The 56062-nt window shown below is 59.9% G+C and carries 49 protein-coding genes and 16 pseudogenes (1 of these 65 cut by a window edge); 48 read left to right on the forward strand and 17 right to left on the reverse strand.

Features of this window, described 5'->3' with window-relative positions; all coding sequences use genetic code 11:
• Window positions 1-93, reverse strand: partial view of a helix-turn-helix domain-containing protein gene (locus tag ACVJGD_RS38025; protein ID WP_456639010.1) — the 5' portion only. It extends 162 nt beyond the left edge of the window; the window shows 93 of its 255 coding nt (coding positions 1-93); it begins with the start codon at window positions 91-93; its stop codon lies beyond the left edge, outside the window.
• A 194-nt stretch (window positions 94-287) separates the two neighbouring features.
• Between ACVJGD_RS38025 and ACVJGD_RS38030 the strand changes: the two genes are divergently transcribed.
• The 11 genes and pseudogenes from ACVJGD_RS38030 (at window position 288) to ACVJGD_RS38080 (ending at window position 7346) form a co-directional block, all read left to right on the forward strand.
• Window positions 288-566 (forward strand): DNA -binding domain-containing protein, encoded by a 279-nt coding sequence (locus ACVJGD_RS38030; protein WP_456640501.1) that lies wholly within the window; start codon window positions 288-290, stop codon window positions 564-566.
• Between the two features lie 160 nt (window positions 567-726).
• On the forward strand, window positions 727-915 hold the full coding sequence (locus ACVJGD_RS38035) for a transcriptional regulator domain-containing protein (protein ID WP_456639011.1): 189 nt from the start codon (window positions 727-729) through the stop codon (window positions 913-915).
• A 58-nt stretch (window positions 916-973) separates the two neighbouring features.
• Window positions 974-1495 carry a DUF2285 domain-containing protein gene (locus ACVJGD_RS38040; protein ID WP_456639012.1) on the forward strand — a complete coding sequence of 174 codons (522 nt, stop codon included), beginning with the start codon at window positions 974-976 and terminating at the stop codon, window positions 1493-1495.
• A gap of 124 nt (window positions 1496-1619) precedes the next feature.
• Entirely contained in the window at window positions 1620-1898 is a 279-nt protein-coding gene (locus ACVJGD_RS38045) for a helix-turn-helix transcriptional regulator (protein ID WP_456639013.1), read from the forward strand.
• 3 nt (window positions 1899-1901) lie between these two features.
• Window positions 1902-2723, forward strand: a pseudogene (locus ACVJGD_RS38050) (replication initiator protein A); the annotation flags it as partial.
• 332 nt (window positions 2724-3055) lie between these two features.
• Window positions 3056-3520 (forward strand): DUF2840 domain-containing protein, encoded by a 465-nt coding sequence (locus tag ACVJGD_RS38055; RefSeq protein WP_456639014.1) that lies wholly within the window; start codon window positions 3056-3058, stop codon window positions 3518-3520.
• Complete coding sequence (locus ACVJGD_RS38060; RefSeq protein WP_456640502.1) at window positions 3520-4026, forward strand: S26 family signal peptidase; 507 nt, start codon at window positions 3520-3522, stop codon at window positions 4024-4026. Before ACVJGD_RS38055 ends, ACVJGD_RS38060 begins: the two co-directional genes overlap by 1 nt.
• A complete protein-coding gene (locus ACVJGD_RS38065) occupies window positions 4023-4901 on the forward strand; it encodes a lytic transglycosylase domain-containing protein (protein WP_456639015.1) in 879 nt (292 codons plus the stop codon). The genes ACVJGD_RS38060 and ACVJGD_RS38065 overlap by 4 nt, the downstream gene beginning before the upstream one ends.
• Window positions 4898-5146, forward strand: a complete 249-nt coding sequence (locus ACVJGD_RS38070; protein ID WP_456639016.1) for a hypothetical protein — start codon at window positions 4898-4900, stop codon at window positions 5144-5146. The genes ACVJGD_RS38065 and ACVJGD_RS38070 overlap by 4 nt, the downstream gene beginning before the upstream one ends.
• A complete protein-coding gene (locus tag ACVJGD_RS38075; protein ID WP_456639017.1) occupies window positions 5143-6870 on the forward strand; it encodes a relaxase/mobilization nuclease domain-containing protein in 1728 nt (575 codons plus the stop codon). The genes ACVJGD_RS38070 and ACVJGD_RS38075 overlap by 4 nt, the downstream gene beginning before the upstream one ends.
• Window positions 6871-7139: 269 nt before the next feature.
• Entirely contained in the window at window positions 7140-7346 is a 207-nt protein-coding gene (locus ACVJGD_RS38080) for a cold-shock protein (protein WP_456639018.1), read from the forward strand.
• 156 nt (window positions 7347-7502) lie between these two features.
• On the opposite strand, the pseudogene ACVJGD_RS38085 reads toward ACVJGD_RS38080, so the two are convergent.
• Window positions 7503-8191 (reverse strand): annotated as a pseudogene (locus ACVJGD_RS38085) (polysaccharide deacetylase family protein).
• Window positions 8192-8793: 602 nt separating this feature from the next.
• Here ACVJGD_RS38085 and ACVJGD_RS38090 point away from each other — a divergent pair.
• The 15 genes from ACVJGD_RS38090 to ACVJGD_RS38160 all read left to right on the forward strand — a co-directional run bounded on the left by ACVJGD_RS38090 (window position 8794) and on the right by ACVJGD_RS38160 (window position 23341).
• Window positions 8794-10770, forward strand: a complete 1977-nt coding sequence (locus tag ACVJGD_RS38090) for a conjugal transfer protein TraG (RefSeq protein WP_456639019.1) — start codon at window positions 8794-8796, stop codon at window positions 10768-10770.
• Window positions 10771-10780: 10 nt separating this feature from the next.
• Window positions 10781-11203 (forward strand): CopG family transcriptional regulator, encoded by a 423-nt coding sequence (locus tag ACVJGD_RS38095; protein ID WP_456639020.1) that lies wholly within the window; start codon window positions 10781-10783, stop codon window positions 11201-11203.
• Window positions 11204-11589: 386 nt separating this feature from the next.
• Complete coding sequence (locus ACVJGD_RS38100) at window positions 11590-12252, forward strand: hypothetical protein (RefSeq protein ID WP_456639021.1); 663 nt, start codon at window positions 11590-11592, stop codon at window positions 12250-12252.
• Window positions 12253-12355: 103 nt separating this feature from the next.
• Window positions 12356-13651, forward strand: a complete 1296-nt coding sequence (locus ACVJGD_RS38105) for an MFS transporter (protein ID WP_456639022.1) — start codon at window positions 12356-12358, stop codon at window positions 13649-13651.
• 196 nt (window positions 13652-13847) lie between these two features.
• Window positions 13848-14816 carry a P-type conjugative transfer ATPase TrbB gene (trbB, locus tag ACVJGD_RS38110; RefSeq protein WP_456639023.1) on the forward strand — a complete coding sequence of 323 codons (969 nt, stop codon included), beginning with the start codon at window positions 13848-13850 and terminating at the stop codon, window positions 14814-14816.
• On the forward strand, window positions 14813-15139 hold the full coding sequence (locus ACVJGD_RS38115; protein WP_456639024.1) for a TrbC/VirB2 family protein: 327 nt from the start codon (window positions 14813-14815) through the stop codon (window positions 15137-15139). The genes trbB and ACVJGD_RS38115 overlap by 4 nt, the downstream gene beginning before the upstream one ends.
• Window positions 15139-15402: a VirB3 family type IV secretion system protein gene (locus ACVJGD_RS38120; RefSeq protein WP_456639025.1), complete on the forward strand. Its 264-nt coding sequence runs from the start codon at window positions 15139-15141 to the stop codon at window positions 15400-15402. The genes ACVJGD_RS38115 and ACVJGD_RS38120 overlap by 1 nt, the downstream gene beginning before the upstream one ends.
• A gap of 9 nt (window positions 15403-15411) precedes the next feature.
• Window positions 15412-17847, forward strand: a complete 2436-nt coding sequence (trbE, locus tag ACVJGD_RS38125) for a conjugal transfer protein TrbE (protein WP_456639026.1) — start codon at window positions 15412-15414, stop codon at window positions 17845-17847.
• Window positions 17847-18581: a P-type conjugative transfer protein TrbJ gene (trbJ, locus tag ACVJGD_RS38130; protein ID WP_456639027.1), complete on the forward strand. Its 735-nt coding sequence runs from the start codon at window positions 17847-17849 to the stop codon at window positions 18579-18581. The genes trbE and trbJ overlap by 1 nt, the downstream gene beginning before the upstream one ends.
• Window positions 18581-18955, forward strand: a complete 375-nt coding sequence (trbK-alt, locus tag ACVJGD_RS38135; RefSeq protein ID WP_456639028.1) for a putative entry exclusion protein TrbK-alt — start codon at window positions 18581-18583, stop codon at window positions 18953-18955. Before trbJ ends, trbK-alt begins: the two co-directional genes overlap by 1 nt.
• Window positions 18956-18958: 3 nt before the next feature.
• The gene (gene trbL / locus ACVJGD_RS38140; RefSeq protein ID WP_456639029.1) at window positions 18959-20185 is read left to right on the forward strand and encodes a P-type conjugative transfer protein TrbL; all 1227 of its coding nucleotides are present in this window, start codon (window positions 18959-18961) and stop codon (window positions 20183-20185) included.
• A 48-nt stretch (window positions 20186-20233) separates the two neighbouring features.
• On the forward strand, window positions 20234-20914 hold the full coding sequence (trbF, locus tag ACVJGD_RS38145) for a conjugal transfer protein TrbF (protein WP_456639030.1): 681 nt from the start codon (window positions 20234-20236) through the stop codon (window positions 20912-20914).
• A gap of 2 nt (window positions 20915-20916) precedes the next feature.
• The gene (trbG, locus tag ACVJGD_RS38150) at window positions 20917-21891 is read left to right on the forward strand and encodes a P-type conjugative transfer protein TrbG (protein WP_456639031.1); all 975 of its coding nucleotides are present in this window, start codon (window positions 20917-20919) and stop codon (window positions 21889-21891) included.
• A complete protein-coding gene (locus ACVJGD_RS38155; RefSeq protein ID WP_456639032.1) occupies window positions 21888-23093 on the forward strand; it encodes a TrbI/VirB10 family protein in 1206 nt (401 codons plus the stop codon). Before trbG ends, ACVJGD_RS38155 begins: the two co-directional genes overlap by 4 nt.
• A 5-nt stretch (window positions 23094-23098) precedes the next feature.
• Window positions 23099-23341, forward strand: a complete 243-nt coding sequence (locus ACVJGD_RS38160; RefSeq protein ID WP_456639033.1) for a DUF2274 domain-containing protein — start codon at window positions 23099-23101, stop codon at window positions 23339-23341.
• 409 nt (window positions 23342-23750) lie between these two features.
• On the opposite strand, the gene ACVJGD_RS38165 is transcribed toward ACVJGD_RS38160, so the two are convergent.
• Window positions 23751-24473, reverse strand: a complete 723-nt coding sequence (locus ACVJGD_RS38165; protein WP_456639034.1) for a LuxR family transcriptional regulator — start codon at window positions 24471-24473, stop codon at window positions 23751-23753.
• A gap of 768 nt (window positions 24474-25241) precedes the next feature.
• On the opposite strand from ACVJGD_RS38165, the pseudogene ACVJGD_RS38170 reads away from it, so the two are divergent.
• The 3 genes and pseudogenes from ACVJGD_RS38170 to ACVJGD_RS38180 all read left to right on the forward strand — a co-directional run.
• Window positions 25242-25451: pseudogene (locus ACVJGD_RS38170) on the forward strand (AMP-binding enzyme); the annotation flags it as partial.
• 169 nt (window positions 25452-25620) lie between these two features.
• Window positions 25621-25821, forward strand: a complete 201-nt coding sequence (locus ACVJGD_RS38175; RefSeq protein WP_456639035.1) for a hypothetical protein — start codon at window positions 25621-25623, stop codon at window positions 25819-25821.
• A gap of 16 nt (window positions 25822-25837) precedes the next feature.
• Window positions 25838-26211, forward strand: a pseudogene (locus tag ACVJGD_RS38180) (hypothetical protein).
• Between the two features lie 16 nt (window positions 26212-26227).
• Here the strand turns inward: ACVJGD_RS38180 and ACVJGD_RS38185 are convergent.
• Window positions 26228-27535, reverse strand: a complete 1308-nt coding sequence (locus ACVJGD_RS38185) for a type II toxin-antitoxin system HipA family toxin (protein WP_456639036.1) — start codon at window positions 27533-27535, stop codon at window positions 26228-26230.
• Complete coding sequence (locus ACVJGD_RS38190; protein ID WP_456639037.1) at window positions 27535-27789, reverse strand: helix-turn-helix domain-containing protein; 255 nt, start codon at window positions 27787-27789, stop codon at window positions 27535-27537. Before ACVJGD_RS38190 ends, ACVJGD_RS38185 begins: the two co-directional genes overlap by 1 nt.
• Before the next feature lie 634 nt (window positions 27790-28423).
• Here ACVJGD_RS38190 and ACVJGD_RS38195 point away from each other — a divergent pair.
• Window positions 28424-29032 (forward strand): thiolase family protein, encoded by a 609-nt coding sequence (locus tag ACVJGD_RS38195; RefSeq protein WP_456639038.1) that lies wholly within the window; start codon window positions 28424-28426, stop codon window positions 29030-29032.
• 23 nt (window positions 29033-29055) lie between these two features.
• Here the strand turns inward: ACVJGD_RS38195 and ACVJGD_RS38200 are convergent.
• Window positions 29056-29596: pseudogene (locus tag ACVJGD_RS38200) on the reverse strand (ISL3 family transposase); the annotation flags it as partial.
• Between the two features lie 251 nt (window positions 29597-29847).
• Between ACVJGD_RS38200 and ACVJGD_RS38205 the strand changes: the two are divergent.
• The 3 genes and pseudogenes from ACVJGD_RS38205 (at window position 29848) to ACVJGD_RS38215 (ending at window position 31430) form a co-directional block, all read left to right on the forward strand.
• A complete protein-coding gene (locus ACVJGD_RS38205) occupies window positions 29848-30045 on the forward strand; it encodes a hypothetical protein (RefSeq protein ID WP_456639039.1) in 198 nt (65 codons plus the stop codon).
• 195 nt (window positions 30046-30240) lie between these two features.
• Window positions 30241-30372: pseudogene (locus ACVJGD_RS38210) on the forward strand (restriction endonuclease); the annotation flags it as partial.
• 734 nt (window positions 30373-31106) lie between these two features.
• Entirely contained in the window at window positions 31107-31430 is a 324-nt protein-coding gene (locus tag ACVJGD_RS38215; protein ID WP_456639040.1) for a hypothetical protein, read from the forward strand.
• Between the two features lie 184 nt (window positions 31431-31614).
• Here ACVJGD_RS38215 and ACVJGD_RS38220 read toward each other — a convergent pair whose 3' ends face one another.
• On the reverse strand, window positions 31615-31785 hold the full coding sequence (locus ACVJGD_RS38220) for a hypothetical protein (RefSeq protein WP_456639041.1): 171 nt from the start codon (window positions 31783-31785) through the stop codon (window positions 31615-31617).
• Here ACVJGD_RS38220 and ACVJGD_RS38225 point away from each other — a divergent pair.
• The 3 genes and pseudogenes from ACVJGD_RS38225 (at window position 31784) to ACVJGD_RS38235 (ending at window position 36219) form a co-directional block, all read left to right on the forward strand.
• Window positions 31784-34888 carry a DEAD/DEAH box helicase gene (locus ACVJGD_RS38225; RefSeq protein ID WP_456639042.1) on the forward strand — a complete coding sequence of 1035 codons (3105 nt, stop codon included), beginning with the start codon at window positions 31784-31786 and terminating at the stop codon, window positions 34886-34888. The two genes, ACVJGD_RS38220 and ACVJGD_RS38225, sit on opposite strands and share 2 nt — an antisense overlap.
• A gap of 618 nt (window positions 34889-35506) precedes the next feature.
• Window positions 35507-35990, forward strand: a pseudogene (locus ACVJGD_RS38230) (TrbI/VirB10 family protein); the annotation flags it as partial.
• The gene (locus ACVJGD_RS38235; protein WP_456639043.1) at window positions 35977-36219 is read left to right on the forward strand and encodes a DUF2274 domain-containing protein; all 243 of its coding nucleotides are present in this window, start codon (window positions 35977-35979) and stop codon (window positions 36217-36219) included. The pseudogene ACVJGD_RS38230 and the gene ACVJGD_RS38235, both read left to right, overlap by 14 nt.
• Here ACVJGD_RS38235 and ACVJGD_RS38240 read toward each other — a convergent pair.
• The 4 genes and pseudogenes from ACVJGD_RS38240 to ACVJGD_RS38255 all read right to left on the reverse strand — a co-directional run bounded on the left by ACVJGD_RS38240 (window position 36192) and on the right by ACVJGD_RS38255 (window position 38545).
• Entirely contained in the window at window positions 36192-36725 is a 534-nt protein-coding gene (locus ACVJGD_RS38240) for a LysR family substrate-binding domain-containing protein (protein ID WP_456640503.1), read from the reverse strand. The two genes, ACVJGD_RS38235 and ACVJGD_RS38240, sit on opposite strands and share 28 nt — an antisense overlap.
• A pseudogene (locus tag ACVJGD_RS38245) lies at window positions 36699-37162 on the reverse strand (helix-turn-helix domain-containing protein); the annotation flags it as partial. The gene ACVJGD_RS38240 and the pseudogene ACVJGD_RS38245, both read right to left, overlap by 27 nt.
• Window positions 37163-37658: 496 nt before the next feature.
• Window positions 37659-38060 carry a hypothetical protein gene (locus ACVJGD_RS38250; protein WP_456639044.1) on the reverse strand — a complete coding sequence of 134 codons (402 nt, stop codon included), beginning with the start codon at window positions 38058-38060 and terminating at the stop codon, window positions 37659-37661.
• 356 nt (window positions 38061-38416) lie between these two features.
• Window positions 38417-38545 carry a hypothetical protein gene (locus ACVJGD_RS38255; protein ID WP_456639045.1) on the reverse strand — a complete coding sequence of 43 codons (129 nt, stop codon included), beginning with the start codon at window positions 38543-38545 and terminating at the stop codon, window positions 38417-38419.
• 54 nt (window positions 38546-38599) lie between these two features.
• Between ACVJGD_RS38255 and ACVJGD_RS38260 the strand changes: the two genes are divergently transcribed.
• Window positions 38600-38833, forward strand: coding sequence for a hypothetical protein (locus tag ACVJGD_RS38260; RefSeq protein ID WP_456639046.1), 234 nt, complete (start codon window positions 38600-38602; stop codon window positions 38831-38833).
• Entirely contained in the window at window positions 38830-39069 is a 240-nt protein-coding gene (locus ACVJGD_RS38265) for a hypothetical protein (RefSeq protein WP_456639047.1), read from the forward strand. Before ACVJGD_RS38260 ends, ACVJGD_RS38265 begins: the two co-directional genes overlap by 4 nt.
• Window positions 39070-39284: 215 nt before the next feature.
• Here ACVJGD_RS38265 and ACVJGD_RS38270 read toward each other — a convergent pair.
• Window positions 39285-39899, reverse strand: a pseudogene (locus ACVJGD_RS38270) (ATP-binding protein); the annotation flags it as partial.
• A gap of 1038 nt (window positions 39900-40937) precedes the next feature.
• On the opposite strand from ACVJGD_RS38270, the gene ACVJGD_RS38275 reads away from it, so the two are divergent.
• The gene (locus ACVJGD_RS38275) at window positions 40938-41336 is read left to right on the forward strand and encodes an avidin/streptavidin family protein (protein WP_456640504.1); all 399 of its coding nucleotides are present in this window, start codon (window positions 40938-40940) and stop codon (window positions 41334-41336) included.
• Between the two features lie 18 nt (window positions 41337-41354).
• Here ACVJGD_RS38275 and ACVJGD_RS38280 read toward each other — a convergent pair whose 3' ends face one another.
• From ACVJGD_RS38280 to ACVJGD_RS38290, 3 genes and pseudogenes are all read right to left on the reverse strand, one after another.
• Window positions 41355-43121, reverse strand: a complete 1767-nt coding sequence (locus tag ACVJGD_RS38280) for an oleate hydratase (RefSeq protein ID WP_456639048.1) — start codon at window positions 43119-43121, stop codon at window positions 41355-41357.
• 44 nt (window positions 43122-43165) lie between these two features.
• Window positions 43166-44095, reverse strand: a pseudogene (locus tag ACVJGD_RS38285) (glucose 1-dehydrogenase).
• Window positions 44095-44211, reverse strand: coding sequence for a hypothetical protein (locus ACVJGD_RS38290; protein ID WP_456639049.1), 117 nt, complete (start codon window positions 44209-44211; stop codon window positions 44095-44097). Before ACVJGD_RS38290 ends, ACVJGD_RS38285 begins: the two are co-directional and overlap by 1 nt.
• 660 nt (window positions 44212-44871) lie before the next feature.
• On the opposite strand from ACVJGD_RS38290, the gene ACVJGD_RS38295 reads away from it, so the two are divergent.
• From ACVJGD_RS38295 to ACVJGD_RS38315, 5 genes and pseudogenes are all read left to right on the forward strand, one after another.
• Window positions 44872-45432, forward strand: coding sequence for a hypothetical protein (locus ACVJGD_RS38295; protein WP_456640505.1), 561 nt, complete (start codon window positions 44872-44874; stop codon window positions 45430-45432).
• 89 nt (window positions 45433-45521) lie between these two features.
• Window positions 45522-45736, forward strand: a pseudogene (locus tag ACVJGD_RS38300) (transposase); the annotation flags it as partial.
• Window positions 45737-46404: 668 nt separating this feature from the next.
• On the forward strand, window positions 46405-47520 hold the full coding sequence (locus tag ACVJGD_RS38305) for a patatin-like phospholipase family protein (protein WP_456639050.1): 1116 nt from the start codon (window positions 46405-46407) through the stop codon (window positions 47518-47520).
• 13 nt (window positions 47521-47533) lie between these two features.
• Window positions 47534-48988, forward strand: coding sequence for a GntP family permease (locus ACVJGD_RS38310; RefSeq protein ID WP_456640506.1), 1455 nt, complete (start codon window positions 47534-47536; stop codon window positions 48986-48988).
• 549 nt (window positions 48989-49537) lie between these two features.
• Window positions 49538-50866, forward strand: a pseudogene (locus tag ACVJGD_RS38315) (IS5 family transposase).
• 34 nt (window positions 50867-50900) lie between these two features.
• Here the strand turns inward: ACVJGD_RS38315 and ACVJGD_RS38320 are convergent.
• Together ACVJGD_RS38320 and ACVJGD_RS38325 are read right to left on the reverse strand one after the other, a co-directional pair.
• Window positions 50901-51308 (reverse strand): annotated as a pseudogene (locus tag ACVJGD_RS38320) (transposase); the annotation flags it as partial.
• A 120-nt stretch (window positions 51309-51428) separates the two neighbouring features.
• Window positions 51429-51635, reverse strand: a complete 207-nt coding sequence (locus ACVJGD_RS38325) for a WGR domain-containing protein (protein ID WP_456639051.1) — start codon at window positions 51633-51635, stop codon at window positions 51429-51431.
• Window positions 51636-51913: 278 nt separating this feature from the next.
• Between ACVJGD_RS38325 and ACVJGD_RS38330 the strand changes: the two are divergent.
• From ACVJGD_RS38330 to ACVJGD_RS38345, 4 genes and pseudogenes are all read left to right on the forward strand, one after another.
• A pseudogene (locus ACVJGD_RS38330) lies at window positions 51914-52087 on the forward strand (LrgB family protein); the annotation flags it as partial.
• Between the two features lie 1030 nt (window positions 52088-53117).
• Window positions 53118-53705, forward strand: a complete 588-nt coding sequence (locus ACVJGD_RS38335; protein ID WP_456640507.1) for a GNAT family N-acetyltransferase — start codon at window positions 53118-53120, stop codon at window positions 53703-53705.
• A gap of 204 nt (window positions 53706-53909) precedes the next feature.
• Window positions 53910-54200 (forward strand): annotated as a pseudogene (locus ACVJGD_RS38340) (transposase); the annotation flags it as partial.
• Window positions 54201-54840: 640 nt separating this feature from the next.
• A pseudogene (locus tag ACVJGD_RS38345) lies at window positions 54841-55905 on the forward strand (IS256 family transposase); the annotation flags it as partial.
• Between the last annotated feature and the right edge of the window lie 157 nt (window positions 55906-56062).

Below are 56062 nucleotides of genomic sequence, written 5' to 3' on the forward strand. Positions count from 1 at the left end.
GATCTCCGCGCGGTGCGCCAGCTCCTCTTGTGACAGGTCTTGCACCTGCCGAAGCTTCCGCAAGTTAAGCGCCAGGACCTCGCGGATCTTCATGCCCGAGAGGGCATCTGCTTGAAGTGTATTTCACCACGGAGTATTCTCGACAAACGTGCCAGGCCGCGGAGGCGCTGCGCGATGGGAACACGCTGATCGCGTGCGACAATATGAGGCCAGCGTGCGCCTTTTAGGAAACGCTCGCCGCGCGTAGCGTGCGGTGCTGGCACATGGGTTCGTTCTTGCGGGATTTCATGCAGACACCGCCGCTTGATCCGGATGTCGGGGACTTGGCGCCCACCGACACGACGCTGACGTCCTATGACGAGCAGCATCTGGTGACCTATTGGCGACTGCTTGACGCCGAGGCCGACGGCGCCGATTGGCGGGACGTGGCACGGATCGTGCTGCATATCGATCCGGATCGCGAACCCGAACGCGCGCGCAACGCCTTGGACAGCCATGTGGCGCGGGCAAAGTGGATGGCAGACCACGGCTACCGCCATTTGCTGCGTGGCGGCGCGCCAACATAGCAAATTCGGTCATCTGGAAGTCGCCGTGGAGAACAGATTTCTCCCGCTGGTCGCGTGATCGCCGGCCTGCATCACGCGATGCGCAGTTGGCGACTTCCCTGGTCGCCCGACGCTTCATAGACATTGCCCAGCATGCGCTCCACGGGAGGAGATCACAGCAATGTCTGAGTTCGACTGGCGCTCACCAGAGGCCTATCAACGCGCCAAGACGGGAGAGATGACGGATTTCGCCTGGGAGAGCTTGCGTCGCAGTCCCACCTATCGCGCCGACTACCAGGATGCGATTTCGAACGGCGGGCCGGTGGATCCTGAGTTCCGCAGGAGATGGGGCGTCTGCTTTCGCCCATGACCCGTATGGGTCCTTTGACCAGCAGCCGATCTTCTGGGCGCCCGAGGCGTTGCCCACGGTGGTGCCGATCGTTCCGAGCGCGTCCGGCTCGGACGCGGTTGGCGCACCTCCAACCCTGGCCGAGATGGCATCGGGCAGCATCCAACAAGCCGCCGATGGTTGGCATGCGGTCTTGCGCATTCAAGGCGCGCAACATCATCTGTGGCTGAAAGAGGCGCCGCAGCCGGGTGCTTGTTATGCCGCCGAGCTGCCGCTCGATGCGGATTTTGCGATCCGCGCCCACGCCTCGCATCGGTTGTGGCGCGCGATCAACGGCAGGTCACCGGGACCTGCTTTCCATCAACTCTCGGCCCAGCGGCGCCAACGCTTGGCCTTGGCGCTGCGCGCGCTCGATGGGCATATGGATGGCGCCTCGTACCGTGTCATCGCCGAGGTGCTGTTCGGCCGAACCCGCATCCCTGACCGTGCCTGGAAGACCCACGAGCTGCGCAGCCGGACCATCCGCTTGGTGCAGGCAGGCTTGGCCCTGATGCGCGGCGGCTATCGGGCATTGCTTTGTCCATTCTCTCACAAGGACTAACGCAGGGGTGCCGAAAATCACCCCTGCATCTTCGGCATCCCCCTAAGCACATCCACTCCGCCATCGTGTCCGTCGACGCGCGACAGAACTCGCTCGCGCGCCAGACAAGCACGGAGGCTCGCAAATGCCCGATCCGAACGCCGGCTTGCCGCCGCGATATTTGCGCACGCCCGAAGCCGCGCGCTTTCTCGGCCTGTCCAGCCGCACGTTGGAAAAGCATCGCACGTATGGCACGGGGCCGACCTACCGCAAGCTCGGCGGCCGCGTCGTCTATGCCCTTGAAGATTTGAAAGCGTGGGTGGACCGCGGCACCAAGACATCGACCTGCGATCCCGGCATAGGCACGGTCTTGCCTGCCAAACGGCCCACACCCATCCCGTATGCCGGCAAGGAGCGGCGCTGACCCATGTTGGACGGCAACTCCTCGCCACGCGGACCGCGTCGCTCGGAGCGCGACGAACTCGCTCTCTTTCGTGCGCTTCCCGGCGATCTGGCGCTGCGTGATGCACAAGACGTGATGGCCTCTCCGTTCTTTTCGCTGGCGAAGTCCACGCGAATTGTCCCGATCGATTTCCGCGCAGGAAGCATCACGATCCGCGTCGAAGCCGTGCCCAAACACGGCATGGCGACGATCTGGGACGCGGACGTATTGATCTGGGCCGCGTCGCAAATTGTCGAGGCCGGCGATGCCGGTCTGAAAACGTCACGGCTGATGGCAGCCACTTCCTACAAGATCCTGACCTTCGTCGGTCGGCGCACCAGCGTACGCAATTACGACTGCCTCAAGACTGCGCTCGACCGGCTGCAATCGACGACCGTCATGACGTCGATCCGCCGGCCAATGAAACGACGACGGCCTCGCTTCTCATGGATCAATGAGTGGAAAGAGACGGCAGATATGCTCGGCCATACGCGTGGGATCGAACTGATCCTGCCCGATTGGTTCTACACTGACGTTCTGAACGAAGCGCTCGTGCTGACCATCGACCGCGCCCACTTCGATCTGACCGACGGATTGGAGCGCTGGCTCTATCGTTTGGTTCGCAAACATGGCAACCGCCAAACAGGCGGTTGGAGTTTTGATCTGGTACACCTCCATGCGAAGTCAGGTTGCTTATCGCCGCTCAAGCACTTCGCGTACGACCTGCGTCAGATCGTCCACCAACAGACTCTGCCTGGCTATCGGCTTATCATCACACATGACCCCAACGGTTGCTCGTCCTCTAACATTCCTAACCTGGAATCCTTCGGAGTCCTTCTAACGGATCGCGTGCCGATTTTAGTTGTTTCGCGCAGGGCTGGTGTCCCTTTTCCCAGGGACGTGGACTGCCAACCGAAAGTGAGTGGCCTGCTCCCTAATCCGTGTGAAGGCATCCACTCAATTGTAAACCTGCGCAAAAACGGACTTCTCAGGTCATGGACTGCGTTCCGACACGATCGCCAACAGCGATCCGTCTCCGCTTCGCTACGACTGCGCTCTGCCCGCATATCGCGCCCAATACTAGCGTGCGCCTACGTTCGCACGTTGCACAATGTCTTTCGGCTACGCGGAGCTGCAACATGAATGATCTCACAACCGTTGAGCTCTTGTGGCTCGATAAGCGGATCGAGAACCGAATTCGCTTTGGCAAGCCGGTATCGGAAAAGATCATCGACCGTCACAGGCGCGTTCTCTCATTCACGACCGGCAGCATTTTTGCATTCGTGCGATGGACGTCCAACGACTTCGGAACTGTCCTGTCTCGCGTCGACATTTTACGCGCGGTCGCGCCAGGGCAGCGATTCTCGACCGTGCCTTGGGTCAGTCCTGGTGGCGAAAGCCTGCTAAGATTATCTGGCTGGCCAAAGGTCGAGCGCGTTCTCCAGCTGATCGACGCGGTGGAAGCAATTGGCATCAATCCCGCCGATGCAGCCCCCGATTATTGGCACCATGTTCATAACCGTCTTTCGGTCAACGAAACCCCACGAACGTACACCCGTGCCCGCCACCAAGCGTGGCTCCATCGGCGAAGGATGGTACTCTGATGAGACGGCCGGGGATTATTTTCGCGCTCTGTGGCGCCACAGCTCTCACGCTGTGTGCGGTCAAAGACAACTCACCGTCGTACATCTGGAACGCTTCGGGGAGCGTGCCGATCGGCCTCTATCGTTTGCAAGCGGCCGGACGATTGGATGTCACTGAGCTCGTGGCCGTTCGGCCACCCGAGCCGCTTGCGAGCTTCCTTTCCTTCAACGGCTATTTGCCGAACGGTCTTCCGATGCTCAAGCGCGTATTGGCGCTGCCGGGACAAACCGTCTGCAGAACCGGACTTACAATTGTTGTCGATAGCATCGAGATGGGCCAGGCACGCGAGCGCGATGGGCGCGGCCGACCGCTACCGGTCTGGCAGGGCTGCCGGATCATTGCCGAAGGCGAAGTCTTTCTCATGAACTGGCAGTCGGCCGATTCGCTCGATAGCCGCTATTTCGGACCGATTCCGAGATCCGCGGTCATCGGGCAGGCGCTTCCGTTGTGGACAAAGGAGGAATGATGGACGCCGGCCTTGCTCCGTTGGCTTGCCATTTCTCCGTTCCGCCAGTCGCCGTTCCGGCCAGATCCTCGAAAATCGGCGCGAGTCGCGGCAATCCCAAGCGGTCCCAAGGTGCTGTCTCCTTGATGGCCGCGTGGATGGTGGTCCGCGGGACTATGTCCATCTCTCTGGGACTTCTGCTGATGCTCGGACTGACATCGATCGGCAGAGCGCAGCCTGCCTTGTGCGCACAAAATTCGCTCCCGTCAGACCTCCTTCAGGTTGTTACGTACGCAGCATTCATTACCGAATCCTCCCATCGGTTTGCGATCCCAGAGGGTTGGATCCGCGCGGTGATACAAATCGAGAGCGGATGGAATAAACAAGCTATGTCGCCCAAGGGAGCACTGGGGTTGATGCAGATTATGCCCCAGACCTGGGTCGAACTGAGCGTTCGTTACGACCTCGGCATCGATCCGTTTGACGCTCGCGACAACATCACGGCCGGGACAGCGTACCTTCGTGAGATGCTCGACCGGTTCGGATCGGAAGGGTTTCTCGCAGCCTACAATGCGGGCCCGACACGGTACGAGGAGCACTTGACCACTGGTCGACCGCTTCCGGCTGAAACGCAAACATACGTCGCAAGACTCGCACCATTGATCGGCATTGAACAGCACGGGCGCGGTACTTCGGCCACCAGACATGTTCTTCCGTGGCAGCAAGCTCCAATATTCGTTAAGTGCTCCGACGGCTCACCGCCTAACGGCAACTCGGCATCAGGTGTACGCTCAATGGATTCGTCAAACGGCGTGCCTAAAGCGTTCGCGCCTGCACTCACGCCTCGCGCCACGAAGCTGTTTCTGCAGCGATCAGACGAGGTGCAGTCCCGATGATCGCGATCGCATTTCGTCGCATGCCGTCGAAGGTTGTCGCAGAATTGAGAGTGGTCAGCACAGAGGAAGGATTAGCCGGCCGCGGATGGCAGGATAAAAGCCGCAACGTGCGGCCGGTCGGTTGTGGGCAATATTGCTTCGATTTCAAGGATACAGTGAACATTGCGAAAGTCGAGCGCACACCGCGGATCTGGCTAACGCGCCGTGGTCGCTCAGCTTTCGGCACCTTGCGGAAGCCACGATGACCGATCACGACAATTTTCGTATTCGCCCGGGTCGCATCGGCTCGACCCGTGCGCCCCGAACAAAGCCGTTCCTTGCCCAGGCGCTCAAAGCCGCGCAGAAAGCCGGCGGCCTCTCACGCGGCGGACGCAGCCACGGCGGCAAATTCGGGCGCGGCCGCGCGGCAAGTCTCGCGGCGACCCGGCTCCTCAACAATCGAGCCCGCGGCGCGGTGGTTAAGGCACGTGTCGTGCGGCGGATGCGCTCGCCGGGCGCATTGCGTGCCCATATAGGCTACCTCCAGCGCGATGGGGTGACGCGCGACGGGGCGCCTGGAAAGCTGTTTGACGCGGCGGGAGATGATGCAGATGGTCGGGCCTTCGCCGAGCGGTGTGAAGGCGACCGGCATCATTTCCGTTTTATCGTTTCGCCCGATAATGCTGGCGAGCTAACAAGCCTCCGCAGCTTCACCCGCGAGCTCATGGACCAAGCCTCTAGCGATCTCAGGACCCGGCTCGATTGGGTCGCGGTCGATCATTGGAATACCGAGCACCCGCATATCCATATCCTCGTGCGCGGCCGTGCGGATGACGGCAAAGACCTCGTTATCAGCAGGGACTACATTGCGAGCGGGTTCCGTGCGCGCGCCGGCGATCTCGTCACCCGCGAGCTTGGCCCGCGATCGGAGCTTGAGATTCGCCATGGCCTGGAAGCGGAGATGACGGCCGAACGCTGGACGAGGCTTGATCGGGCGCTTGCCCAGGAGGCGGGGGCGGCGGACGGGGTGATCGATCTGAGGCCGGAACGGCGCGCCGCGCGCGATCCGTTGCGAGACATTCGGATCGGGCGGATGCGGATGCTGGAGCGGGTGGGAGTGGCGGAGCGCGCCGGGCCTGCGCGCTGGGTGCTGGCCGAGGATGCGGAGGCGCGCCTGCGTGCGCTCGGCGAGCGCGGCGACATCATTAAGCGCCTCCACAAGGCAATCGCGAAGGATGGTGCCGCACGCGCACCTTCATCCTGGGCGCTCGAAGGCGAAACTCATGGTGAAGCAGTGGTCGGCCGCCTCATCGCGCGCGGACTGGACCACGAGCTTAGGGGTACCGCCTTCGCAATTGTCGACGGCATCGATGGGCGCGTTCATCACCTGAAAGTGCCCGACATCGACGCAGCCGGGGACGGCCCGATCGGTGGCATTGTGGAGCTCCGGCGATTTGAGGATGCGCGCGGCCGGGTACGGATCGCGCTCGCGGTGCGCTCCGACTTCAGCCTGGACCAGCAGGTTACGGCGGAAGGTGCGACCTGGCTGGACCGGCAACTTGTGGCGCGCGATCCTGTCGAGCTATCGCGCGCGGGCTTTGGTGCCGACGTCCGTGCAGCCCTCGACCGGAGGATCGATGTATTGGCGAAGCAGGGACTTGCCCAACGCCACGACGATAAGGTCCGCCTTGGCGGCAACTTGGTCGGAACACTGCGCCGCCGCGAGCTCGACGTGATCGGGCGTCGTCTGGCCGAGGAGACGGGGCGTGCGCATTTGCCTGCTGAAACAGGTGAGCAGGTTTCAGGTGTTTATCGCCAGCGGCTGACGCTAGCCTCAGGGCGCTTCGCCATGATTGACAATGGTCTCGGTTTCCAGCTCGTGCCGTGGGCACCTTCGCTTGAGCGCGAACTGGGCAAACAGGTGAGCGGCATTGCCGGGCCCGGCAGTGTCGATTGGAGTTTTGGTCGCAAACGCGGCCTCGCGCTCTGACCCGCCGATCTCGATGCTGAGAGGCTCGCGGTTGGAACCGGCGGCCGTTACTTTCTTGCTCTCACGTGCTGTTGTTTCCGTACAACTATCCGCTGGTATCCTACGCCGTTCTCGCAGACGCACGGCGCTCGCGACCCGCTCGAACACGCCGGCGATAGTCTGGACGGTCCGTAAAGGCCCGCTAGCGGTACCCCGTCTAGGCGCGACAGCCTTGATACTGATGCAAGTTTTGGATAAATCGCAGGGGGTTCATTTTTGGAGATGTGACGGTGGCAATGGGTATTGTGACGTGGTTCAATCCAACAAAGGGCTACGGCTTCATCAAACCGGATGATGGTGGACCTGACGTCTTCGTGCACATCAGCGCCGTTGAGAAGGCCGGCTACACCAGCTTGGCAGAAGGCGCACGGATCAGCTACGAGCTGAGGGCCGGCCGCTCAGGCAAAATGTCGGCCGAGAGTCTCCGGATCGGGTAACCTCGACAGCGCAGACGCGCACAGTACATTGTTTCGAATTCCCCTCGTCCTTTGATTCGTGCCGTCGACCCGTTCTTCACTCGCGTTATCCTCTGCTCTGAAGCTGATCGTACGGTTTAAGGCTGCCGCACGAAGCAGCGGCGTGACCTTACGACATCAATGGGCCATCTCAGCGTTTTTCTGGGCCGAGGCTGCCGGCACCAGATGCACGATCCGATACCCGTTGTCGTGCAGATTACGCAAAAAGGCCGACATTATGGCGGCCGTTCGGGCCTAGGCGTCGTACAGCAGAATGATGCCCTTTCGTGCGGCGTCCAGCCGCACGGTCACGTTCTTTAGCTCTTGACTTGGGGTTATGTCCTCCCAGTCGCTCGCCCAAAGTCAGCTCCGAACACACGATCTCGCGCGATTGCAGGAAATCGGGTGTCGCTGGGGTCGAGTCGAAATAAGGGAACCGAAGAAGGTCGTCGGGGGCTTTTGGTCGAAATGCTGTTGAACGCCGATTCATCGGCCGCAATGCCACGATCGATATCGTTCTTTGCCTGCTCGAACGAAATCTTCGACATAATTGGATGCGACCATATGGTGCGCAGTGGTGTGGCCCTGGACGGCGATGTGGCGCACGAGCTCAGGAAATTCTACGGAAGACCTGCCGACTAGGAAGAACGTAGCCCGCACACATTCCTCCGCGTGCGCCGCCAGCACTAGCTCGGCGGCCGCGGCCCGTCGTCGAAAGTGAGAACGACCTCGTGGTCCGCCAGAGAAAGCGTTTCCGGAAAGCTCTTCAATCCGACGCGCGGATAAGCTTTCGGATCGACCGCGAGCACGCGCGACGTGCCAAGCATATCCTCGCGCGGGCAGTCGGCCCCGTTTGTCACGGCGATGTCGGCAAGCACCACCGTTGCAGCACCGGCGAGCCGTGAGGCCTATCTGCGCAGGCGCATTTTTATCATTGCGCTCTGCCTCGATCATTACCTAAAGGGCGTGTCGTGCCGCGGTATGATACCCTCATGCGATATCAGGTGGCTGGGAAGGGATGGCCTTGGCCGCGCGCGTTACGGTTCTTTCTCGCGATCGTCACAAACGCTCGGTCGCATTGAGCGGCACTTCAACGTTTTCGGAGCCCATCTGTTGCTCCGGGGAGTTCTCGGACGATGTCGGTCTCTAGTGCAGCAGTTCGCAGAAATGAACTGCTCGATCACATTATTGGGAGTGCATAGGCGTTGTTCTTTCCAATGATCTCTCGCGCACAAAACCGGTATTTTGGTACGCTTCGTACGGTCGAGCTTAATCAATTCATGTTCACCCAAGTGCCGATTCGAGCGTTCGACCCGGATCGCGGTCTTCCGCTTTGCCGCGCCGATCTGTGCGCTGCGACGCGCGGGACTGCGACGCGCGCGCGATTGTGGTTGTGCGCGCGTGTAGATGGTGTCGGAATCTCCAGCTCATGTCCGCGACAAAGATCATCTGGCATCAGGTCATCCTGGTTTGTCTGGTCGTGCTCGCCTTTCTTTGGGCGGCAACCGAATGGACAGCGTGGCGGCTTGCTTTCCAGCCGCAGCTTGGATCCGCCTGGTTTACGCTTGGGCGTTGGCCCATTTACCAGCCGGCGGCCTTCTTCGGTTGGTGGTTCAAATTCGATGCCTACGCGCCAGTGATTTTCCTTGAGGGCGGCGCCATTGCCGCGGGCGGTGGCATCGCGGCAATCGCGTTGGCAATGATGCTCTCGGTGTTCCGCGCCCATGAGGCGCGGGACGTCACCACCTATGGCTCGGCGCGCTGGGCAGATGCGCGCGAGGTCAGGCGCGCAGGTCTCTTGGGAAGCGATGGCGTCGTGCTTGGCCGGTTTGAGGGCCACTATCTGCGGCATGACGGGCCTGAGCATGTGCTCTGCTTTGCCCCGACGCGCTCTGGCAAGGGCGTGGGGCTCGTGATCCCAACGCTTTTGACTTGGCCGGCGTCCACAATTGTCCATGACATCAAGGGCGAGAACTTCCAGCTGACCTCCGGCTGGCGGTCGCGCTTCGGACCCGTCCTGTTATTCGATCCCACCAATCCGGCAAGCGCCGCCTACAACCCGCTTTTGGAGATCCGCCGTGGCGATTGCGAAGTGCGGGACGCCCAAAATATCGCCGATATCCTGGTTGACCCCGAAGGCGCGCTCGAACGCCGCAATCATTGGGAAAAGACAAGTCACTCTCTCCTGGTCGGGGCGATCCTGCATGTCCTCTGCGCTGAAGCCGACAAGACACTCGCGGGCGTCGCCAATTTTCTGTCGGATCCGTCCCGTCCGATCGAGGTCACGCTCAATGCAATGCTGGCCACACCGCATCTTGGAGGTAGCGTTCATCCCGTCGTCGCCTCAGCGGCGCGGGAGCTTCTCAACAAGAGCGAGAACGAGCGTTCCGGCGTGCTCTCAACCGCGATGAGCTTTTTGGGACTCTATCGCGACCCGGTCGTTGCCAAGATCACCGCGCACAGTTGCTGGCGCATCCGCGATCTGGTCGACGGGCCTCGACCCGTCTCACTCTACCTCGTCGTGCCACCATCCGACATCGTTCGCACAAAACCCTTGATGCGGCTCATCCTCAACCAGATCGGGCGACGATTGACCGAGAACCTCGAACCCGAGCAGCGCCGGCAAAAACTTCTTCTGATGCTTGATGAGTTCGCAGCCCTTGGCCGGCTCGACTTTTTCGAGAGCCAGCTTGCCTTCATGGCTGGCTATGGCATCCGCAGCTTTCTGATCACCCAGAGCCTCAATCAGCTCGAACGCGCCTATGGGCCGAACCACGCAATTCTCGATAATTGCCACGTCCGGATCGCCTTCTCGACCAATGACGAGCGCACCGCCAAGCGCGTTTCCGATGCGCTGGGGACGGCGACTGAGTTGCGAGCCATGAAAAACTATGCCGGGCACCGATTGAGCCCATGGCTCGGGCACCTGATGGTCAGCCGCCAGGAGACCTCCCGGCCGCTGCTGACGCCAGGCGAGGTCATGCAGCTTTCGCCCAAAGAGGCGATCGTGATGATTTCCGGGGTGCATCCGGTGCGCGCCACCAAGGTCCGCTACTACGAGGATTCGCAGTTCCAGCGGCGTGTGTTGAAGCCGCCTCGCTTCGAACCGCGTACCTTGTCGGTACGGCCAGATGACTGGTCAAGCCGCGTCCCAATCCCGCCGTCGATCGAGCTGCTGACCAGACGCAAGCGCAGGAGCGACGAGGCGAACGGTGGTTTGCGCCGCGAGCCGGAATTGCCGGAGCATGCGGAGATCGAGATCAAGGCGCCGGTTGGCGAACACGAGTTCGACACCGACCTTGATGAGGGCGATGCCGACGCCGTCCAGGCCCAAGCTCTGAGCCGTTCAATGCAGGGCGTTGCGCGGACCGTCAGCCTCGATCCGGACGATGGCATGGATTTGTGAGCGGGGCAGCGTGAAAAAGGTCCAGTTCAGCATCTATCTTGATCCTGAGACCTTCAAAACGCTCGAGGCGTTCGCAAGCCGGCGGGGCCAGCCCAAGTCGCTGGTAGTTGAGGCCGCAATAGGTTCCTTCCTTTCTCCCGATGATTCCGATCGGCGCGAGGCGGCGATCGCCAGGCGGCTGGATCGGATTGTGCGGGTGCTCGAGCGCCTGGAGCGCAATGATGGCATCACGCTTGAGACGATTGCGCTCTTCATCCGGTTCTGGCTGACCTCGACTCCGGCATTGCCGGAGCATTCGAGCCCCGCCGCGCGTGCCAAGGGCGGCGAGCGGTACGACCGCTTTGTTGAAGCGCTCGGACGGCGGCTAGCAAGCGGATCGAGCGTCCTCAAAGAGGTGAGCATCGACATGCAGGCCTCTGAGAAGCCCGAGTGAGCAGGTCGCGCGCCTCAAATGCGTCTCTGGCGGTCTAAGCAAGTTTCCGTGCTGGGTCACTAAGCCGACGTTCAGACTGGCAGCGCATCGCGCGGCGCAAGGAATGGGCGGGTAACTTTAGACTCCGAAGCCCGCCGAAACAGGACATTGGTGGCCCACGAATGACACAGGCTGACAAGTCCGACCCTATTGAGCCCGCCTTCTCTTTCTTTGGCTGCGCCAGACTACGATGAAGGTGTCGGTGTGGTTGAACTAACGTTCCGATTGGCCCTTCTGTCATCCCATCATCGCTGGGGGCGATTCAGCCGTTTCGATCGGAAATCCATGCCGCGCGTGAAGAGCGGTGTGCGGTTTCGTGCGGTCGCAAACTGGGGAGCAAAGAAACAATGCAAGTCGATGGAGAGCTTGGAGGTCAGGCTAGCTCAATTGTGAATCAAGCCGATAGCGATGCGCAACCAACACCGAACGAAGGACCGCGAACGAAAAAGGTCACCGTCCAGCTCTCCGAGAGCATGTTCCTGCGGCTTGAAGCTGCGACCGAGCGCCCGGGGCCCGGCAATAGCATGGTCGTTGAGACGGCGCTGAAGCGCTTCCTCAATCCTGCGCGGCCAGCTGAAGGGCGCGTTCGTGAGGCTCTCGACCGGATCAGTGGCCAAATGGCAAGGCTCGAGGGCCAGATCGCGATCATTGCCGAGGCGGTGGCCCTGCATGCGCGCTATCACCTTACCGTAACGCCGCCCATGCAGCCATCGGAGCAGCGCGAGGCGTGCCTGCTCGGGCAGCAGCGGTTCAAGGTCCTGGCCGAGCAGGTCGAGCGTCGGGTACGGCTCGGCCAGCCATTGATACAGGAGACAATCGATCGGCTCGGCAGGACCGCTCGAACTGCCCCTGAAACTCGTGGCGGTGCATCACGCACCGCGCCGGACCAACAATCGGATCAGCAAGCTCTGTCCGCGGCGGCGGCAGATGGAAACTCCGAACTGAGCGCTGCCGCCGAGGAGGGCGGCAGCAATCTGAACTTTCGAAACCTGCCCAACTCCTTTTGTTGAGGTGGCCGACAGGGCTGGCAGATGCCTGCCGACGGAGTTTGGGGCGCAAACATCGCCTGTGACGCGTGTTGACCCAGTTCCTGTGTGGCGGCTCATCGCATGCGTGTTTCTTCCCTTCGCGGCCGGGTACTACCTTTCCTACCTGTTCCGGACGATCAATACGCTGATCGCTGGTCGCCTCGCCTCTGATCTCGGGCTTGGCGCTGCCGATATCGGGCTCGTCACGTCGATCTATTTCCTGGTCGTCATGGCGCTGCAGATTCCAATCGGCATGTTACTCGATCGCTTTGGGCCGCGCCGGGTCCAGAGCGTGTTGCTATTGATTGCTTCAGGGGGCGCCGCGCTCTTTGGACTATCGACCGGATTCCTGTCGCTTCTCATCGCTCGCGCGATGATGGGATTCGGGACTGCAGCAGCCCTGATGTCTGGCCTGAAGATCATCGTCGTCTGGTTCCCAAGAGAACGTATAGCCCTCATCAATGGCTATATGATTATGCTGGGTTCGTTGGGGGCTGTCACCGCAACAGCACCTGCGGAAGCGCTCCTGGATTGGATCGGCTGGAGGGGCCTGTTCGGGGTGCTGGCCGCGGCAACCGCGCTTGCTGCCATCTTGATTTATCTCCTGGTTCCCGAACGAACTGCAGAGCCACAGGGTAGCAGGAAGCAGTCCACTCTGAAGGATGTCTATTCGGATGCGCGCTTCTGGAGAATTGCGCCGCTATCGGCAACCTGCATCGGGTCGGCCTGGGCACTGCAATCCTTGTGGGCGGCGCCCTGGCTTTGCGATGTGGAACGACTGGATCGAACGAATCTCGTCACACGCTTGTTCGTCATGGCGGTCACCTTAAGTCTCGGCGCACTGGTCTTGGGCGTGCTTGCCAATTGGGTTCGCCATCGTGGCAGGAAGACGGAAGGCTTGTTTGCGATCGTCGCGGCGATGTTGATCGTGGCAGAGCTTGTGCTGATCCTGCACCCGCCCTGGCCGACTCTGCTGCCGTGGTGCGTCATCTCGGTAGCGGGGTCAGCAACCGCTCTCAGCTACGCAATCATAGGAGGTTATTTCCCGGCCGAGCTGATTGCGCGCGCGAACGGCGGTTTGAACGTCCTGCAATTCGGCTGGGCCTTCGTCGTGCAGTACGGAACGGGACTGATTCTGCAGCAATGGCCTCTGGAGGCGGGGCACTATCCTTTGATCGCTTACCAGACTGCCTTTGGTGTAAACGCTTTGCTGCAATCCGTGGCGCTGGCCTGGTTTGCTGTGCCATGGCTTGGAGGCCTGAAAGGGAAGGTTGCGGCTTCGGTCGGAAGTCAGCCGGCGAGCGGCTGGAGCTCGGTTGAGGTTGCTATTCCACCAGCCGAGCTCGTCATCCTGGAGGCGGATGAACATGTGGAGTGGTGACGTCAGTCTCTCGCCGGGCTGATGTCCCGCGTCCCGTTTTCGGCGCGCGAGGGGCGTCTTTCCGAGTCTTTCTTCTTCTACGCCAGGCTACGACGGCCATGGTCCCATTGTTGCGATAGCGCCGGTTCTGCTTTTTCTACTTGTCCCCATGTGAGGCCGCTGGTCGCCAGCTGCCTCAGTTAGTTGGGGGGCAGTCATGGCAATCCATTCATTTCATTCGGAAGCCGAGTTGCGCGGGGCGCGAATGCTTCGCACTGCGCTTGGGCCCGCGATCGCTGGTTTTCTTGAAGATCCGTCTGTCGTCGAAGTGATGCTCAACCCCGATGGACGTCTATGGATCGATCGGCTGTCGAGCGGCCTCACGGACACGGGCGAGAGTCTATCTGCGGCCGACGGCGAACGAATTGTCCGGCTCGTCGCGCATTATGTGGGCGCCGAAATTCATGCCGGCTCGCCCCGCATCTCGGCTGAACTGCCGGAGACGGGAGAACGTTTCGAAGGGCTGCTGCCACCAGTCGTTGCCGCGCCGGCGTTCGCGATCCGCAAACCCGCGGTCGCCGTGTTTGGCCTCGACGACTATGTCGCCGCGGGCATCATGAACTTAAATCAAGCGAACGCGCTGCGCAACGCGGTTGCCACGCGCAAGAACATCCTGGTTGCCGGCGGCACCTCGACTGGCAAGACGACGCTGACGAATGCGCTTCTGGCGGAGGTGGCCAAAGGTTCTGATCGCGTCGTTCTCATCGAAGATACGCGCGAGCTTCAATGCAGGGCGCCGAATCTCGTGGCCTTGCGGACCAAGGATGGCGTGGTCTCGCTCTCGGACCTGGTGCGCTCCTCGCTTCGTTTGCGGCCCGATCGCATTCCGATCGGCGAGGTCCGCGGAGCCGAGGCTTTGGATCTGCTCAAAGCCTGGGGCACCGGTCATCCCGGCGGCATCGGCACGATTCATGCCGGTACCGCGCTTGGAGCGCTGCGCCGCCTCGAGCAACTCATCCAGGAAGCCGTCGTCACGGTCCCGCGCGCGCTGATCGCCGAGACCATCAACGTCATCGCCGTGCTCTCTGGCCGTGGCGCCGAACGGCGTTTGAGCGAGCTCGCCTGCGTCACCGGGCTTGGGCCATCGGGCGATTACAGCCTTTCGAAAATCGGAGATCAGTCATGACCACACGATCGTCTTTCGGGCGAGGTTTCACCTCGGTCACGGCATTCGCTTGTCTGTACCTGGCAAGTCTACCCGCCTGGGCCGCCGGCTCGAACATGCCCTGGGAGCAGCCGCTCAACCAGATCCTGCAATCGGTGGAGGGGCCGGTCGCCAAGATCATCGCGGTCATCATCATCATCGTGACCGGGCTCTCGCTTGCATTCGGCGACACCTCGGGCGGCTTTCGTCGGCTGATCCAGATCGTGTTTGGCCTATCCATCGCATTTGCCGCATCGAGCTTCTTCCTATCGTTCTTCTCGTTCGGCGGCGGGGTGGTGATCTGATGGATGAGCCAGTCCCGGGCTTTGTTGCCCCCGTACACCGCGCCCTGACCGAGCCGATCCTGATGGGTGGGGCACCGCGATCGGTTGCCATCCTCAATGGCACATTGGCCGCCGCTCTCGGCCTTGGCCTGCGTTTGTGGCTGGCCGGCCTTCTCCTCGCCTTCATCGGCCACATCGCCGCCGTCTGGGCCGCAAAGCGCGACCCGGAGTTCGTGGAAGTCGTGCGCCGCCACGTTCGCGTTCCCGGTCACCTCTCTACCTGAAGCCGTCCCATGATGAATCTTGCCGAATACCGCCGCTCAAACACGCGCCTTGCCGACTTCCTGCCGTGGGCCGCCCTGGTCGATGAGGGGATTGTCTTGAACAAGGATGGCTCGTTTCAGCGAACTGCGAGGTTTCGAGGGCCGGATCTCGATAGCTCCGTACCGGCTGAACTTGTTGCCATCGCAGGCCGCCTGAACAATGCGCTCCGTCGCCTCGGATCGGGGTGGGCCGTCTTCGTCGAGGCGCAGCGGCATTCGGCAGGTCGCTATCCGCCGGACACGTTCCCGGATGTCGCCTCCGCCCTGGTGGATGCGGAGCGGAAAGCCCAATTCGAGGAGGCGGGCAGCCATTATGAATCGAGCTACTATCTGACCTTCCTCTATCTGCCGCCAGCGGAGAGGGCCGCGGCGGCAGAGCGCCTCCTGTACGAGGGACGCCATCGCCGGGACGGAGCGGATGCCGGCGAGGTGCTTTCCGGCTTCGTCGACCGGACGAACCGCGTGCTGCAGCTCGTTGAGGGCTTCATGCCGGAATGCGGCTGGCTCAACGACGAGGCGACGCTGACCTACCTGCACTCGACGGTCTCGACCAGGCGGCACCGCGTTCGCGTGCCGGAGATCCCCATGTATCTCGATGCGCTGCTTGCCGATCAGCCGCTGACAGGCGGACTTGAGCCGATGCTGGGAGAAGCGCATCTGCGCGTTCTGACAGTCGTGGGATTTCCCACAGCGACCACGCCTGGAATTCTCGACGATCTCAACCGGCTGGCGTTCCCGTATCGCTGGTCGACCCGGGCGATCATGCTCGACAAGTGGGATGCCACAAAGCTCCTGACCAGGATCAGGCGGCAGTGGTTTGCCAAGCGCAAGTCGATCGCCTCGATTCTGAAGGAGGTGATGACGAACGAGGCCTCCACACTTCTTGATACCGACGCCCACAACAAGGCGATGGATGCGGATAGCGCCCTCCAGGAGCTGGGTTCTGATCAGATCGGGGAAGCCTTTGTGACGGCAACCGTCACGGTTTGGGACACGGACCCGCGCGCCGCCGAAGAAAAGCTTCGCCTCGTCGAAAAGGTGATCCAAGGACGCGACTTCACCTGCATGGCCGAGACGGTGAATGCGGTCGAGGCCTGGCTCGGCAGCCTGCCGGGACAGGTGTATGCAAACGTCCGCCAGCCGCCGGTCTCGACCTTGAACCTCGCGCATATGATCCCGCTGTCTGCTGTCTGGGCGGGAGAGGTAAGGGATCAACACTTCAAGGCGCCCCCGCTGTTCTTCGGCAAGACGGAAGGCTCGACGCCGTTCCGCTTTTCGCTCCATGTTGGTGATGTCGGACACACCCTGGTCATCGGGCCGACCGGCGCCGGCAAATCGGTGCTGCTTGCGCTGATGGCGTTGCAGTTCCGCCGATATCCGCAAGCGCAGATCTTTGCCTTTGACTTTGGTGGATCGATCCGCGCGGCGGCGATCGCCATGGGCGGCGACTGGCATGATCTCGGCGGTGCGGTTGGAGAATCGGCTGAGTTCGTGGCGCTGCAGCCGCTCGCGCGCATTGAGGATGTCGCGGAGCGGGGCTGGGCAGCCGATTGGATCGCGTCGATCTTGAGCCGCGAGCGCATCGAGGTCACACCCGAGACGAAGGATCATGTCTGGTCGGCGCTGACGTCTCTTGCCTCAGGCCCGGTGGGCGAGCGCACCCTCACAGGCCTGTCCGTTCTTCTCCAATCCAATGCCTTGAAGCGCGCGCTGCAGCCCTATTGCCTTGGCGGGCCGTTCGAGCGCTTGCTGGATGCCGAAGGTGAGCGGCTGGGAGGGGCCTCCGTCCAGGTGTTCGAGACTGACGGGTTGATCGGGACCGGTGTCGCGCCGGCTGTTCTTTCTTATTTGTTTCACCGGATCGAGGATCGCTTTGACGGCCGTCCGACTCTTCTCATCATCGATGAAGGGTGGCTTGCACTCGATGATGCCGATTTTGCCGGTAAGCTCCGCGAATGGCTAAAGACGCTGCGCAAGAAGAACGCCTCCGTCGTGTTCGCGACCCAGTCGCTTGCCGATATCGACGGATCCGCAATTGCACCCGCCATCATCGAGAGTTGCCCGACCCGAATCCTGTTGCCGAATGATCGTGCGATAGAGCCGCAGATCATGACGATCTACCGGCGTTTTGGATTGAACGACCGGCAGATCGAGATCCTGGCCCGCGCCACGCCCAAGCGGGACTATTATTGCCAGTCGCGCCGGGGCAATCGGCTGTTCGAGCTCGGTCTTGGCGAAATCGCCCTCGCTTTTGCGGCCGCGTCCTCCAAAGCCGACCAGGCACTGATCGAGCGAGCGCTTGAGGAGCACGGACGGGACGAGTTCGTCACCGGCTGGCTCAAGGCGCGCGACCTCAGCTGGGCTTGCAATCTCATTCCGCAGCTCGCAAAGGAAGGAGGGCTCTGATGAACCGTCTCCGCCCACTTCTGGCAGCAAGTATCATCGTCCTTGCCATGGTCCAGGTGTCCCGGGAAGGGAACGCACAGTGGATCGTGTTCGATCCCAACAACTACGTGCAGAACGTGCTTACCGCCGCGCGCGAGCTACAGCAGATCAACAACCAGATCACCTCGCTGCAGAACGAAGCGCAGATGCTGATCAATCAGGCGAAGCATCTTGCGAGGCTACCTTATTCGTCGTTGCAGCAGCTCGAGCAATCGATTCAGCGCACCCAGCAGCTGCTCAGTCAAGCGCAGCGCATTGCTTATGACGTCCAGCAGATCGATCGCGCGTTCTCCACGACCTATGCGCCGGCGTCCAAGGGCATGTCCGACGGGCTTCTCGTCGCAAATGCCCAGACACGCTGGCAGAACGCGGTTGCCGGGCTGCAGGACGCCATGCGGGTGCAGGCGACCGTCGTCGGCAATCTCGACACCAATCGGACCCAGATGTCGGCCTTGGTCACCGCGAGCCAAGGGGCTTCAGGTGCGCTTCAGGCAAGCCAGGCCGGCAACCAGCTCCTTGCGCTTCAGGCACAGCAGCTGGCCGATCTCACCGCCACCGTTGCCGCGCAAGGACGCGCGCAAACCCTGGTGTCTGCACAGAGAGCTGCAGCGCAGGACCAAGGCCGAGAGCAGCTGCGGCGCTTCCTGACCCAGGGTCAGGGCTACCAACCGACAACCGTGCAGATGTTCCACTGATGATCAAGAACAGATTTAAACGGCTGCCGATGGCGGTAGCAATTGGCCTTGCTGTCCTGGTCGTCGCCGCCTGCGCCATTCGCCTGCGCGGCGACGAGAGCGCGACCCAATCTTCTGCCTCGCTGGCTCTGAAGGGCAATGCGATGGCGGCAAAGCTCGAGCAATGCCGCACCATCACCTACGAGCAGAAAGAAGCGTTGCTCGATTGCCAGAAGATCTGGGCGGCACAGCGTAGCCAGTTCTTGCGGGGAAGCGAACCCTCAAACAATTCGGATAGCGGGGCGGGCCCGGCGCCAGTCTCCTCACCTCGCGCGCGTAAGGACGAAAGCCGCCTCCCGCCCGGCTATTCCTCCCTTCCAGGCCAAAGCGAGTGAACCATGGGCGGCACCGGCATCATCGACCAGTTCCTCGAAACCTTCACCCGCTATATCGATTCCGGATTTGGCCTCCTCAGTGGCGAAGTCGGCTATCTCGCCACGACATTAGCTGCAATCGACCTCACGCTTGCGGGCCTGTTCTGGTCCTTCGGGAGTGATGAGGACATCATCGCCCGATTGGTCAAGAAAACCCTGTTCGTCGGCGTCTTTGCCTACCTGATCGGCAATTGGAATAGCCTTGCCCGCATCGTCTTCGAGAGTTTTGCAGGTCTTGGCCTGAAAGCCTCAGGGACAAGCCTTTCATCGGCAGATTTCTTGCGGCCAGGCCGGATCGCTCAAGTGGGGCTCGATGCCGGCCGTCCCATCCTGGACTCGATCACGGGTCTGATGGGCTATGTCAGCTTCTTCGAAAACTTCGTCCAGATCGCAGTCCTCCTGTTCGCCTGGATCGTGGTGCTGCTGGCCTTCTTTATTCTCGCGATCCAGCTCTTCGTCACGCTGATCGAGTTCAAGCTAACGACACTTGCAGGCTTCGTCCTCATCCCCTTCGGTCTGTTCGGCAAGACCGCCTTTGCGGCCGAGCGGATCCTCGGCAACGTCATTTCCTCGGGCGTCAAGGTCCTGGTTCTCGCCGTCATCGTCGGCATCGGTTCGACTTTATTTGCGCAGTTCACAGCAGGTTTCGGCGGCAACCAGCCGACCATTGAGAACGCGATGGCGCTGGTGCTTGGCGCGCTCTCCTTGCTGGGGCTCGGCATTTTCGGTCCCGGCATAGCCAACGGCATCGTCTCTGGAGGTCCGCAGCTTGGCGCAGGCAGCGCGGTTGCCACAGGGCTCGCCGCCGGTGGAGTAGTCGCGGCTGGCGCTGGTCTTGCGGCCGGCGCGGCCGGTCTCGCCGGCGGCGCGATTGCAGGCGCGGCGCGCGGAGGAAGCGCGTTTGCAACTGGCGCGATGAGCATGTTCCGGGCGGGTCATCTGTCCGGCTCCGAGGCGAGCGCTTCGCCTGCTGCAAGTCCCTTGCGTTCGGTGGCAGTTGGTCTTGGTGGAGGAGCGAGCAATGCCGGGAAGAGGGAACGGGACACTTCCGACAGTGCGCCCGCCTGGGTTCGCCGGATGAAGCGGGCGCAGACCATCAGTCATGGCGCATCAGCCGCGACGCACGCCGTCCGTTCAGGCGATCACGGCGGGGGCGGCGGATCTGTCGACCTTTCGCAAGAGGATCGTTGACGCTCCTCGTGTCCAATTCCGTTCTTAAGCATCTCTTGAGGTCAACCAATGTTCAAACGATCGGCCGTTCATTATGGCCGCACGCCAGAAGCCGTCACTCCCTATCAACGCGCGGCTCAAGTCTGGGATGACCGCATTGGCGCAGCGCGCTTGCAGGCCAAGAACTGGCGGCTGATGGCCTTTGGGTCTCTCTTTCTTTCTGCTGGTTTTGCCGGAGCTCTGGTCTGGCAATCCGCTCAGGGGACGATCACGCCTTGGGTGGTCGAGGTCGATCAACTGGGCGAAGCCAAGGCGGTTGCCCCGGCTAACGCCACCTATCAACCAACCGATCCGCAGATCGCATTTCACCTGGCCCGCTTCATCGAACATGTCCGCGGGCTGCCGATGGATGCCATCGTACTCCGGGAAAACTGGCTCCGTGCCTACGACTTCACCACGGACCGCGGTGCGGCGGCACTCAATGACTATGCCCGCAACAACGATCCGTTCGCCAAACTGGGCAAAACCCAAATTGCGATCGAGGTCTCAAGCGTCATTCGGGCCTCGCCTGAGAGTTTTCGCCTGGCATGGATCGAACGCCGCTACGACAACGGTCAGCTTGCTGCGACCGAACGGTGGAGCGCAATCCTTACCATCATCGTGGAAATGCCCCGAGATCTGGATCGCCTGCGCAAGAACCCGCTCGGCATTTACGTCAACGCTATCAACTGGTCGAAGGAGCTGGGCTAGCAATGCTGTCAGGTCTCGTTGTTGTGTCTCGAAGCGTCCGGCCGCGCCTGCCCTTGGCTGTTCTGATTTGTGTATCTACCCTTGGCGGTTGCACGACGTTCAAGCCGCCGCAAATCAGCTATGACAGCGAGCTCCCCCCGGCGCCAGATTTGCCGGCGCCTGCTGACGATCGTCTGCGGCCGCTGCATGTGCCGCCGGCCTGGAAGCCTGCACGCGGCGGCAAGAGCACGGAAGCCAAGGAGCCCATCGAGCGCATTGAAACCGCAAATGATGCTGCACGCGTGCAGCCTCGGAAAGCCGGCTACTACAACGCCATGCAGGTGTTTTCCTATAGTCCGGGGGCTCTCTACCAGATCTATGCCGCCCCCGGGCAGATCACCGACGTTGCCCTGGAGCCAGGGGAGCAACTGGTTGGCTCGGGACCGGTTGCCGCGGGTGATACCGTGCGCTGGGTGGTTGGCGACACCGAAAGCGGCAGCGGCGATACGCGCCGCGTTCACATCATGGTCAAGCCGACCCGCCCCTCGATCGAGACAAATCTCATCATCAATACCGATCGGCGGACTTACCTGATCGAGCTGCGCTCCCGCGAAAAGCCCTATATGCCCTCGGTTGCATGGTTCTATCCGCAGGATCGAGGCGTACGTCGTCGGGCTCTGCCGCCGGCACCCATCATTCCGGATCTGCCAGCGCGCCGCTACCGGTACGCTATCGAGGGCGACAGCCCGCCCTGGCGTCCCGTCAACGCCTATGACGACGGACGCAAGGTCTATATCGAGTTTTCGCCCGGCATTGGTCAGGGCGAGATGCCACCGCTGTTCGTGATCGGCCCCGAGGGCAAGACTGAGCTCGTCAACTACCGCGCCTACCGCAACATACTTATCGTCGACCGGCTGTTCGCGGCCGCGGAACTGAAGCTGGGCGAGGAGCACCAGCAGAAGGTCAGGATCATCAGAACCGACGGGAGGTCCCTGTGACCGATACCGGCCAGGCGAATGACAGACCCAACGATCCGCCTCGCGCGCAGCGGCCGGAGGATGTGACTGAGGCCCTGCGGCTCCGGCCAAATCGGCCGCAAGTGGTGCGCCTCTCGCGCAAGGTCCTTGCCGGCGGCAGCGCCCTTGTGTTCGTGCTCATCTCCGGTGCCGTGTTCTGGGCTCTGCAGGAAAAGCGATCGCGGCAACCCGCTCCAGAGGAGCTCTACGCGACCGATCACCACAATGTCGCCGATCAGATCGCGACCTTGCCGAAGGACTATACTGAGATCCCGAAGGACGTGCCGCGCCTTGGACCGCCTCTGCCCGGCGATCTCGGCCGGCCCATTGTCGCAGCACAAGGCTCGTCGACGCCAAGTACGCTCGGTATGGACGCGGAACAGCAGCGGGTCAATCAGGAGAGCGAGGCCGCGCGCGCCAGCAGGGTGTTTGCGAGCACCAATGTCCGGGCCTCAGCACCTGCCACGTCGTCGAGTAATGACCCTACAAACACAACGACATCGTCCGACGAAGCATTTGCTCAGAATGGGCAGGAACGGAAGCTCGCGTTCGTCAGCGCATCCGTCGATCGCCGGACGACCAGTTCCGATCGCCTGACAAGGCCAGCCTCGCCCTTTGTCGTCCAAGCCGGCACGGTCATTCCGGCTGCTCTTATCACGGGTATCCGCTCTGATCTGCCTGGGCAGATAACGGCGCAAGTAACAGAAGCGGTGTACGATTCCCCTACCGGGCGAGCTCGCCTGATCCCACAGGGAGCAAAACTCATCGGTACGTACGATAGCCAGGTCGCATTTGGTCAGTCGCGTGTGCTGCTGGTCTGGACCCGGCTGATCATGCCGAATGGGCGATCGATCGTTTTGGAGCGGCAGCCGGGTGCAGATGCGGCGGGCTACTCTGGCCTTGAGGACCAGGTCGACAACCACTGGAAGGAATTGCTGGGAGCCGCCGCGCTTTCCACCCTGCTCGCCGTCGGCACCGAGGTGAATTCTGGGGCGGACACCGGTAGCACCAACAGCGACCTCATTGCTGCGCTACGCCGTGGGGCAGGGGATTCGATCAATCAGACGGGCCAGCAGGTGGTCCGCCGCAATCTCAACATCCAGCCGACTTTGACGATCCGCCCGGGATTTCCGGTGCAGGTAATCGTCAATCGCGACCTGGTGCTCGAGCCCTATAGAGGATGAGGACGATGGCCAAGCTCAAGCTCGGAGCAATCGAAGACGATAAGCCGGTTAAGGTCACGCACGAATTGCCGGCGAGCATCCACCGGGATCTTGCCGCCTACGCCGAAATCCTCGCGCAGGAGACCGGACTGCCGATCCAGGATCCAGCCAAACTGATTGCTCCCATGTTGGCGCGGTTTATGGCAACGGACAGGAGCTTTCGAAAGGCGCGGCGGGCTCGTCATGTTGGCGGAGAAGGTGAGGGGTAGCGTTCGGAGAGCATCTTCAGGAAGGCATTCAGGGCGGGCTTTCGTTGTCGACCCGCCAATAGGCCGAGAACTCGAATCGGCTTGCGGCCGTGCCATCGCGCAGGTCCCGATAAGCCAGCCCGGCAAAATTGGCCCCGATATCCGATTGGAGTACCAGGCTGATACCTGCTCGAAAGCTTTGCTGGCTTGAAGGGTAGCCCGTCGTCGATGGAAATTGTGCATCTTAAGGCTCAAACAGGAAGGGCTTACCGCCCCGAATGCAGCGAAGCTGCGAATTGTACTCGCTTTCAACGCCTAGGTGTGATGAGTTGCATCATTGTTACCTCCCTGTTTTGTGTCGGGAGAGAGCAGACAAAAGGATGCAAAGCACCCTGTGCAAACGCACGGGGTGCGTGCCATTAGCGCTCGATTATTTTCGGCTTTTTGACTTAGCTAACAAGACGACGGCTTGACGAATCGTTCGAACGCCGAGTTTCGCCCGGGCATTGTCCAGATGAAAGGCAACAGTTCTTCGACTGATCCCGATAATCTTCCCGATTTCCCAGGCGGATTTGCCGCGAGAAGACCATTCGAGGCATTCGAGTTCACGAGGCGACAAACTCACGCCGCCGATACTGTTTTCGTCTACGAGCTTATGACGAATGCGCGAATGAAAGGACATCGCTGCCAGCTGCAGGACTCGACGATTCAAACTCACGCAGCGCCGGAACCGGCGACGTTGCCGGTCGCACGCGAAGGTTAGGGCAGCTACGGGACCATGGTCATCGTGAATTGGAACCGTAAACCCGAACCGGATTCCAAACTCGGAGGCTTCGTCGAGCAATGCCTGTTGTATCGAAGAATGAGCTGTCAATGATAACCCATTGCCCCATTCGAAGGGCTCAGGATCCCGTCGGGCGCGCACGATCACGGGATCAACATGCTCATACTGACTGCGCACGTAGTGCGCGATCCAGCCCGATGGGTACGTCGATATCACCAGTGGTCTTTTGCTCGGCCGCTGTAGCAATCCAATATAGGCGAAGCACGACAAATCGAGAGGCGTTGCAATTGCGGCAATCGCCTCCGAAAACGCGGCGGGATCCTCCGCGTAGGACAAACGATCGATGAAGCTTTGAAAAGCGCGATGCATCGTTCTCTTTGTCGGTTGTGAGCGACGGTCCAGAAAGCTAGCTGATCTCCGCTGCGCGCATCAATCTGCGTTGGGTTTGAATGCCGATCAACGATTCCCCTCGCGCTTGCTATTCACCACGAAAGCCCACCGGTCGGCCCGCCTGACGGGCTGCACGCTCGACGCATTGCATGTGTTCTCTCAGAAACAGTTCCTGCCGCGACCGTCCACGCAAGCCGAACCATCGGGCGGCTTAGCGTCGACCTCGACGAGAGTTCGGTGCGGCATGACCAAGCGTCCAGCTTAAGAGAGCAGATCTAGTCGTTCAAAGTCGGCTAAAGAAGCCGCCGGCCTTCGAAGCCGGCGGCCCAAGTCTGGGAGGGGCGCCCTCACGGGCTGCGAAGAGCACGAGGCTCTACCGCAATACACCGCCGATCGCTCGGCGGAATCGTACTAGAAGTCGGGTGCAACGCTTGCGCTCGTGCACTGGCCGCCAGTCAACTCAGTATAGCTAACTCAGAGGTCAATTTAAGTGCATGTTCACCGCAATGATGTATCAAATCGACTTTCAATGTCGATTGTGTCAGCGGCGCGCCACATTCGTACGGAACGTACGTTCATTTAAATTATCGCTCCTGCTCGCGGTTGACAGTGTTGCGCCGTGGAGAAGTACGAAGCCGGCGTGCAAGATCGACGGGCGCTGTCAGATGCACCCTCATTGCTAAACTCCACGCAATCCACGGCGGGACAAGCCAATCTTAAGGCAGAACTACTTTCGAGCATCCGGTCGTCGCCGCAGCGGCGGTGATCGCGATCCCCGCCGAAAAATGGAGCGAAAGGCCGCTCGCCTGCATCGTCCTCAAGCCCGGCAAGCAAGTGGAGACGAAGGAACTCGATCAGCACCTGGCGGGGCGCATGCAAACGTCAGGACCGTCGTCTGACGTGACATCCCCCGGGGGTCATCAGAATGGAGAAAGAAATTGGTATGAGAGCAAATGATCATTGTACACAATCGCTCCCCGACGCGTTCCATCGCGGATGCAAGATCCAGAGGAGATGTTGGAGACCGCTTCGCGCGGAACTGGGAGGTGGCGTTACCATTCACCAGATTAATGTGTTTGATCGTCAATGCAAAATCCGCACCTTGGCTGATAATGGGAGATCTCCGATGTTCGATGCCGCTACTGCCGCGCTGCTACGCGCCGTCCTCGACGAGGTCTGCGAGAGCCTTTCCCCGTATGACACCGGAACCCGCGCCCATGTCGCCTCGAAGATTCTAGAAGCCGCCACACGGGGTGAGACGACACCCGAGGTCCTGAAAGAGATCGGTCGCGAAGCCCTTTCGCAAGCCCCGACCATGTGGCGGTAGCGCGTTTGTCACTCAGGTGAATTTCCAAGTCACAGTCCTGAAGATCCTCGTGAGCTATTCGGATGGGTTCGCACCGATGGCGGACCTCAAGCGCGACATGGCCATTTTTGGCGACAAGCGGTCGGGAGTGGTCCGAGCGTACCAAGAGACTGGCTAGCCGTGTGCCGAACCTTATATTTTTTCGCAGGGTCTCATTGAACGTATCAATGGCGGCTGGCGCATCAGTGAAAAGGGGCGCGCCGTACTGGATTTATGGAAGCGCGTCCCATCCCTACAGAGATGATTGAAAACACAGAGGCGTGCGCTCCCGGGCAAGCTAAGCCCATAACCCCTCGATCAGTTGCCCAGCGGCATAGACGCCAGCAGCAACGTCGCGCCGTCAGCAAATGAAACGCTTTGCGGGAGGTTAGGCTTCACTCATGATGCCGATGCGATGGAGTGCCGCAGCTCGTATCGACTCTGTTAGCTCCATCGGGAAGCCTTTCGGAACCGTTTTTACAACTTGAGCGAAAGCCGCTTCAAACGCTTCTCCAAGAGACTGAAATATTGAATGGACGACAGCGGCCCCGACGCCGGAGATTTCGGCAGTCTGGATAAAGTGACGGGGCTGAATCTCGCTCATTCTGTAATGCCGGCTCTTGCCGACAGACATGGCGAGCTTGAACGCCTTGGTTTGAATCTGCTTTGCATCGAGGCTGGGTTGTGCGCTGAGGACGTCGTAGAGGGGCGTGAGGCGAAAACGGCCTCCAGGGCTCAAGAAAATGCTGAAGTTCTTGGCGTGCCCATCCGTCGCTCCAATAAGCCAAAAAGCAATTCCCGCGCGCATGAACACCGCAAGATCTTCGGTTGCAGTATCGCTGCCCTTAAGCAATTCCAAGATCTCCTTCATCCCGGGACCGCCGTCCGATTGATATTTTCTAGAAGGCGGGACGGACAAAGATTGACAACAATCTTCCTGCGGGACACGAAGCAGGCGCTTATCGCTGGTCCAACGCCGGTCAAAACGTTCTACGATCAGCGTTGGGCGCCGGCCAAAATCACCAAGCTCGACGTTCGCGGTCGGCACACCGAGAGCCGACAATAGTCTCAAGCAGAAATATTCGTTCTCGACACTGTTCGAAAGATCGCTGCCGTTTGGCAGTCTTCCAATTTGCGGTTTAAGAATGTGCGTCGTGGCTGTGGTGCCGACCGGCTTGTACCATCTCCCTTCTTGACGAAGCAGAGCCGTTTTCTCCTGCGCACCCGCAATTGAGATTCTGAATTCGTCATCCTCGCCAAGACCAAGCGGCGCCGTCGCGAGGTTCTGAATGATGTTACCCACATCGCCGGTACTAATTGGTTTGCCGTCGACCTTCCCGGCGGGGCCTGGGTCGATGCCTTCGGGCAAGAACTGGAGCGCACCGACGCAATCGTGGCCCAGCTTGGTGAGCATGCTGTAGGCATCTGTTCCGCTCGCCCCGACGCGTTCCGCCACGCGCCTGCGGATCGGTTCGCTATCGGGGAGTAGATTGTCGAACACGTTGATCACCGGTGCGCCGATATAGCGGTCTTCGCGGAGAGGCAGAGACAGTGAGATCGGAAAAGTCGAGTCCCAGGAGAGCCATTGCCGATCGTACCGGAAATCGATCGCACCGCTCGACTCGCGCCGAAGCACGCCGACCAGTCGTCCATTGACGAACACATTCAAGGGCGCATTTGATCGCGGACGGGCCATCAGAAGAGACTTTCGATGTCGGCAGGGCTCCCCTTGGTGCGGGGGCGGATGACCAGCTCAAGATCGAGCGCAGCGAGGGCTTCCATCAGCGTGCGCAGTTGGATTGCTGGCGCGCCCCCTTCCAGCCGGGAAATAGTTCCCTGTCGCAGGTGAATACGTTTGCCAAGGTCCGACTGCGTCAGTCTTTTATGCTTGCGCGCCCGGCGTAGAATGGCTCCGATCTGCTTTTCGGTGCGCGCGATCTGCTGTGTCATGTCTGACCCTCCGCCGGGCAATATACGCAAACGCGTATACTTAGTCAATATACGCAAAGCCGTATATTTGTGCGATATACGCATAGCCGTATAAAACCTTAGTATACGCGACCGCGCATAAGGGGTCCTGGAGATGCGAGGCCTCGAGCGAGCATGATGAGCCAGGTGGTCAGCAAATTCGTTGGAGAGAGCGCAAGAGGAATTCCCCGACGCAAACGCTGACGGCACGCAAGATCTAACGATTCGGGTTGCCCGCCACGGCTCAATCCTGTTGCTGGCTGGCTCAAGACCTGGGCAGACCAATGAACATTTCGGCCGCGGTGCCGCTGAAGTAGTTGTCAGCGCGAAAATCCGCATCACGCCTCTCATAAGGCGTGATGAATCTCTATTCCGATGGGTCTAATCAAACGGAAGCTCGATGCCTCCGAGATCGTCGATCGCTCCCTCTCAAGCGCGATAGTAAAGGGCGCAGGTTTGTGAATCCACCTCCGGCACTTCAAGGATTAAGATACCGTCGGCTTGAGCCTTCGCCTTCAGCGCAATTTTTGAGAACAGCGAGAGGAGATCCGAACATAGCTATTTTCTAACTTCCAGGTTGCTCGAGCCTCCATGATACCCCCGGAGGCTCGATTGTTTGGCGCAGTACTACCAATGGTCGGGCTGCACGCAGGATGAGGCTGTAACCGCGCGCTCCTCATGGTTACATGCCCATTTTGCAGACTGCCAAGTTTGTCTCGAAGAAATACGGCATCAGCCGCAAGGCTCAGGATCAATACGCCCTGCAGTCCCAACAGCGCACCGCGACAGCTCAAAAGCCGAGCGACTTGGCGCGGAAATCGCACCTCTTGCGACCACGATGGCGCTGGTGGACAAGGCGACAGGTCAGACGAGCTATAAGGAAGTTACTCTCACCAGGGATGAAGGAAATCGCCCGGATACGACGTTGGAGACTTTGCAAGGGCTCAAGCCCGTGGTCGAAGGCGGTGTGATCACCGCCGGCAACGTGAACCAACTTTCCGATAGGGCCTCCGCCTGCGTTGAGATGGAGCGCTCGCTCGCTGAGAAGCGCAGCATTGAGCCCTTAGGCATCTATCGCGGCATCGCAGTGGCCGGGTGTGCTCCAGAAGAAATGGGAATCGGTCCGATCTACGCCATTCCGAAGCGCTTGAAGCACCACGGGCTGAAGATTGGCTGTCAATCGGCGTTGGAATGGGACCCTTATCAGCATGCAAAGGGGCTCTGACGCAATTTTGCTGCAACTCCACTCTATTCTGTGCCAATTAGTCTTGCTTGAAGCCATCGATTTTGCCGCGGCCGTACATTTGCCGTCTGACGAGTTTGAGGCGGGTGATCTGCCCCTCGGTTGTCCGTTTGGACTAAGGCAAGGTGATCGCCGCCCAAACCGCCGCCCCATCATGCGTAACGCCGCGGGCGAATGAGGCAACGAGACTGGCAGGAGCCCACTCGATCCATGGTGACCGCTTGGCGGCAGCTCTGTGCCGGATCATCAAACGGAATTCGGCGCTAATCTCGCGTGCCTCGACTAGGGTCGGTACGCCAGCTTCGATTGCTACGACAGTGACTGTCTCTGCCTTCGAGAGCGTATCCCGTCCGATCGTCATGAGACGGGCGATCGTTCTGGCCGACGGGATCCGGTGAAGGTTTTCGACATCGGCCTTTTCGGCCCGCCGTCGGCGTGTTGCCCATTCTCCGACGACACGAAGAGAGCCTCGGAAGCCGCGCGCTTAGGCGCCGGCCAAAGCGCGGCGCCGTTTCGGCAGCCGGCGGCCCACTGATCGTCGAGCCAGCATTTATGGCATGGGCGTCCGCTCGGCTCGGGGCCTCAATAAGAAGAGGCTTCCGATCATGTTCAGGCCGCGCCGTCAGCGATCAGCGGCTCAAGATTTTGGCGGCCGCTTGATTGTCTTATCGCGATCGCATAATGAGTTGTTGTATGCGGCTACCTAGCTTCTGCTTCACGGAATGGAAATTGTACTTCGACATTGCCAATCCAAATTCTTGTGATACGAAACACTCTCATCATCAGAAGGAGCGATCGTGGCGAGAAAATCGAAGAAGGCAAAAGCGAAGAAGATTGTTCGTCGAGATTACACGAAAGCGGATGTCAAAGAACTGCGAGCGCACTCAAAAGCGAGGACACCCGTGGCGACAATCGCAAAGCTGATCAACCGTACTGAGGGCTCGCTGCGTCAGAAGGCACAAAAGCTAGGTATCAGATTGGGTCATCAGCGCTGAAACAAGGCGGTGTGGGGCATAGTTGCGCGCTTGCTTCCGTCTGCTCAAACTTGGATCGCATCAAGCTTTGACTCGGCAAATCTTCAAGCAAGCATTTGATCATTCTGGTTTCCGAGTCGCGGCAACTAAATTGCTTCTCTATGTGGTCGAGTGTAAACGCTACGCTCCAGACCGACCGGTAGGGTCGGCGGGGTTCGTGCTCTGCACAGGGCCGCACACCATGAGCGGGCCAATGCTGCCATCGTTATGACAGCCTCATTCTTCACCAAGCCCGCCCAGGTGTTTGCGCGCGCACTACGGTCCTTGAACGCCACCATTTCGAGCTGAGGGGCTGGCTTGTGAATTCCGATGCTCAGCAATCGAACCGTATAGTTCCCTTAGTGATCGGCCCGGCCATGCCGATTTGCGCCACTCTGATTCGTTTGTTGAGAATAATGGAGCCGAGTCAGATGGAGAACGCTACTGGTTGAGTGACTTGAAGCAAGCCTGAATGTCGTCCTGGACCTTTCGGGTTTGAGTGCTGAGCGCCTTCGCGCGGTTTGCCACGGGGTGTTTATCTATTCATTTCCGTAGGCGCGGAAGTTTTCGTTTGCAGGAACCGCAACGCCGGTACTTGGATTACAACCTAACTGAAGTGGCTGCACTGTTGAACAAACTTGTCCATAACGGCCCACCGATTGTGCTATCTGTTTCAGAAAGTGCAGATACCTTGTTTCGGACCGTCTTGAGGTAGGACTCCAAAGGCCTGACGATCTGAACCGGAACGCCCTTGTAAATGGACTTTGAGACTTATCACATCCAGCTCTGAAAGGACGGTCGCAATGCTGACGGAAATCTTCTCCCGGACCCGCGACCGACACGGCAAGTTCAGGTAGTGCGAATAACTGTTCTGGCTTACCCAATCTTTGAAGGCGGAAAAGCGAGGGTGCTTCCGCTTGTTCTCGGGCTGGCGATCAAACCACTGCGTCGTGAGCGCTCGGATGGCGGGCTCTGATTCGGACGTATTCATAGCCACATGTTAGCAAAAAGCCATCCGAAGAGGGCTGAGGTTCGGCGCCGCGATGCGGCGAAAAGGCGCCGAAACTCAGGACTTTGGCTGCGGCTCGGCGGTTGAGTCGATTTTGCAACTGCTCCGACTGCTCTCAATGCAGTTGGTCGATGTGAATACGCCACGGGTCGGAACGGTGATATCGCTGCGGCTTTGCCGCTCGATGCTGTCGACGTCCGTTTTCGCCGCACCGCCGTTAAGTTCTTTCCCTGATGTGAGCAGGTGCCTCGTCGACCGCCAGGGGCATGTTGTGCTGAACGAGCTGTACAGCATCCTTGGTGCGCTCAAGGCGAGGATCGCGTTCGCCCACTTCTGCGTCGAGATTCGATCGTTTTGATCCGCCCACTGCTGACACGCGCTCGGTTGGGCTTTTGCCGTTAACCGTTGATCCCTCTTACTAGCAATTTGGCTCAGTTGTCTCTTAAGATTGCAATGCAGGATGTTTCCACGGGACGACTGGATCGAAAAGGTGCGTCCGCGACCGAATTCGCATATGTACGAAGCCCTGGGCGTAGCTCCCACTACAGAGCGGGCCTGTTTGAAGCAACATGCGCCATCAGCCTCAGCTGGTCGCGAATCAACGACGGGTTCAACGTGGGTCGCTCCAGCAAAGCGCGCGTTGCCAGCAGGGCAGCGAAGCGAAAGAATTCTTCATCGCGGGCTCCTATCTCTTCCTCGTCGCCGCTGGGCATGGTGGCCCTCCATCTGCTCGGGCAATGGAGGAAGTCTGGCCGCAAAGGCGTCGTTTTTCTTGCTGAGAACGAGAATAGGGCCGAGCGGCTGGGTGCCGCCATTCATGCCCTCGACCCCTCGTGCGATGTGCTTGTTTTTCCGAGGCTGAATACGCTGCCGTTCGACCAGCTGGAGCCATCGCACGAAATCGCGGGTAGACGAAGCTCAGTCTTGAGGCGCCTTGCCAAGCCTAAAAAGCCGATCCTGCTCGTGTCCACTGCAGAGGCCGTAATGGAGCGCCTGCCCGTGCCGGCGAGTTGGTCCCGCGTAGTCCTCCGCCTCAAGGTAGGCGCAGCGTTTTTCGAACAAGAGCTCCGGACGCGGCTTGACGCGCTTGGATACGACCTCGATGAAGAGGCAGGCTATCCCGGCAGCGCGCTGTTTCACGGTAAGACATTCGAGATTTTTCCCGCCGGCGCACTCGGTCCGTTCAGAGTAGAGCATTCCGATCGGACGATATTTCGGATCGTGGCGTTCGACCCGATGGAACATGACATCGTTTTTGAGACCGAAGAGCTTTTCATCGACCCGATGTCAGAGCGGCAGCTGTTCGGGAGTAAACGCGGAAAGCGCTCGACTTTGTTTGACTATTGTGGTCGGGCCAAGTGGATCGCGGATGCAGGGGTTGCAGCGCACGCCGATAGCTGGCTGAGCACGATCGAGGAGGCGGCCGGTCGCTCGGACAGAGAGCGCGAGTACCTTGGCAGGCGCGAATGGAAGCAGGCGACCAGGCGTATGAAGGTGCTGTCTCAGAAGGCACCTTTCACTGCGACGCCGGATTTTTCGAAGGTCGCCTCGCCGAGGAAGGCTCTCCGCGCTTTTATCGACGAGGCGCGACTCGCTGGTTCGCGCCTCATTTTGGTTGCAGCGCACGAGGAAGACCTGCGCGCCATGGAGCGGATGAGCGGAGTTAAGGCGGAGCGCTTTCCTGACTGGAGCGAGGCCACGACCGGACGCAGTCGCGAAGCCGCGCTTCTGGCCGATTTCGATAGCGGTTTTGTCGAGCCTGGCCGGAAGCCTTTTGTCGTCGTAACGGCCACCGACGTGCTGGGGAGCAGGGCTCATCATCCGCAGCCCATGGCCAGGGTTTGGAATGCCGCTTTTGACCGCGCGGACGTACCGGAACTAGGTGCAGTCGTCATTCATCTGCAGCGAGGACTGGCTTCGCTCCATGGATTGCAGACCGTGGCAACGGGGGGCCTGTCGTCGCGCGAAATGATCAGGCTCGCATTTGCGGAAGACGATGCGGTTCTCGTTCCGCCCGCCGACTTGGCTCTGATCTGGCCATACGCGTCGGAGCTCGGCGGGCTGACGCTGGACAAAGCCGATGGAAGTACATGGTGGGCCCGGCGCAGTGAGGCGGAGCATGAAATTCAAACCGCCGGAAAGCGGCTCACCAAGCACATCAGCCAGCGTCGCCGCCGGCGGGCTCCGAAACTTGTGCCTCCGGGGCCCCCGTATGAGCGGTTCGTCGCGCGGTTTCCGTATTTTGCGACGGTCGATCAAGCGAAAGCCATTCGAAACGTCCTGGATGATCTTGCGTCCGGCCGCCCCATGGACAGGGTCATTTGCGGGGACGTCGGCTTCGGCAAGACCGAGGTAGCTTTGCGCGCGGCGGCTGCAGTCGTGCTATCAGGTAAGCAGGTAGCGATCGCGGTACCGACGACCGTTTTGGCAAGGCAGCATGTCGCGACCTTCCGTAAACGTTTTGGCCCGTTCGGTATCGAAATCGGAAACTTGTCGCGAGCAGCTTCGGCCTCGAAGACAAGGGAGGCGAAGGAGGGGCTGAAGAGCGGAAAATTGAAGATTGTGGTCGGAACGCAGGCTCTCGCCGCGAAGGACGTCAAGTTCGCCGATCTTGGCTTGGTCATCATCGACGAGGAACAGCATTTTGGTGCGGCAGAGAAGGCGAAGCTTTCAGAGCTCGCTAAGGGTATTCATACTCTTTGGATGAGTGCCACGCCAATTCCGAGGACTCTCGCCGCAGGTCTGGCGGGTTTCAGGGATCTCAGCGTCATTGCATCTCCGCCGGTTCACCGACTTCCGATCGTCACCAAGATCGCTCCGCTTTCGGATGCTGCTATCGCCGCGGCGTTACTGCGCGAACAAAGGCGCCACGGTCAAAGCTTCCTTATCTGTCCACGCATTCAGGATATCGATCCGATGCTGGCGCGAGTTCAATCGCTGGCTCCGGATCTCCGCATCGTCTGTCTCCATGGCAAGTTGCCCGTTGACGAAATAGACGACCGAATGATGAGCTTCGTCGAAGGCGAGGCAGACGTTCTGCTGGCGACCAACATTGTGGAGAGCGGTCTCGATATCCCGCGTGCGAATACGATCGTGGTCTGTTGGCCCGACAGGTTCGGTCTTGCGCAGCTCCATCAGCTTAGGGGAAGGGTGGGCCGCGGCGGGATACGCGCGTTTGCGTACTTGCTGACCGACTCTGACTCGGAGCGATCCGAGAAGCGGTTAGCTGTTCTCGAAGAGTTCAGCAGACCTGGCGCTGGTTTCGCCATCAGCGCGCGCGATCTCGACCTCAGAGGAGCCGGTGACCTGCTTTCGGAGCGCCAGTCAGGCCATGTGCAGGTGTTTGGACCCGTGCTCTACAGTCACCTTCTGAAATTGGCCTCTGAAAGAGTCGACGACAGGACAGCCGCCCTGTGGGTGCCCGATCTAAATCTCCCGATCGCGGACATGTTGCCGATGAACTACGTGCAATCGGGGCCGGTCCGTTTGGAAATCTACGCCCGCGCCGCCAGATGCCGAAGCGAAGACGAGCTGGACGACCTGGAGGAGGAGACCTCACGTCGCTTCGGCAAATTGCCGCCGGTCGCTCGCGATTTCTTTGCCGTAGCAAGGCTCAGGATCGACTGCAGGCGAAGAGGAATCGTAAAGCTCGATGTCGGACCGGAGGCCATTGCGGCGACATTCCTGCCGGGACGACTGCGGAAGTCCAGGAGGCGATCGCTGCAACGCGACGGCGATCGGGTCGTGTATATCAGCAAGGGACGAGAGGATCCACTTGGAACGGTTGAGGAGTTCCTCGACGCTCTGGACGAGTGATCGTGGCCAAGGCTATTGACCGACTTTTCGGCTACATGACCTCGATGTCGGGCATTTGCGGGTATGTCTGCTCTCAACTGTACAGTAGCACTGCGCACTGTCGCCGCTTAGCGGAAAGCAAGGTTGGAGAGTTATTCACAGACTTGCAAAGGAAACATGAGGTTGAGCGGCTGCGAGCGATTGAGCATTCGCTTGGGCCTCCACCGTGCAGGGGAGTTGTTGCGATGGGTTCAAAAATCGAGGTACGCGGAGTGGAAGGAAGATAGGCGGCGCCGTGAATCGATTGACGCGATAGATATCATCTGAGAATTCAGACTGCGACGAAGAGAAAATGATTGAACTCGTCGAATTTTGGAGGAGCTGCGATTTAAGTCAACCCCCATACGTTCACCACGCCGACCGATCATACATTGATGAAGCTAGGAATGTTAGTAAAGTCATCGTCGAAGCCATCGCGCATTCGTCGAGCACCCTACCTTTGTTGACGAGAACGACAGTTCGCTTCACCTCGGGCTCTTGCCCGTTCCGTTTCAGGGCAATCTATCGATGGCGGATATTTTCGTCATCATGCTCAATCCCGGCCTCGGTCTGAGTGATTACCAGACCGAGGAATAAAGCACGCCGAGCGGGGTCCGCTTGATCATAACGCAGGGCGCTCGACTGCTTGGCATCTATGACAGCCAGATCGCGTTTGGGCAGTCGCGCGTGCTCCTGGTCTGGATCAGGCTCATCATGTCGAATGGGCGTTCCATCGTGTTGCAGCGACAGCTCGGCGCGGACGCCGCGAGATACTCTGGCCTTGAGGACCAGGTCGATAACCATTGGAAAGAGTTGTTGGGGGCGGCCGCGCTTTCGACGTTACTCGCCGTCGGGACTGAAGTGAATTCGGGGGCGGACGCTAGTAACACCGACAGCGACATCATTTAGATGCTGTGGCGTGGCGCTGGAGACTCGCTAAATCAGACCGGCCTGGCAGGTTGTTCGCCGCAATCTCAACATCCAGCCAACGTTGACAATCCGGCCGGGATTTCCGGTAAGAGTGATCGTCAATCGCGGCCGGTGCTCGAGCCCCACAGGGGCTAAGGACGATGGCTCAGCTTAAGCTCGGCGCGATCGCGGACGACAAGCCCACCAAACTGACGCTTGAGCTGCCGGCCAGCGTGCACCGCGACCTCCTCGCTTATGCCGAAATCCTCGCCCAGGAGACCGGACAGCCGATCAACGATCCGGCCAAACTGATGGTCCCGATGGTGGCGCGGTTCATGGCACCGGACAGGAGCTTCTTGAGGGCGCGCCGCGCGCGTCATCGCGCGAGGCGCGGCGAGGGGTAGCGCTCCGCAAGCATCGTCAGGAACGCGTTCAAGGCCGGACTTGCGTTGTTGGCCCGCCAATAGGCCGAAAACGCGAACCGGCTTGGGCCGCTGTCATCGCGCAGGTCCCGATAGACCAAGCCGGCAAAATTGGCCCCGAGATCGGATTCGAGCACCAGGCTGACACCCGCCTGCATGCTGATCAGGCTCTTGATGATGCCGCGGCTGACGTCGTGGCGCTCGATCTTGGGACGATCGTCAGGTGCGACGAGCTTCGAAACCAACAACTCTTCGAACTCGCGCCCGGGATCGTAATGGCTGAGCAGCACCGTCTCGCCGCGGAGGTCGGTCCAGCAGATGCTCTCGCGCGCCGCGAGCGGATGGTCCTGAGGTAAGACCACGACCACCCGCTCGCTCCACAGCGCCAAGCGCTCGCAGTCCACGAGCGGCAGGCTGCCGGTGACGATCGCGCCATGCGCGCGTCGGTGACGGTGACGATGTCGGGCGACGTATTCGCCGTCGACCAGCGGAATGCACCACATGTCCTTGCGCCAAGGCTTGAGGCCATTTTCGGCCAGGCGCCGCCGAACCGTCTCGTGCGACAGGCTCGGTGAGCTTGACCATCGCACCTGCCAGCAGCTTTACCGTCCAGCGGGCACGGCCCTTTGGCGGACTGGCGCAGGCTGTCGCCACCAGCAAGGCTTCTTCCGGTGAGTTTGCGCTCCGCTCCGGAACGCGGCTCCTCGCTCAGCGCCCGCTCCAGATTACCCTCCACAAAGCGCCGCCGGGTCCGGTACACGGTCGAGCCGCCCACGCCGACGCTCCTCGCGATCTCCTCGTCGCTGGCTCTGCCATCGGCGGCCAGCAAAATCTGCTTGCGGGACGCATGCTTGCCGCCGCTGAGCAGCGCCCTGAGTTCGGTGCGCTCGATTTGGCTGAGTTCGACCCGATAGCGTACATTCATGGCGTGCCTCCTCGTTCGAGGCACGCACGAACAACTGAATCGGATGGCCGGCGTGAGTCCTACGGCAAAAACCTTCACGCCCAAGCAGAGGCAGTATCTGGCTTTTATCCACCTCCATACCCCCGCTGGATCGCAGGCCCCCGGCCGAAGCCGATATGGAATATTTCCGCATCAGCCCCCCGTCGGTTCACCAGATGGTGCTGACGCTGGAACGAGCTGGCCTCATCAGAAGGCAGAAGGACGCCTCGCAGCATCGAGGTCCTCGTTGATCCGAAACACCTGCCGGAGCCAATCTGACGGCCAAACGCAACCCGTCAAATCAGTGTGCAGAGCCACTAGAGATAGCTCGTGGTGGGTTGACTTCAGCGACAATGATACGGGGTACGGACGGGAGCAGTTGAAGCCATTGCCACCTCCATGCCATCGTCGTCCGCGACGTACAGGACCCGGAAGGAGTAGAGCGCGATCGGCCCTTTGTTCACGCTCGGCGGATTGCTTACCTTACCGCAGGTGATGGTTGTATTTTGAGATGATCCAATATCTTCGAGCCTTCGCTGAACGACTTCGACCAGAATTTCTCCGCGAAGTCTAGGTGGCACTTCAGTAGCTCAGAGGGATTTTTGGCCTCGGCAACGCTATTCAGAAAATTGGCCTGATCGTGCAGAGAAGAAGCAGCCAATCTGAATCCGTCCTTTAGTGCCGTAACGAACAGGTTTCTTGTCGCTTCGATTGATTTTTGCCATTCCGGAAACGTAAATGAAATGCTCGATGTAGCCGCCGCCGATTCTCCAACGCCATCGGCAGCGCCACCTGCTCCAGAGGCTGATGCCTGAGCCAGCTCGGGCCCTGGACGTGCCCGCCGTTCGCGTTTCTCGTCTTCGGCTGTGGTCGCGGGCATTCGACATCTCCTAGGGTTCGCTGATCAGTTCCGATCGTCAACCTTCAGAAGGTACCACAACCTCAAACGTGTCATACCTACCTCATTTGGTACCGCCTGATCGCAAGGAAAAAGCACGACGTCCACCGGACGATACAGCGAGAGCACGACATACCAGCAAATTGCGCATTCTTGTGCGCGCCATTTGTCGGAATGCTCACCCGCTCCCGGCCCAGAGGCTGAGAACCGCGGCAATCGCGTTGAGGATGGGCGCCGGCTGCGCGTAGAGATAGAAAAGATCTCCCGGAATGAGACTTTGGAATGAGCTGTGCGTACAGCGCCGCCATGAATTCGAAGGCGCGCGCGTCCGGTGTTCCTCACAACCGCCGCCGGATTTCGATCAGCTCCTCATCGGGGATGTCACAGAATAGCTTGCAGGACGCGAAGTCGTCAGCCGCATTGCGCCCGTAAAGGTTCAGAACGAGCGCCTGATTTGCGGCAGACATCGTCGACTCCTCTCGATCTGGCGTGATAGGCTGACCTCGGAAGGAATAAGGCTGATGCATGAACGCAGAACTCTCTCGAAACGGTTGAAAGCCGCACTCCAGAACAAAAAAGTGCAAGACAACGCGAAACGGCAAGCCTCGGAATCTGCTGCGGCGGAAGCCGCTAAAAAGGATCGCCTCAAGCAGGAACCAAAACAGTTCTGGAGCGAGGCCAAAGGCGGTATCAGCGGGGGGCCGTCGTCAGCGTCAACGTATCGATCAACGAGCACGGCATCGAATATCTCTTGAGCTTCGAAAATGAGGTCGCCCCGGCGACCGGCAGCACATTAATCACCCTGACACGAGATGAGAAGCCAGCGAGAGATGACCCGAAACTGCACATAGGCGTTAACGCCTGCGGCAAAGGTCACGTGCGCTATCCCAGCTCCACCGGGGCAATCGAGTTCGATCGGTTCACGACCATACAGGATAAATACGCCGAATTCCTCGTCGTGCTCATTGAGCGGCTTTACGAATCGAAATGATGATGGTGGGCTTCGCCGGGTATTGAACCGATACATGCACCGTTATGAGCGGCCGGCTCTATGCTCGCGCGCCACGCCTTCATGACCTAGGACAGTAGCGACGCTTCTGCAGGCAGCACGCTTGCCGGTCGACTATGCCCGGACGGTCACTTCAAATTCCCCCGGGAGCGGTCGGTTAAAATCCCCCACCTGTGAAGCAGGATACGGATGGATTGTTAGTTTGACTTTGTTTCGCGGGCAAGGGTTTCGGCGGCCTGCTTGAGACGATAGCTGCGACCATCGAACTCGAGCAGATGGCAATGGTGCATCAGGCGGGAGGATCGTCGTGCTCATGGTGTTGTCGCCGAGGTATGTTCCAGTCCTGTACGACCCGATTGGAGGTGACCATGACGCTGCGGCGCAATTTATAGCGCTGATGGATCAGGGTCTGCAGCAGTGCGCCGGCGTCGTCGAGAATGGTGCAGAGAGGAACAAATCGTCCAGTACGAGGAGATCGCAGTCGATGATGTTGCGCAGCCGGACCTCGCGCTGCGCGACGGGGCTCAGGGCGTAGCGATGGAAGAAGTCATCGGTCTCGATATACTGGACTTTGTGTCCCTGCAGGATCGCCTGATAGGCAATCGCCTTGGCGATGTGCGACTCCCCGGTGCCGGGTTGCCAACGAGCAGTGCGTTCTCGCCGGCGGCCATGAACGCCAACGTGTGGAGCTGGAAGGAGGTCTGGCGCGGCAGTCTTGGATTGAACGACCAGTCGAACTCGGCGAGCGTCAGCTTTTCGTCGAGCCCGGATTGCTGGTAACGGCGCTCGATGAGGCGGGACTGACGACGATCCTGGCGCCAGAGCTGGCCGGGGTTGCGCAGGCGACACGAGCGCGGATTGCGGTGGTGTCAGAGCTAGTGGGATCAAAGCGGATGTCCTCGCCGTCAACCACCAGAAGTAAGAAGGCGTAGAACTGTAGCCATCGTCGTACTTGCGGGAGCGCATGCGTTCGAAGTCCAACCGACCTTGTCGGCTATCACGCAGCCCCGGTTGTCGGTTTGAGACAATTCAGTACAAGGGCGCTACGTCGATTCAACCCTTTTGAAGATACTTGTATCGAGCGCTTGCAGAAGCGCCGCAATTTCAGTTCGGCACGCTGCTTGCTTCATTGGAAGAACATCACCGAGCAATCGGTGATGTAGGGGCGGCCCCAGCGCATGATGCCCGGCGCTGGGCCGCCTCTTATACTCTCTGAGCGCGACCGGCACGAGCCGTCATGAAATCGCATGTTGGGACGGGTGCCACTGCGGTCGCATTTTCTCACTTGAGAGCATCCGCTGCGACCCTAAACGGCAATCAGATTTCAAATTGTTAGGAGTAGCTCTATGAGAGAAACGGAAGCTCCTTCGAAGGCGACTCCCGAATGGCTCAAATCACTCAGCGAGATGCCAATCAAGTTATTCGTATGGACATCAAAGTTGCTGCCGCCAACGGATCTCCCGAACGGGGGACGCGGGTATCCCTCGGCAGCAAGCAAGCGGCTCCGGCCCGCCGGTCCCTCCGAAGCCGCGGCACCGGAGCCGTCCCCTTCTCCTGGCCGCACGAAAGCACGGCAACTCGCCGCGTCAAGCCGACATAAATCTCGCAAAGCACGGGACCAGCATCCTTTCGGCCGTCTGCATTTCAGCCAGACCTCCAGCTCGCGCCGATCGCGGAAAGCGGCGCTCAATGCTCCCGAATCACAAACGCAGGAACGGACTGGAAGCGACACGGCGCCTCTCGTGGCTACCGCTCCGCCGCTCAACGCCCCAGCCCCAGCGGTGGAGCGGATAGTCGCTTGGCCGATCCAGAAAGCTCACCGGGAGCATGCGGTGGGCAAAGAGTACACCATGATACGCTCATTTGTGCTATTGCTCTTTGCCGTCGTATCGCTGCCGGCTCACGCGCAGTTATCAGCCCCGTCTATATGGGTGAACCAAAGAGGCTCGGTTCTTTCGATCCAAACGCTGGACGCATTGACAGGCAATTTCACAGGAACGTATGTGAATAACGCGGCTGGATTTTCTTGCCGAGGACAGCCTTACGCTATGGCGGGTAAGGTCGCGACGAGCAAAATAGATTTCTACGTCAATTGGACATCACCCACAGCGCCGAACTGCAGAACAATCACGATCTGGAATGGCCGTATAGCCGGTGACACAATTCCAACGCGCTGGAAGCTGTACTATGTAGGGTCGGACTGGAACTTCCACAGAATGATCGGCGGGGACCTCTTTACGAAGAGGTAGACCAACAGCGAACCGGCACTATGATGGCGGGGGCTTAAGGCGCGTTGGCTGGCCCGTGACAGCTCGGTTGCCTTCGATCTTCTTCAGCAATAGTTTGCGTAGGAACGCCGGTTCGGCAATTTGAATTTCCTTGCCATCATGCAGTCTGCCGATCGCGGCAAACAGCTTGCGAATATCATACGTCGAGTTGAACACCTCCGGTACACCGCGTTCGATTGGGAGAAGTGTGTAGGCAGCCTCCATCGCCGTGCGAACCGAATATTCGGTCGTGAAGACACAATCTCGCTCGGCTGATTCCGCGAATTGCCCGATGAAGGCGAAATTGACGGCCCCCTTAGGCACAACATCTGGCCGGTCACCCGCCCGCCGCGGCATGAAAAGAGAGGTGACGTAGGGCATCATCACCGGCACCGTGTTTGCACCCGTCGCGGCGAGTTCCGGTACGTCCTCAACAGGCACACCGAGGTGATAGAGCCATTCCTGCGTGATCTCCTCGCCTGTGCAGGCTTGCATCGGTTTCTTCGCGAAATCGCCGGCTTTGTAGACGAAGAGGCCATAGAGCCAGACGACGATCTGGTCGCTGGGCTGGTGCTTGAAGTGCGGCTGGCGGTTTACAGTCCAACTAAGCAGCCAGCTCGAATCTTTCGCGGTAACGATCCCTCCCGTGACGACCTTGCCACTGAACGGATCGCGTTTGGCGACCTTGCCGATATAATTCGGAATGCGCGCGTCCAGGGTCGTGACCGCCGATTCCCATTTGGTTGCAGGAATATTGCCGCCGAACACGTCGGGGCGGCCGAAGGCGACGTCCTTGGCCGCAATACGCCGCCACAGATCCCAGGCGGGCGCCGGGCCTTCGTGGAGCCCGGCAGGCGTGTGATGGTCGCCGTTGTCCGAATTTTCGGTCAGCGACCCGATCGTCATGAATACAAGATCGTCGGTGCCGAGATCGACTCCGCCCGCGACGCCCCCCTCCAGCCAATGGATGCGTGTGGCCTGCTTGCATCCGGGCTGTATCTCGAAATCGACATCGCTGACTTCGACCCCGTAGCGGAAGGCGACGGCTTGCTCCTCCAGCCATTTGCACAGCGGCAGAACGAGCGATTCATACTGGTTGTATTTGGTGAACTTCAGCGCGCTGAGATCCGGCAGACCGTTGATATGATGGATGAACCGATGCAGATAAAGCTTCATCTCCAGGGCGGTATGCCATTTCTCAAAGGCGAACATCGTCCGCCAATAGAGCCAGAAGTTGCTGTTGAAGAATTCCGTCCCGAACACTTCGTCGATGCGCTTGTTCTCCATCTCCTCACGGGAGGCAAGAAAGATGGCGATCAATTCCCTCTGCGCCTTTTCGCTCAACTTGAAGAGGCCATCAGTGTGTGCATCCCGTCCCCGGTTCACCGTCGCCCGCTGCAACGAGTAGTTCGGATCATCCTTGTTCAACCAGTAGAACTCGTCGAGCACGCTGGCGCCCTCGATTTCCAGCGACGGGATTGACCGGAACAGATCCCATAGACACTCGAAATGATCCTCCATCTCGCGGCCGCCTCGGATCACGAAGCCCCTTTCCGGGTCTTGACTACCGTCCAACGCCCCGCCCGGCAGGTTCAGTCGCTCCAGGATGGTGATCCGGTCACCGCGCATATGCCCGTCGCGGATCAGGAAGGCCGCGCCGGAAAGCGCCGCCAGACCCGAACCGACGAACCACGCTGTTTTGTTGTCCACACCTTCGGGTTTGCGCGGGCGGGCAAAAGCTTCGTAATTTCCGCTGCTGTAATACATGGCAACATCCTATCCGATTGGCTTGGACAATCAGTTGGTGTTCATCAAAAGATGTTCTCCAGCGCCTGCCATTTGTGCGGGAAGCCGGTCGTCAGACCGCCATCGATGACGATCTCGGAACCGGTAAGGTAACTGGATTCGTCGCTGAGCAGGAACAAGACGGCCTGTGACACTTCCTGCGGCTCGGCTGCCCGCCCGAGTGGAATGGGGAAAAGGGAGGAATCGAAGTTCTCGGTCATTGGGGTGGCGACGAAGCCGGGATGGATTGAGTTGACGCGGACGCCCGAGGCCGCAGCCTCGAGCGCAGCGGACTTGGTTATGCCCCGCGCGCCGAACTTGGAAGCGACATAGGCGTGGAGCCCAGCACTACCCCGCAGCCCCTCGACCGACGAGATGTTGACGATCAAACCTCCACCCGCTCGGCGCATGGCCGGCAGGGCCGCCCGCATTCCGAGGAATACACCGGTCAGATTGACGGCAAGGGTTTTATTCCACTAATCGAGCGGGAACTGCTCGATCGGGGCAATGCTGGCGATGCCGGCGTTGTTGACCAAGCCGTGCAGCGCGCCGAAGCGGCTCTCCGCGCTCGCGATCGCGTTGCACCACTCCTCCGGCTCGGAGACGTCCTGACGAACATAGAGGGCGGACGTGCCAAGTTGAGCCGCGAGCGCCTCTCCTTCTGTGTGACGAACATCAGTGATTACGACTTTCGCCCCCTCAGCTACCAAAAGGCGCGCATGAGCGGCACCCATCCCGCGAGCCCCGCCGGTCACCAGAATGACTTTTTCGTTCACACGACTCTTGACATGATCCTTGCTCGTCTGTTGATCAACGGCGGTTCTTCCAAGCATCGAAGCGGACGTGGGGTCATGCTGGCCCTTGTAAAAGCGTGAGACCGGACGAGGAACGTCGAGCAAGCCGAACACGGCGGTCTGCGCCACGCGCAGGGAGTATTTGTAGGGCACCATCGCCATCACGACGCGCGAGCTGTCGAGAATGTGCGGAATGCTCTCTGACTCGCAGCCGACGGGTCGCCCTCGTTGATGAGATAGGCCGCTGCCGCCAGGCCGGCGATGCCGGTTCCAACCAAATAGGTGTTGCGCGGAGCCGCCTGCTCTGTGGATCAAGGGGGACAAGCGGGACGCAGAGCACATGAGGTTCTCCGGCGTCTGGCAATTGGAATATTGAGGCTGTGCAATTGGCGCGCCGAAAACCTGATCGCGAGAAAGCTCCCGTGACTGCTCCCTGCACAACCAGCCTCGCGCCGGAAGCCCTCCGGAACTCAACCGCGACTGATGTCCGTCGCCATTGCGTTTCTGACTATGAGCAGCGTTGATCTGGATCGATCGAGCAAGTCATACTCAATGGTCATGCTTGCGAGAACAGGTGCGAGCCCTGCTGGAAGGAAGGCAATACTATCTCCTTGCGCGCCGAGCCGGCGGAATGGGTGCGCCGCCGTATCGGATGTCGGACATCAATGTCCTCAATCGGGCAAACGAGTAGACAACAAGTCAAGACGGAAGGGACGGAAGTTGCCGGTCGTCTCTCGTGCCGAACGCGACATCTGTACAGATTAGATTATTTCCGTCACCTGCAAACTCTTGTAGTTGACCGGCGCTACGTTCTCCGGGCCGAATCGCTTTCAAGCCTACCCTCCCAGTCACGAGCACAATCAAGACTGCAAAGGAGAACTAAAGCGATGTCGCCACTACGAGCAATTGCCAGTTGGCTGGAATCACAAGACTTGGACGTGCAACTCGAGTTCGCGGCATTCGCGACTGTGTCGATTTTCGGGGACAGTGACGTTCTCACGCTTGGCGGGCCGGAGCAGCTCGAAACTCTTCAGCGATGGTTGACTGAGCCGGAATTGGCATCACACACGGCCGCAAGCCGTGCTCTGAACTTCCGAGTCTCCTTCGAGTACTTTGCCGCGGGTAGAATTACGGGCGCCGGATGGAAACGAACCGAAGAGCTGTTGCGCAAAACTATGGAAGAGGCTAAGCGCGACGGGAAGTTCGCGGCTGCGCGCAAGGCGCAAAGGAAGCTTCAGCTTTTGCCCGCCCGAAAAGAGAATTGGCATCGTGTCGCGAAATCCTGGAATGGATTTGCTGCAACTTACCTAACCCGCAAGGCCCTCACTAATTGGAGCGCCGCCGTGAATCGCCGGGGCCTGAAGGTCATTTCAAGTGCCGGCTGTCCTCCATTGGTGCCCTCGTTCGCCACATCGCGGACACCCTTAGTTCTGATAGCCCCCCGCGATTCCACAGTTGGCTATGGGCAGAACCCGTTAAATGTAATGCTTCTGCATTGACAATACGATCCTGATTCGTTTTTGGAAGGGGCAACAATCGTGCGGAAAAATTTGTTTTGGCTGAGCGACGAACAGAGGAGCCGGATCGAATCGTTCATGTGTTGAAAAGCTGCCGCTGGTGCGATTGCCCGCCCGAGTATGGTCCTCCGACGACGATCTACAATCGGTTTGTGCGCTGGGCGCGGCGCGGGGTCTGGAAAACCTGTTCCGAGAGCTTGCCGGCCAAGGACGCACTACGGAGACGCGAATGATTGACTCCACGCACGTCAAGGCGCATCGCTCGGCAGCGGGCGGAAAAAGGGGGAGCACAAGGTCTCTTCACTCTCCCTGCATAAGTTACCGCTGGCGTGGTCCGCAGTGCCGCGCGCACGCGAAGAGCCGTTGGTGAGGCGCGCAAAGCGCTGCTGGCTCATGCGCGGCCTAAGGTTCTGGCGCTCAACATGGCTGGTCGATCGCCGGAATCTTTTTACCACAGGGGCTTACCGCTGCTGCAGGCGGCGGCGAATCTATTCCGCCTTTTTCTGCGCGCGTTGAACCGATTGACGTTGATTAAGCGCATAGTTGATGGCCTTCGTAGCGCAAAGGGGATGCCCTCGTCGACGCCTCTCAACTCTCAACGTTGGTAACTTTACGACGGTGCTTCGACAGGGCTTCGTTATCAGGGAAACACGATGACGAGGAGCCATCCACGATGACAGTGAGAATCGACGTAAGCTCTTCAGAAACACTGACCTATGAAGGAGGTGTCAAGGTCAACCTTGAGCCGGGCCAGGCGGCAGTTGCTCAACTGATTGCTCATAAGGGGACTGCCAAGGTTCTCGTGGAATACGTCTCGTTTGAGAGGGCGCACTGCCGGGGATCATAATCCTCCATTTGACGGACATCAGGCCCTTGGCACGATCGTTGCTGGCTTCTTAGGTGTGAGCAGTCAGACACAGCGATGGAGTACGGGGTTTATGAGCACAGAAACCAATGAAATTGTGGGGAACTGGTGCCGTTCTGCTGCTGTTTTTCTACCGTTCTCCTGAGCGTTCGGAATGCCGAGTGACACCACCGCCGCCGAATGAGACAGCGCGAAAGTCGGTCCTGATAGACCTCGCTTTGCAAGGCGGCGGTTCACACGGCGCGTTCACCTGGGGCGTCCTCGATCGTCTCCTGGAGGAGCCCTGGCTGAAAATTGAGGGAATCTCCGGCACCTCAGCTGGCGCAATGAATGCTGCCGTGCTGGCTTGTGGATGGACAAACGGCGGCACCACAAGTGCTAGGGCTGCGCTTGATGCCTATTGGGAGCGCGTGTCGCGCGCGGCCGCGTTTAGTCCATTGCAACGCTCTCCACTAGATCGTCTAATGGGCCGCTGGACGCTCGACACCTCACCCGCTTACATGGCGTTCGATCTGATGTCGCGGATCCTCTCTCCCTATGATCTAAACCCACTCGGCTTCAACCCGCTACGCAACATCCTTGCAGAAAGCATCGACTTCGATTGCCTTAAGCAAGCCCCCATGAAGCTGTTCGTTACCGCAACGACTGTGCGCACCGGCCGCGGCCGGATCTTCCGCAATGCGGAAATAACACCCGACGTGTTGCTCGCTTCGGCCTGTCTGCCAACGATGTTCCAGACGATCGAGATCGATGGTGAGCTTTACTGGGATGGCGGCTACGCTGGCAACCCCACCATCACCCCGCTGGTTCGAGAGACTGACGGACACGACACTATCCTAGTGGAAATCAATCCGCGTGAGCGGGCCGATTCGTTGCGTTCTGCAGCCGAGATCCAGAACCGCCTCAATGAGATTTCCTTCAATTCGCCGCTTATGAAGGAGCTACGCATGATCGCTTTGCTGCGCCAGGTTGCCGATCCGGGCAGCGGCGAAGGCGCACGCTGGGCTGGGATGCGAATGCACCGCATCAAAAGCGATCGGCTCGCAGAGTTCGGCGCCTCATCGAAACTGAATGCCGAGAGCAGGTTCATCGCGCTGCTCAGGGAGGAGGGGCGACGCTGCGCCAAAGAGTTCCTTTCTCGACATGGCGATGATCTTGGCCGGCGTTCCACCGCTGACCTGGATGTGCTGTTGGCGGAGTGCTGAGCCGATGACGCTGATCGGACTTGTCGGTGTGCTTGGCGGGTTGGGTCTTTTGATCGCATTCGCGTTCCGCGGCTGGAGCGTGCTGCTGCTCGCGCCGATCGCCGCACTCGTTGCGGCGCTGTTCTCCGGCGAGCCGCTCCTTGCGCACTGGACTCAAACTTTCATGGGCAGTGCCGCCGAGTTTCTCGCACGCTTCTTCCCGCTGTTTCTGCTTGGCGCAGTATTCGGTAAGCTGATGGAGGACAGCGGCTCCGTGACGGCCATTGCGACCTTCGTCACGCAACGGCTAGGCCCCCATCGGGCCATGCTGGCCGTCGTAATCGCTGGCGCGCTAGTCACCTACGGGGGCGTCAGTCTATTTGTCGCCTTTTTCGTCTTGGCACCTATGGCCCAGGAGCTGTTTCGCACCGCAAATATTCCGCGACGACTGATGCCTGCGGCAATCGTGCTCGGCACCTCGACCTTCACCATGTCGGCACTACCCGGCACGCCATCAATCCAGAACGCGATCCCCATGCCTTTCTTCGGCACGACGCCATTCGCCGCACCAGTGCTCGGCATTCTGGCGTCGCTGATCATGTTCGGGTTCGGACTGTGGTGGCTCAGTCGCGAGGAGAGAGCGGCCAAGAGGATCGGCGAAGGGTTTGGCGGCGGCGCACCAATGTCAGCTGATCGTCTCGCAAGTGACGATAGATTGCGAGAACGGACCGCCACTGCCCGAGAGTTTGATCCCGCGGAAATCGTGCATGGCAAGCAAACCGACTTACCACCGCCAATCACACTCGCAGCCTTGCCCCTGGTTGTGGTGGTCGCCGTCAATTTTGCGATGTCGCTGTTCATCCTGCCCGCAGTCGACACGCGCTATTTGGCGGATTCTCAGTTCGGCGGCGTCTCGCTAGCGGACGTAGGCGGCGTATGGGCGGTGCTCACCGCGCTCACTTGCGCCATCGTCACAGTCGTCGCAGTTAGTCACGGACGACTGCCGGCTCTCCGTGCAACCGTGGACGCCGGCGCCAATGCGGCGGTGCTACCTGCCATGAATGTTGGGAGCCTGGTCGGATTCGGAGCCGTCGTGGCCGCAATGCCTGCGTTCGCAGTGGTACGCGATGCCGTTCTCGGTATCGGCGGAGGCCCTTTGGTATCGCTTGCGGTCGCCACTAACTTACTGGCCACTCTAACTGGGTCGGCATCGGGCGGGCTGACGATCGCACTGGACGCTCTCGGTGCGACCTATTTAGAGCGTGCATTGTCGATAGGACTCGACCCAGGTCTCTTGCATCGCGTGGCGGTGATCGGATCGGGCACCCTCGACAGTTTGCCGCACAATGGCGCGGTGGTTACGCTACTCGCGGTCTGCGGGTCGACGCACCGCGAGAGCTATCGCGACATTGTCATTGTCGGAATCGTTGGTGCCATGATCGCGCTTGTTGTCGTGGTCGTGATCGGCTCAATGGTCGGATCCTTCTGAGCCGGCTAATGCACGAGCGATAAAGGCGCGGGTATGTCGTTGAACGGCAGTTGGTTAATCGAATCGCCCCAAAGGACAGGATGCGCGGTCAGACCCGTGACGCCCGCCGGGCTGTTCAGCCATTCGAAATACGTTTATCGAGGTGCTCGTCGAAATGTATCAGGAACTGGGCGCTTACTTATATGAAAATAGCACTATAGCCAACATGCATGCACACAATCGCGGCAACTTCAAATAGTAAAAAGGAGATGCTGCGGGCGGCCGGACTAGGCGCGCGTCCTAACTCTCACGCGTTGTGAGGCTGCTCAGCTGCGAAGGCCCGGCAAGAGATCGACGTACACACTTAGATTTTGCCAGCGCATTTAGGGCCAGTATAGTCGCCCGTGAAGAATTCGGAAGCGATTGATCCGTCGCTGTGATTTGACGTGAGCAAGTATTCGATTTTGCAAGAAAGCCGTGGGTAGGTCTTGGTTCTCTTGCGTTTTTGGATTCCGGATTTGGCGGCTTCGTGATTCCTTTGACGGCGAGATTCGCTGTTGGGGAGAACCCATGAGCCAGCCGCGCGACGATCGTCAGGACGATCTGTTTCGTCCATCTCTGGAAAAGATCATCAACCTTCGCCATCCGCTGGTGCGCCTGGCGGCGGAGATCGATTGGGACTTCCTGGCGGGACGCTTCAGCTCGGTCTGTCGCCTCGGGCCGGGGCAGCCACCGTTGCCGACACGATTGGTAGCCGGACTGTTCATCCTCAAGCACATGCACAATCTCTCTGACGAGGCGCTGTGCGACAGGTGGGTCGAGAACCCGTATTTTCAGTATTTCTGCGGCGAGGTGGTGTTCCGGCACGACCTGCCGTTCGATCGCTCGTCGCTGACCCGCTGGCGCCAGCGGCTGGGCGAGGAGCAGATCGCCGCGCTGTTGCAAGAAAGCCTCTCTCTGGCGCATCGAACTGGGGCGATCGAGACCAAAGATCTCGATCGGGTCGTTGTGGACACCACCGTCCAGGAGAAGGCGATCGCGCATCCGAGCGATGCGCAGCTTATGGCGATCGAGAAGCTGGTCGATTTGGCCAAACGCGAGGGCATCGAACTGCGCTAGAGCTATCTGCGCGTGGCCAAGCGCGCCGCCATCATGGTGGGGCGCTACACGCATGCCCACCAGTTCAAGCGCGCCCGGCGAGAGCTCAAATTCCTGCGCACCCGGCTTGGCCGCATCATCCGTGACATCAGACGCAAGATCGAGGGCGACCCTGCGCTTGAGGATCGCTTTAGTCCGCTGCTCGATCTCGCCCACCGGGTTCGCCATCAAGAGCAGCGTCAGCGCGGTCCCAAGGTCTACTCGTTGCACGCCCCCGAGGTGGAGTGCATCGGCAAAGGCAAGGCCCGGGCACCTTACGAGTTTGGCTGCAAAGTCTCGATTGCCACGCCCGCCACCGCGCCCAAAGGCGGGCAGTTCGTGCTGCATGCCAAGGCCCTGCACGGCAATCCCTATGACGGCCACACGCTCGGTCCCGTCATCGCCGATCTCGAAAAGCTCACAGGTGTCGCAGCGCGCCGCATCCACGGCGACAAGGGCTATCGCGGCCACAACTATCCCGACCGGTTCAAGGTCTGGATCAGCGGCCAGGTTCGCCGCGTCACCAAAGCCATCCGCCGCGAGATGCGGCGTCGTGCCGCCGTCGAGCCTGTGATCGGCCATCTCAAGGACGACCACCGAATGCGCCGCAACCATCTCAAGGGCCGCGACGGCGACCGCATCAATGCCGTTCTCGCCGCCGCCGGCTACAACTTCAGCCTGCTCCGCCACTGGTTCGCGGAACTTTTACGCCTCTTGCTATCCATACTCTGTCGCCGCCTATCGCAACCACACCTTGCGTAAAACACCGCTCAGAAACGTTCTTCACGAACGACTAGACCTGACAATTGTCTTGCTTGCCCAACTGGCCGCAATATTGACGTGCAACCCCGACTGAATGCCGCCCCTTCTTGGGAAAGCCCGTATCATCGATGATCCAAGCTTCGATCGGCCCGTGGCGTTCGATCTCCGGCAGCACCATCTCGCGGACCTTGGCCAAAACCTGCGGGTCCGACCAATCGCCTTGACCGACAAAATGCAACAACGACTGATGTTGCGCTGCTGTCCGCTCAGGAGCCGTCATCGCCGCCATCGGCTCGACACTCTTCCGATCGCACGGCATCATCAGCCCAGTGCAGTAATCGCGAAGCGGTTTGGCCCGTCCCGCATGCCCGATCACGCTCGCAAGACCCTCAATATATGCCGAAAACCGCGACGCTACGTCCCCCGATTTTGTCAGACCCATCTCAGCCTCCCCACGCTGAAAAGTGAGTCTTCTCAAATATATGATTCCTGTCGACAAAGGCCGCGACACTCTGACTCAGTAAGACTAGTCGGGAGCTTTGATTCTGCCGCTGCCGCGGAGCTATGGGTTCTGGGCAAGAACACCAAATGTTTGGTCGAGTTCAGGCAAGATCGGCCAGACCGCAAGAATAGGCCTGTAAGCGGAGGTGCCAGCGCGGCCGATACGTCCCCACTCCCTCACCAGGGACGAGCCACCGAATAGTGTCGGCTGAACATCGAGCTTATTGAGCCCCGCTATGTTGCGGCGATTGTCGGTGCGGGTGAGCATAATCGCGGTGTTGCAGTTTCATCCTCTTGTTCTTGGAGCCGGCAAAGTCAGACTATGACTGGCGCCGTAATGGAGGATGATCGCAATCTTCCGTGGGATAGCCATGTTAACCGCCGCGGACCGTCGACAGGAATTTGCCGACTTCGAGCTTCAGCCGATTGGTTTCGGCCGCCAGCATCCTCGCGGTCGAGAGCTCCTGCTAGGAAGCCGAGCCGGTCTCGGCGGCCGCGCTGCAAGTCGCTGATGTTCGAGGCTACTACTGAGTTCCATGGGCCGCCATCACTGATTTTCGCGCTCGAGGTTTTGCAGTCGGTATCCCTGCGCATGGCATTGGCACAGCACGAGCCTTCCAGGTCGACGAAGTGGTTGGCGTTTTTCCCGGCATAGCCATGGCCCTAAACGCGCTAGTCACCTCATCGTTGGTTCCCCTCGCTGTGACATTCTTGTTGCGTGAGTCATCCGTGGCTGCGCAGCACGCGCTGCGCAATAGCGCTGCTCACTGTACTCGCTCCCGACGTCCTTTAGACAATTTACATGCCTCCTGCTTTGCATTGTCTCGGGCTAACGTAGGCCGCTTCAAATCATGAAGCTTGTGTGAACGAATTTCAATGGCCATTGACAACCGCATTCAGAACTTCGCGCGTGGTGTTGGGCATGTCTCGCCATCATCGAACGGGTGGAAAGCGAACGTAGCACTGGATACGAAAGTGCGCCTTCGACCGAGTCCTTTGCGCCCGGTGAACGGCCTTCTCGCCATCCGGATTGAGCGCCAGCGCGACATAGACCGCCTTGTTGCGGACCAGCCCTCGTCGCGGATTTTGACCCGCAAGGCACCGAAACACTCGACCGGGTAGACTGATCGAGAGGCGGGCTCTGCCACTCCCGGACCTCGTCCTGCCTAGTTAGGTTCGATAAGTATCACTACCGGCAACCTGTCGAACTATCTCATCTAGTAGCTCTTAGCGCGAGCTCGCCGACTTTCCGCCTATCTGGCGGCGCGCGTTTCGGTTTGCGCACTAGAGTTGCCCGGCCCCTTCTGCTGCAACACCGAAGGTGCGATCTCACGCCCGACCACCGCGGCTCTTATCCCACTCTAAAGCTGCCAGCCAATCGGATGGGTAAGTCGCCAGGGGCGTCGCTAGATACTCAATATGGCATAGCGATTGCACTGATGGAAACAAAAGCGCTCGAGAAGCCGAGCACGAGCGAGCCGGGGCCGGGCTATGGATCTATCCTGAACTGTTACGCGACATGACTATCAGCGGACAGAAGCATTTGCAGCCGGCCGATATCACGAATCTGCCGATCGGCCGCGTCTTCTTTGTCTGGTCACTAGGACTCTTCCGCAGCAGCCTTGTTAGCAGGGGGCCGAAACAGAGCCCCGCGCATCCGGCGCAGCTCCGGATGTTTCCTGTTTCGTTAAGCGCCATTTGTCGTGCTCGTTTAACTCTGACAGATAGAAAACAACCCGGAAACCACATCATGCTCGCGGAGTCTGATATCACATGTGCGAATGCAGACATTCGAACAAGCACCGTCTGGACAATTGTGCTCGGCTTTGCCGCCGATCCATTGATGCGCTGGAGTTGGCCTGACGTAAGGCAATATCTTCGAAGCATGCCTCAATTCGTTAACGCCTCTGGCGGACGAGCATTCGAGCATGGCACGGCGTACGTCACAGGAGGGATCCGCGCCGCAGCCCTGTGGCTGCCGCCTGGCGTGCAGCAAGACGAGTCCGCGTTGGACGAAATAATGGCACTGTCCTTGAACCCGGAGATTGCCGAAGATATGGCGCTCCTGCGGCACGAAATGGCCGAACATCATCCGCCCGAGCCGCACTGGTACCTACCTCTCATCGCGGCCGATCCGAACTGGGTCGGACAAGGACTCGGCACATTACTGATGAAATACGCTCTTCAACGATGCGATGAGCAGGGCATTACCGCCTATCTTGAAAGCTCGAATCCTAAGCACATTCCCTTTTATCGAAACCACGGCTTCAAGATCATCGGTAGAATACAACATGGTTCCTCGCCGCCGCTCACGCCAATGTTGCGAGCAGCCAAGTAAAGCGAAGTACAAGACGCTGTTCGCATGGGCTCACCAAGCGCGCAACCGTCACGAGGGCCACCTTTCAGCACTGCCTACGTGTTCGCCGCGGATTTCGGTCGCAGTCTTGGTTCGCCAGTAGGGGCGACTTGGGCTCGCGGCGCTGCTCCATCATGTCGGGAAAGCGACCATTCCGCTGACGGTGTTCGATAAACCGGGTCGAAGCGCTACCCGGCAATCGGCCAAGCCTGGCGCCGTGCCTGGGAGCAGGTCATCCTCTTCTTCGCCTTTGCCCCAGGCATCCGCAAAATGATCTACACGACCAATGCCGTGGAGTCGATGAACCGCTCGCTGCGCAAGATCATCAAAACCCGCGGCAGTTTCCCCGACGACGAGGCCGCGATAAAGCTGCTCTACCTCGCCATCAAAAATGCCGGAATGCGGCGCCGGGGGATTGATTCGATGGGCCAACTTGCCATCCACTTCGGTGATCGATTTCCCCGCTCAGCTCGTTGAGCCTGCACATCTTCACAGACGCCGCTTACACAGAATTTCTGACAGTCCCCTGGGGAGCGCACGGTGGACCTGGCTCTCTTGGGGCCTGTCGAGGGATCGGCGACGGTCTTACCCTGCTTCCACTTTGCAACAGTCTTCTGGTTGATCCCATAGCCAGCGAGGCCTCTCAGGCTCTGTCGACTATTTTGTACTGCTCGACAGACTGCCTCGATCGTGGTGGCGCAGCGGTGTAAAACTTGTCCCGCAACGCTTCCTTGCCATTTTGACTCTCGTTACGATCTAATAAAGTAAAACCGCGAGGGTGCTGTCGCCAACGACACTTAACAACTCAGAGATCACACGATCACACTGTCTCAGCAACCGGGGTACCACAAAGGACGTTGTGCGGCCCTGCTTCAAGAGAGGCAAACGAGCGCTTCTCGCCGCGCCGGCGCAATATGTGCGCCTCAGTGTTGGGTTCCTGCCATCCACGTCGTCAATTGGACACAGGCTGAACGCGACGAATGGAGCATTCGCGGCAGACTCTCTGCCGAACGCGAACAGAGCTATCGCTGAAAGTTGGTGACGGCGGGAATCGGGAAGGCGGCATATCGTGGGGGTGCTTGACGCCTCCACTTCTCCACCGAAGGAGCGATATGCCGTGTCCAACGATAACATCATCAAGCTGATTCAGCCAGGAAACGTCGACGATCAACTCACCGAAATCTTGCGCAATGGGGCACGTGCTCTGTTGGCTCAGGCGGTCGAGGCCGAAGTCGCGGACTTTCTCGGCGAGCATGCCGATTTGAAGACTGTGGACGGCCACCAGCGCGTCGTCCGTCACGGTCACCTGCCGGAGCGCGAGGTGATGACCGGTATCGGTCCGGTCGCCGTCCGGCAGCCGCGTGTGCGCGATCGCGAGGCGAACGCCGCCGATCCCGGCCGGATCCGGTTCTCTCCGTCGATCCTGCCGCCCTACATGCGCCGGTCAAAGTCGATCGAGACGCTGCTGCCGATCCTATATCTGAAGGGGATCTCGACCGGCGACTTCTCCGAGGCGCTGGCGGCGCTGCTCGGCAAGGACGCTGCCGGGTTGTCGGCATCCGCCATCGGCCGCCTGAAGGACGGTTGGCTCGCCGAACACACCGCGTGGCAGAGGCGCGATCTGTCGGCGAAGCGCTACGTTTACATCTGGGCCGATGGCATCCATCTCCAGGCACGCCTCGAAGACGAAAAGCAGTGCATCCTGGTGCTGATCGGCGCGACGCCGGAAGGCCGCAAAGAACTGGTCGGCTTCACCGATGGCGCCCGCGAGAGCGCGCACGACTGGCGCGATCTGCTGCTCGAGCTGAAGCGGCGCGGGCTCGACGTACCGCCGCGGCTCGCCATCGCCGATGGCGCGCTCGGGTTCTGGAAGGCCGCCGGTGAGGTCTGGCCGAAAACGCGCGAGCAGTGCTGCTGGGTGCACAAGACCGCGAACGTGCTCGCCAAGTTGCCAAAGAGCCAGCAGCCGAAGGCCAAACGCGCGCTGCAGGAGATCTGGATGGCCGAAACCAAGGCCGGAGCCGAGCTGGCGTTCGACGCCTTCATCGAGAGCTACACGCCCAAATACGAGAAGGCGGCTGACTGCCTGAGCAAGGATCGGGACACGCTACTGGCGTTCTACGACTTCCCGGCCGAGCACTGGGTCCACTTGCGGACCACGGATGAGATGGACAAGCGATTTTTTATGACCGAGATGGCAATTGCGGAAATCGCGTACGTCCATTCTTTTGTTCGGCCGCGCTGCGGGCCATTCTTCCGTCCCGGCCACCGATCTCGCAGCCGCCGCGCGCAGGGGCGGTCAAGGCTGGCCGCGTTTGCGGCCACCGCAAGGCTTGGCC

The sequence above is a fragment of the Bradyrhizobium sp. USDA 10063 genome, from assembly GCF_054063735.1.

Bases quoted from the DNA above. Each gene is read 5' to 3' on its own strand.
- ACVJGD_RS38120 (WP_456639025.1), top strand. From the start codon at position 15,139: ATGGATGAGCCAGTCCCGGGCTTTGTTGCCCCCGTACACCGCGCCCTG.
- ACVJGD_RS38160 (WP_456639033.1), top strand. From the start codon at position 23,099: ATGGCCAAGCTCAAGCTCGGAGCAATCGAAGACGATAAGCCGGTTAAG.
- trbJ (WP_456639027.1), top strand. From the start codon at position 17,847: ATGAACCGTCTCCGCCCACTTCTGGCAGCAAGTATCATCGTCCTTGCC.
- trbF (WP_456639030.1), top strand. From the start codon at position 20,234: ATGTTCAAACGATCGGCCGTTCATTATGGCCGCACGCCAGAAGCCGTC.
- ACVJGD_RS38235 (WP_456639043.1), top strand. From the start codon at position 35,977: ATGGCTCAGCTTAAGCTCGGCGCGATCGCGGACGACAAGCCCACCAAA.
- trbE (WP_456639026.1), top strand. From the start codon at position 15,412: ATGATGAATCTTGCCGAATACCGCCGCTCAAACACGCGCCTTGCCGAC.
- ACVJGD_RS38175 (WP_456639035.1), top strand. From the start codon at position 25,621: ATGTTCGATGCCGCTACTGCCGCGCTGCTACGCGCCGTCCTCGACGAG.
- ACVJGD_RS38100 (WP_456639021.1), top strand. From the start codon at position 11,590: ATGCAAGTCGATGGAGAGCTTGGAGGTCAGGCTAGCTCAATTGTGAAT.
- ACVJGD_RS38115 (WP_456639024.1), top strand. From the start codon at position 14,813: ATGACCACACGATCGTCTTTCGGGCGAGGTTTCACCTCGGTCACGGCA.
- ACVJGD_RS38260 (WP_456639046.1), top strand. From the start codon at position 38,600: ATGCATGAACGCAGAACTCTCTCGAAACGGTTGAAAGCCGCACTCCAG.
- ACVJGD_RS38045 (WP_456639013.1), top strand. From the start codon at position 1,620: ATGCCCGATCCGAACGCCGGCTTGCCGCCGCGATATTTGCGCACGCCC.
- ACVJGD_RS38185 (WP_456639036.1), bottom strand. From the start codon at position 27,535: ATGGCCCGTCCGCGATCAAATGCGCCCTTGAATGTGTTCGTCAATGGA.
- ACVJGD_RS38065 (WP_456639015.1), top strand. From the start codon at position 4,023: ATGATGGACGCCGGCCTTGCTCCGTTGGCTTGCCATTTCTCCGTTCCG.
- ACVJGD_RS38305 (WP_456639050.1), top strand. From the start codon at position 46,405: ATGAAATTGTGGGGAACTGGTGCCGTTCTGCTGCTGTTTTTCTACCGT.
- ACVJGD_RS38325 (WP_456639051.1), bottom strand. From the start codon at position 51,635: ATGCTCACCCGCACCGACAATCGCCGCAACATAGCGGGGCTCAATAAG.
- ACVJGD_RS38035 (WP_456639011.1), top strand. From the start codon at position 727: ATGTCTGAGTTCGACTGGCGCTCACCAGAGGCCTATCAACGCGCCAAG.
- ACVJGD_RS38070 (WP_456639016.1), top strand. From the start codon at position 4,898: ATGATCGCGATCGCATTTCGTCGCATGCCGTCGAAGGTTGTCGCAGAA.
- trbL (WP_456639029.1), top strand. From the start codon at position 18,959: ATGGGCGGCACCGGCATCATCGACCAGTTCCTCGAAACCTTCACCCGC.
- trbB (WP_456639023.1), top strand. From the start codon at position 13,848: ATGGCAATCCATTCATTTCATTCGGAAGCCGAGTTGCGCGGGGCGCGA.
- ACVJGD_RS38055 (WP_456639014.1), top strand. From the start codon at position 3,056: ATGAATGATCTCACAACCGTTGAGCTCTTGTGGCTCGATAAGCGGATC.
- ACVJGD_RS38215 (WP_456639040.1), top strand. From the start codon at position 31,107: ATGCGGCGAAAAGGCGCCGAAACTCAGGACTTTGGCTGCGGCTCGGCG.
- ACVJGD_RS38090 (WP_456639019.1), top strand. From the start codon at position 8,794: ATGTCCGCGACAAAGATCATCTGGCATCAGGTCATCCTGGTTTGTCTG.
- ACVJGD_RS38280 (WP_456639048.1), bottom strand. From the start codon at position 43,121: ATGTATTACAGCAGCGGAAATTACGAAGCTTTTGCCCGCCCGCGCAAA.
- ACVJGD_RS38275 (WP_456640504.1), top strand. From the start codon at position 40,938: ATGATACGCTCATTTGTGCTATTGCTCTTTGCCGTCGTATCGCTGCCG.
- ACVJGD_RS38060 (WP_456640502.1), top strand. From the start codon at position 3,520: ATGAGACGGCCGGGGATTATTTTCGCGCTCTGTGGCGCCACAGCTCTC.
- ACVJGD_RS38335 (WP_456640507.1), top strand. From the start codon at position 53,118: ATGCTCGCGGAGTCTGATATCACATGTGCGAATGCAGACATTCGAACA.
- ACVJGD_RS38220 (WP_456639041.1), bottom strand. From the start codon at position 31,785: ATGCCCAGCGGCGACGAGGAAGAGATAGGAGCCCGCGATGAAGAATTC.
- ACVJGD_RS38190 (WP_456639037.1), bottom strand. From the start codon at position 27,789: ATGACACAGCAGATCGCGCGCACCGAAAAGCAGATCGGAGCCATTCTA.
- ACVJGD_RS38225 (WP_456639042.1), top strand. From the start codon at position 31,784: ATGGTGGCCCTCCATCTGCTCGGGCAATGGAGGAAGTCTGGCCGCAAA.
- ACVJGD_RS38255 (WP_456639045.1), bottom strand. From the start codon at position 38,545: ATGTCTGCCGCAAATCAGGCGCTCGTTCTGAACCTTTACGGGCGCAAT.
- trbG (WP_456639031.1), top strand. From the start codon at position 20,917: ATGCTGTCAGGTCTCGTTGTTGTGTCTCGAAGCGTCCGGCCGCGCCTG.
- ACVJGD_RS38030 (WP_456640501.1), top strand. From the start codon at position 288: ATGCAGACACCGCCGCTTGATCCGGATGTCGGGGACTTGGCGCCCACC.
- trbK-alt (WP_456639028.1), top strand. From the start codon at position 18,581: ATGATCAAGAACAGATTTAAACGGCTGCCGATGGCGGTAGCAATTGGC.
- ACVJGD_RS38250 (WP_456639044.1), bottom strand. From the start codon at position 38,060: ATGCCCGCGACCACAGCCGAAGACGAGAAACGCGAACGGCGGGCACGT.
- ACVJGD_RS38165 (WP_456639034.1), bottom strand. From the start codon at position 24,473: ATGCATCGCGCTTTTCAAAGCTTCATCGATCGTTTGTCCTACGCGGAG.
- ACVJGD_RS38075 (WP_456639017.1), top strand. From the start codon at position 5,143: ATGACCGATCACGACAATTTTCGTATTCGCCCGGGTCGCATCGGCTCG.